The following is a 52867-nucleotide window of genomic DNA, read 5'->3' as shown; positions in this document are numbered from 1 at the left end:
CGTGCAATACACAGAGTGTATGAATGAATTCATTGCCAAAACCCGCAACCGCCTTCCTCATTCCAAAAAATAAAGACCGGCGGCGAAACGTGGGGCCTTATCAGCTGTCAGAATCTCCTTGCACATTTCTTAAGACGCAAAAAGGCCGCCTTTCGGCAGCCTTTTACTCGCCCTTGGGCGGTGACAATTTGTACTCTAAGTATACTGTATAACTTTGCGGCGTTCAAGCGTTTTTTTGCTGCCTCATGCGGTTCCAAATCATCTGAACCAGTTTTGCTACACGATTCTCGTATTCAGCCACTTGAATCCCCATCTGCCGACACAGCACTTTCGGGTTGCTGGGCTGCCACTCGCCGGCGCGATTACGGAAACCGCGGAAGTGAGCAAGCAGGATGGTCACGTCTCGCTCGGGCATGCCAGCCTCTACGCGCCTCCCGACTACGCGGCCATGCGTAATGGCCCTCTCCACTCGCAGCGCCAGCTGTATGTCGGTCTGCAGTCCAGGGCCCTTCAGGTATTTGCACACATCGCACGGGTTGGGCAGTTCGAAGCAATGCTCACAGCGGTTCGAGCGGTAGTTCTTGCCCTCGATGCCGGAGCGCCGATTCGCCTGGCTGTCGCTGCGTTGCCAGCGTCCCCAGTTTTCCATAGCCTCATGCGCCTCCAGTGGCAAGTCCAGCATGCGCATTGCGCGGATAAGACCGATATCGACTACTGAGCTCATTCCATACCCTTTCACATTCCAAACCGACCGATCAACGCGGCCTCGGCGCGGCCGTCGTCTTTCACCCTGGCGAACAGGCTGGCCTGTGTCGGGAACAGCTCCGCGGCGCGCGCCCGGCTGCCGTCCTTGCCATCCTTGCGCCCTGCCCGCTTCTGCCATTGCTGCGGCGTGACAAACGACACCGGCAGGCCCAGGCCCGCGCAGACGCCCTCCACTATGCCGGCGCTCTTGCCGAAGTTGAACATGCTGGACACGCCCTGGCCGGGCATGGCGCCGACTTTCTCGATCACCACATGCGCGCCGGGGTGTTGCCGTAACAGGCTAGCCAGCAGTGCCGGCGACACGCTTCGCTTTGTGGCCTTGCCACTCTTCAGCTCAACGACAGGCATGTCGTAGACGGTCAGCAGTTGCTCGCCATCAAGCACAGCGATGGCGCCGTTGATTCCGGGATCTATTCCTAGCCTCACGCTGCCGCCCTCCACTTTCCGTTTACGATGTGGACTAGCGACCGCTTGCCGCTCGCGTACTGGACGCAATGCGTGTGGCGCCAGCCGGACAGGCCGGTGTTGTAGCCCATGGCCATCTGCGAGGATGTGCCGACCTGGTAGACGCCGTCCGCGATCCCTGGGGTGTGGCTGTGGCCAATCACCAACTTCGCGCCCGCCTTGGTCATCCCGTGCAGGCTGCCGCGCGCGCCGTTGATGCCCTTGTCACCGTGCTGGCCGTACTCCACGCCGTCAACGATGAACGACTCGTCGCGACGCAGGAACCGGATGTTGCTCGCGCCCGGCAGCAATTTGCGCACCCAATACTCCAGCGGGTCCAGCTCGCTGCCGGCGGCCAGCGCGCGGAGCATTTCGAGCTTGGTCTCGTGGTAGACGATGGCGTTCTGCACGTCCTGGCCGTTCTTGTGATCCTCTATCCAGCGGTAGATGTGTTCGTTGTGATTACTGCCGGCCAGCACCACCTCGGCACCGGTGGCTGCGATGCGGCCCAGCAGGTCGGCCGTGGCGCACAGCTCTCCGTAGACGTCATCGTTGCCGGCCCGGCGCAGCTTGAACCGCTCGAAATAGTCGTTGTGGTGGCTGGCACTCTGGAAATCCAGCACGTCATGCAGCACGATGGTTTCCGGCTGCAGGGTGTTGACCATGCTGTCGGCGGCGAACACGGTAGCCTCCAGCACCTCCGGATCGTGGCGGACGCCGTGCAGGTCGCCCAGGGCCAACACGCGGGCGCGGTGGCTGGCCCGCTTGGCATTGCTGGCGCTGTATTTCTTGTCGATGTCGCAGAAAGAGCCGTCCTTGCCGGCGTTCAGGTGGCGGAAATGGGTGGACTGGCCGTCCCACTCCACCACAACAGCGCCCTGAACCTGGTGGAACTCGCCTTTCTTGCCCGCCTTGCTCTTGCTGTAGACCGGCTCAGTGACAGCACCCGTGGTCATCACCAGCTTGGCGGCGCGGCCTATGGCGACAGGCACGCTCTCCAGCGCGATCTTGGGATGCGCGAAAATGCCATGGCTGTCGCCGCTCATTGTGTGCAGGCCGGACAGCGGGCGCACCGCGGTCGGCTGGGTTGGCACGTCGGCCAGCAGCAGGACGCCCGGGCACAACTCCAGTCGGTCGGCGCTCATGTACCGCGCCAGCTCCGGCGCGAACCACTCATGCGGCTTTTCGAGGTTACTGGTCGGGTTGCGGTACGCCACCGGCACGACGATCAGGCGCGCGCCGTTCTCACGGCAGTATTGCTGCAGGCTCTTGAGGAAAGCGGCATGAACTGGCGAGCCCGACACGGCGCATGTGACGACGAACTTGTTGCCGTCGGCCGGCTTAGCCACGGTTGCCGCCTGGGCGGCGCGGGCGCGGAACGTCCGACCGCAGGCCTTGCACATGTAGCGCTGCGCCGCGGCGGAGTGGACGCCGTGCGGGCCGGCGTCGTTGCAATTTGGGCAATTAAGCTGCATTCAGTTCCCTTTCGTTCATCAGCCTTGCTGCTTCTGCTTTCGCCTCGTCTGAGGTCTTGAATTGGCCCAGGTACTGCGGCCAGTACCAAAGCTCGTAGCGCGGAGGAGTGGCTAGTGCGTAGCGGAAAATCCGCCAGTCTCCGTATGCCAGGCATTCACCCTGCTGGGCCCATTTCATCGTGCGTTTTTGCCCGATAATTTGCGGAGAAGGTGGCGCTCAAATGGCGTGACCCTGAGCATGGGCTCCCCATTTAGCGCCCGGTCGTGCATCACGATTTGTCTGCACGCGTTAAAGATCTCTCCGCGCGAACGCCTCACAAAGAAAAAAGCCCTTTGGGCGAACGCCACCAACTTCAGAATATTTTTCATGCAGCGCCCTTTATCGTGATCAGCCCCTTGGCCAGCAGCCGGCGCCAAGTGCGCACCATCCCGCGGCGCATGTAGAAGTCCTTCTCGCCCGGCTGCCAGTTGTGCGGTGCTCGGCCGTCGATGGCGTCATGGCAAGAGCTGCAACCGTATGCGGCGCTCAGGTCATCAGCCTTGCGCGCCATGCCGTGGCTTTCGTCCGGCAAGTGGCACAGGACCGTGGTGTCGGTGCGTCCATTGCAGACTCCGGCTATCTGCAGGGCGCACTCCTCTCCTGAGGCGCTATTGCGTATGGCTTGGCTGGCGATGCGCCCGGCCTCGCGACGGCCAGCACCGGGCGTGGAGCCTGGCCGCGGAACGATCTTGCTGAGCGCCCTCATGCCGCCTTCCTCCCATGCGATGCGCCCAAGCCAAACCTGACGCCCTTCTCAGCACCAAACGCATGGATCAGCTCAAGCAACTCACCCATCTCCCGGATGCTCATGTCGCTGGTTCGCTGCCCCAGGATCACGAAGCCCGTGCCGTCCAAATTCGGCACCACCTTCGTCTTGCGCAGGCCGGCGGAGAACACGTCTTTCCACTCATCAGGTGAAAGTTTGATGCCATGCCAATCTTCCTGCTCGCTGATGTCAGTCAGCGCAGCCCACATCGCTGCGTTTTGGTTCAGGTTGCGCAGGCTGGCGGTCTGGATCGTCACTTTCAGGCCTTTGCCGTCGGCAGCCTCTTCGAACATCCGGCAAGCCAGTTCCCAGGCGCGCGCCATCTTGGGCCGCAGGTCTGTGCCGGCGACGATGGTCAGGGTCTCGCGGCTCATGCGGCGTCCTTCAGCATTTCGCATGCGTCGTTGGCAGACTCGAAACCGGCCGGCAGGAACTCCGCAATATTCGTCGGAACCGGGCGCCCCACATTCCGAAACGCCTCCGCAGCGATGCGCTTCGCGGCGAAAGACATAGTCTTGTGATGCTCAGAGATGTACTCGGCCCAATCCATGCGCAACTGGTTGCCTCGCGGGATGGCCTTGACCTTGCCGCCCATCGCGCTGAGTCTGGCAGCAGCGTCCTCTTTTGACATCCGCGGCGCCGGGAGCGCGGCAGCCGGCTCAATATCGGGGATCGGATCGTGCTTATTTGCGTAGCTGTCCAGCATCGCCTTCCAGCGGCCAGCTTGATAGCGGTACTCGGTTGTCAGCAGGTCATTTCCCATGGCTGCAGCAGCCCAAAACAAAGGCGCACTTGGCCAGTTGCACGACTGATGGCTGCGGCGCTTGGTCATCTCAGTCACGGCGCGGTAAAACAGCACCTCAGCCTCCACGCCGATATCCGGCCGGCACAGCGACAGAAATTGCGGCAGCGACGGTGGGCGCTCGAACTTGCGCACACACGCCTTGATGGCTGCTTGCAGGTCAGCCGGCTTGATGCCCTCCTCCTCGAATGCTTCTGCCCAGGCCTCTTTCCAGTTGGCGATGCTGTCCGGGTTCTTGAAGTTGGCACGCCAGATGTTCGGATATGCGCCATCCATGCGGTTAAACAGATGGTCCATCAAGCCAATACCCAGCTTCGGATGGGGGGAAAACCAGGGGTTTCCGGGCAAAGCGGGGGCGGTCATGGGTTCACCTCAATTTCGTTCGGCTGGTAGGGGTTCAGGCTGTCACGTGGCGCGATGCGATTGCGATTCACGTAGGCGACAGGGTCGAATTGCTGGGGAGCGGCAGTCGGCGCGCTGGCGCGCAGCCACTCGGCCTTAAACCCTTGCCACCCGCGCTCGGCGGAAACTTGAATCGCCTGGGCCAGCGACAGGCCGGCGGCTGTGGCTTCTCGCTCGATGCCGGCAAGGGCGGTAGCAGTCAGTGGGGCGCGCTTGGCTTTGCGGATAGCAAGAAAGTCAGCAGCATGTTGTGCGTCGACACCTCTCGCCTTCAATTCTTTGGCGGTGATGGCCTTGGATTTGGCGTCGCTGGCGTCCGCCGGCGGCGTATTGGTTTTTCTACTATCTGTGTAAGTATCTGGTAATACATCTGGTATAGGTTCGCCCATCTGGGCATTTCGTTTTGCCCTTTTGGGCGATTCCATTTGCCCATTTGGGCAGATGAGATGCCCGTTCAGGAAAATGGATTCGTCCACGAAGGCATACCACAAAGTCCGGTCGTATCCCTGGTCGTTGTAGTTGCCCTTCATGATCACGCCGTGGCGGACTAGGCTGTCTAAAACGCGGCGAATTTGCTTCTCGGACAGGTACGGGAACAGCTCGCCAAAGGCCTTGATGCTGTTGTATGTCCAAGTCCGTCCGTCGTAGAGGTGGCGCGCGTTTGCCTTGTTCTTGGCGATCCAGAACGCCATATTGTTTATGAACACGGCCTCCTCTACGCCATACAGGGCGGCATGAGAAATATCGAACGAGTGAACCACGCTCATTTGACCGCCCCCAGCCTTGCACCTTTTGCCGAGTTGCACGGCCGGCACAAGAACTGCAAGTTGGCCAAATCGTCAGACCCGCCCTTCGAAAGTGGCTTGATGTGGTCAATGGTCAAGTCTTGGGTAGACCGGCAATCTGGATGGGCACAGATGTACGGCAGACCAGAGTCAATCATGGCCAGGACAAGCTCATCCCGCCTAGAATCGAATACAGAGCGCCGACGACGGGTCGCATCCTGTTTTGCAGCCCGCGTAGCCTCCGCCTCCTGCTCCGTTCTTGTAGCTGCATCTGCCAGAGCAAGAAACTCGTGGTAACTAAGGCAGGAATATTTCGACAATGGCCCCACGCCACCGTACGCAGCCATCTCCAAATACTTGTTGCCAGAACAGCTGAACGCCAAGTCTATTGCTTGCAAAAGCTCTTCTGGTGTCATGCCCTTCACGCCGGCAGACAGAATCACTCCGTAATTCGGCGAGTAAGAAACAAATTCGTTGATTTCAACCATAATTCCCATATAATTCCCTTTGTATTCAGAACCCACCCGAGGCCCGGCCAGGCCGTTGACGGTGGGTTTTGTTTTTTGTCCTGCCTGTTGGCAGGCCCACAACAACCAAAAGAACAATCAGATGCCAAACAAGTCGTGCATCAAGATCAACTTCGATCAAGCAGATATTCACCTGCCCTACCGCGCTGAAAAATACGCCGAGGGAGAGACCTTCCCTTACGTTTCGCTGCTCGAACATCCCGACTTGATCGACTCCATTCCTGAGCTGACAAACGAACCCGTCCTCAAGGATTTCATTGGATTCATCAACCGCCCTGACGGTATGTTTGAGACCTTTCGCGTTATCCACTGGGAAAACCAGCATGGCGACCAATCGCTGAAACATGCGCTCATTGGCCTTCACTTTCGCGACCGATCTCTTTTTGGCAATCCTCAAAATCTTTTCCTGCTGGCTCACGCATTTGCAGAGGCGGCAACTCGTGAAGATTTGGACCATATCCCAACCGTTGAGCTTGATATTCAACGCGCCACGATGAAGGCAGATGGCTGCCAGGGATGGGTTGCAGACTTTCTGATAAGCGGCCTATTGCATGAGTGGGACGAGCCTCAAGGACGGACGGCCGACGTGCTTGCGTTGCTTCGGTCCATCCTCTAATTGAATCAGTCATCACCAGTCCTGATCTCATGCGCCCGGCCACCCGCGCCCGGTACCTTGTAAGCGCTCAGCTTGCACTGCCCGTTCTCGCCCGGCTTGTAGACCACCAGCACGGCCGGGAACGGCGCCTTAGCCTTCGCCCCATCGAACCGCAGCCGCTTGTCTAGCGCGCGGATCTCCGCGGCCTTGAGCGCGTGGCGGTGGAACCAGCGGGTGTCCGTCCGCGCCGGCACCAAGCAGACCACTAAGGCGCCGTCGATGCTTGAGCGGTAGGCCTTGGCCATCCACAACTTGATGCTGTGACCGAACGGCGGATTCATCCAGACGACGTCCTGGCTCCAGTCTTGGGCGAGCCCATCCTGCTCCCGCGTGAAAAACCGCTCGCACTTGGCGTTCTCCGCCGTAGCGCAAACATCCAGCGTGAACCCGAACTCCGCGTGTAGCTGGTCGAACAGCGCCTGCGGCGTCGGCCACTCGTCCGTTTTACTGCTGAAGTGCACCGGCTCGCTCATGTCCGCAATCAAGCGGCCTCCGCGATCTTGGCAACCTGGCTCAGATGCTTGTTGCACTCGGCATTGATGAAACGCAGGACGCGGCAATCGCCGGTGATCTTGATCAGCCGGATAAGCTCTTGCGGTGTGAAATGCTGCGGATGAGGGGAGGCTTTGTCTCGATTTACCTTGCGGCGGAACGAGTTGTAGTTGATCCCCATGTCTTCCGACAGCTGGCGCATATTTCGGCCAGTACGGGCCAGGTATTCATCCACGGTGGCGAAAATCGCCACGTCGATCTCTGCGAACATGTGTCTGCCTTACAGAAACTCGAAAAATGATCATTCTCAATGTGTTAGCGCTTTGCCATACTGACCACATCAGAAGAACAGAACCGCTTTGACGCTCCACACAGCTGCCAGGCCAGGGAGAGAAAAGCGAATGATCTTGGACAATCCGCCAGCAGTGGTTAGGCGTAATCACAGGTTAGCTTATCCCATGTATAACCATATCTCAAGCATTTCCTCTCGATTAGTTAGTACATGCCCCATTTACCCCACAGATAACTACAACTACCATTCGGGGATGGGTATAGATGTCTTCGAAATTCGCCGTGTGAATCTGATATCGCTTGTAGATGGCAAGCGTGGAGAGACTGCGCGCGTGGCTCGCCTTATTGAAGTCGAGCCCAACTACCTCAGCCAACTTAAAAAAGGTGGCGAGAGGAAACGCATGGGCGACATCACTGCCCGTAAGATTGAGACTGCTCTAGGACTCGAGTATGGCTGGATGGACAGGAGCCACGATATTGAGTACTCCGTGGCGCCAGAGCAGGCCGTGATTACTGCTCAAAGTGAAGAAGAACTCGTAAAGCTCTTGCGCGAAAAAGGCGAGGCCTACGCGTTTGAACTGCTCCGCAAGGCATTCATGGAGCAGGAAAACAAAAAGGGCGACTGATGTCGCCCCACTCTACCCCTTAGGCCGCAAACCTCGCCTGGGTCACATCTAGACTCTCCACATCCCCAACCCGGACAAACTCCAAAGTGCCGTCTTTGTAACGCCTAAGCGCCACTTCAGCGACGACCGGGCCGCGCTCGTCAAATCCAGTTCTGTGATGATGGCAGCTTGCTGCATGAGCACAAGTGGCGCCAGGGTCATGGGGCATTTCGTTATTGCGGCATTGCATTAATTACTCCGTTTCTTCTTCGAGCGTAAGGGTGTCGTTTGTCACTATGTTGTTGTGTTGTGACGATATTTTCCCATTTGACGGAGTTCAGTGTCACTTCCCTATGGGAAGTAGAACTAGTACTAAGTGTTTTTACGTAATTTTAAATATAAAGTTTAAAATGTATGTTTTATTCGCATGCGCCGATCTTGAACATCAATTGCTCTATAGTATTGGCAGCATAACGGTCCATTAGCTGTTTTAAGTGGTAGTCAACGCCTTTTCTCGTCATGCCTAATGCTAATGCGATCTCGTCTTTTTTTAAGCCATTGTGACAAAATAGCTCTATAAGTGTTTGCTGAATTACTTCCATTTGGGAAGTTTTCCTGTTTGAAGCAAAAACTCTATAGGCAACGTCCACCAGATCCGGCATCAGCACTTCCAGCAAATCGCGAGTTTCCCGGTCGTCCTCTATCTCTTTCCCTATCATCGACAGAATCACGCGGCAGTCCTGCCACTCTCCAATGAAGGAGAGGCCGTGCTGCATCTGGTGTTCGATGATGGCCCGTGCGAAATGCTGTTCGAGTTTTGTCCGCGGTTCCAGCGTCGTCAGCATCGGAGACCAAGGAAACACGGCGCCGGCCGGGCCGGAGGCGACAGGGTCAACTCGATGGAACTGGTTCGCCGAGTACATAGAGATCCAGGCTTGGGGCCAGCCAAGGTTTATGTTCAGCGCTTTATCGAACCCTTGGTTGCCAAAGAAAGCCACCATGATCAGCGGCGCGCCGCCAGTAGCTGTCTGAACAAAGGCAAGAGCTGCTTCAAGATCGTGAGCAGTCCGAACCTTGATTAGCATCCTTCTGAGCACCGCAACGTCGTGCACCACGGCACCTGTCCGCTGCCTGAAGAGCTCCACGGCCTCCGGCAGGTTTGAAAGTGTTATCTGCATTAAGACCTCCTCAATTCCAAGGTAGATCATTCGGTGGGGCAATTAAACCTTGGTGCGTTGCATTCCCTTGATGAGCGAAAGCGAGAGGGCCGGGAGGAGGAATTGGCGGAAAAAAAGCCCGCTTGCGCGGGCTCCTTGGCCGGTTGGGATTTATCCGGGGAGATTTTGCTCCGGCCTGATCTAAGTCTAGAGGCTGGGCGGCTGAGATCAAGAGTTTTTTACTATGAAGTAAACAGCCGCCACCAGGGCAGACCCAAAGCCGCAAACGAACGTCACCAGCTTCCATGTCTGAGCGTTGATCTCCTTGTGCAGCTCGGCACGTATTGAGACCGCTTCTCCGATTAAGTCGGCCTTGGTTGCCATGCTCTGCTCGATAACTGCCAAGCGCGTCTCAACCCCCGTGAGGCGGTCACGGGTGGTTTCTGCGATGGTTTCGAGCTTCGATACACGGGCTTCCATATCTCCATTATGAGGCGGTCCGCCACTTTCTTCAACGTAACTGCCCTGGTGCCACTTGCGGCGCACGCGCTCCGCCCTTATACGTTCACCTCGTCCATTCATTAACCCATTTTCGGGCACAGGTGCGACGTGATGGCAGCTTGCTACGACGTGATGCCAGAGTTGCTGGCAATAAAAAACCCGCCGAAGCGGGTTTCTAACCAACCATATTGGTTTTACTTTTTCGGCTTGTCTAGCTTCATAAAGTCTCGGGAAGATGATTTTATGTCACTTTTGACTTGTTTTATGTCTCTAGCAAGAGGCAATTCTTCTGGTTTATTTCCGCTAATTTCAATCATGGTCTGTCTTACCTTTCTCCCAACAGACTCAGCGGCACTCTCTGCATTGCGCTGGCCTTTAATGTCTTCATTCCGCAACTTCGCTTCAGTTTGAGTGACACGGAATAGGTTTGCTGCCAATTCTTCCTGCCCCATAAAATCCAAGAGCGATCTTTTGGTATCATCAAGACCTTTAAAGTTTTTAAGGTCCTTCAGATTCATATTATATAGACCACGATAGCCTGCATTTTGGAAAAACTGAAATTCCGTTACACCCGCTCTATCGGCAGCATCACTTAAGCTTTTCTCATGCTTTGAAATTTCATCGCGCACAAGAATTCTTTCAACCTCAGCAGCTTGTTCAATATATCGTTTAAATGACTCCGCGATAACTGCAAAGAAAGCCTGCGCTCTTGCAACTTCAATTTTTTTTGCATCCCCATTCATTGCTGTCAAATAGCAAGCAAAGCGAGAAAGCTTATAATCTTTTACCAACTCACCATTTATTTCACGTTCAATTTGTAAAAAATTATCCTGGATATCAATCCCTAGGCTTACGCAAGCAGCAATTGCTTTCTGTATAGGCTTATTAAAGGACTGAAAGGTTTGATAACCCAGCATTTGCATTAAGTCACGAGCGAACCAATACACAAAACCATTTTGATGGGATAATGCGTTAAAATTAGGCTTGCTCACGTCAAAGTGGAATACATCGGTCGCGCTCATGGGGATTGCCAAGTTTTTTTGAGAACTCTCCATTATACCGCCTATTTTTCATGATTAATGCATAATTTTTATACACATATAATGACATTGATCGGCCACAAAAATGCCAATCCTGTCGCTGCATCCGATCCCCGAAACTACCCTACTACTTTCGACCACAATCGATGCCCATGGTCAGATAGAAACATACCTCCAGGTCTTGAGCCCCAGCCGAAGGGCTATGACCTTGGCCGACTCCTTGTTTCCCCATAGCGGTGCGGCACTCAGGTCCAGCGCATCGGCCAGCGTGTAGCCGGCCTCCGGCTTGTCTCGCTGGTACACATACCACTTCACCTTTTCGCCAGTCGTGGCAAGAACATAGCTTTTCATTTCACTCAAACTCTTTGCAGTTGTTGTCCTTCATGCCGCCATGGGCACGGCCACACCACTTCAGTCCGAAGGCAGCTCGTAGACGTTGATCGCCTTCAAAGCTTCCGGATTCACCGACTCGATCTTGCCGGTGTTGTAGTCGACTATCACGGGATGCTTTGCTGGGTCGCAGGCCATCACCTCCCAGCCATTGCGATCGCCGCCCGACACCGCAGTTGATATGAAGTTGATGCCAGCCACGGAACTGATAGGGCCGACTGTCTTCATTGCCTGGCCAATGTCGCCGGCAACAAGCCAGCCCGACACGCCAGCGGGAGGATTCTTAATGCATAGAAAGTGTTGGTAGTAACGCGCCTTACCGTTCAACACCTTCCAGTCTGTTGTGACGAGTTTTTCGTTAATGACATATGCCATACCTGGCACAGACGTTCCTGCCCTACCCGCGGTGTAGTCTACGAACCGCTGCCCTACCGTAATGCAGCCTAGACGATGGTCCATCCAAAGATCATCGACAGTGTTCGACTCGCACTTTAGGGGGCCGTCGTATGCCGGGATCGGAGAAGTTGCGGCTAAGGCACGTGCCGCCATGACAATTACTGCGAAAGCTGCCCCAAACTTCAGCATTGATGGGCTCCAGTTTTTGTTAAATGATTTCCAGCATGTCCCGAATCCTGGTCCCTTCTGGCGTGTCGTCGACCAGATCAATAGCAAGCCTGCCTTGGCTATCACGAAGGTCTTTCCTTACGTGCCTGTCTACCAAGGCTTTGACGGCCTCGTAATTACGCTTTGCTACTGCATGATGCAGAAGCGTCAAGCCGCTCTCATCTGTTGAATTCAAATGGAGATCAGGCTTGCGCAGTTCGGCTAAAAGCCCGTCCATATTATTTGTCATGATGAAGTTCAGCGCGCGGACGTAAGGGGTCTTGGCAAGATCGCCAGCGCCCCCTTCCCCAGCCCTGGCGCCCAAGGCAAGCAAGATCAATCCCCCAAGGAAGGCGAAGCCGGAAGCGCCAAGAATCATGGACTGGTTATGCATCAGGCCGTTGTTGTTTACAGCATTGCCGCTCATGGCAATAACGGTTGTGTCGTAGGTCAGCCCAGCAAAGAGGAGGCCTCCTGCGATGAGCAAAAGAATAGAACCCCAAGTTTTCATATCAATCCAGTGCTGTTGGTACTAAGGATATGGTGATATCTCAGAGGCAGTAACGATACCTTTATGCGTCAAATATCAGCCGCAAGCAGGTGTCCAGTAGGTCAACTCGAAAGCTCTGGAAGCCGCATTTCCATCTAGCCCAGGGCCAGGTTCGATTTGCAAATTCGTCACATCAAGCACTCTGCCCCCGAAGAAGGCGCGCGCGACAAAACGCCTCTCATCGGCCAATACCCCAAAAGAATTTAACCCTGTTACATGGCCGCAAATGTAGCCGCTTGTGAACTCGCCTTCGACTTTCTCTTTTCTGAACGAAACGTCCCGAAATTGTGCTGACTCAGGGCTCTTCAGACTGCGACGGACACCCTCTTTAGCCGTCGCAATTGCCTTGTCCTCTGAGCTCATCATTACCGCAGAGACAAGGACAAACGTCCCAACCATTGCCCCGAGGCCAAGCGCCAAGCCGATCCAGATTGGCGACCTCTTCCTCTTGGCTCCGCAGCCAGGGCAGGCCTTCGCTTTGGAACTGATCTCTTTGTTGCACTCATAACAAGCTATTAATGCCATGCCGGGACCTCAGTCTGTAGCTGTCTGTACGACAGACATTGAAGCAGACTGATCGATCAGCACTCGGAAGCGTGCTTCCTGCTCTGCCGTAACCACGCCAGCAACCTCTTTCAAATTGCCACCACAAAATGCTCCATTTGGCTCAGCACCAATCACCACTGATCCAGGGTTGCTCCTCAACCTGACAACCTCACCGGCCCCCAGCAGGGCGCGCAACTTTCCATTCACATAGATGCGGGTATCACAGGCTGAGCCGACCATCCCGGCATCACGCTTTACCAGTATCTGCGCACTACCTTCTCCGGCATCCATAACTTTGCTCGGCTCTACCGGCTTGGCAGTGGCGAATGAAACAGGCTGCGTCGCGCAGGCGCTAAGTCCAATAAAAAATATGGCGCTAATTAAGATATTACGCATATAGACACCACTTGTGATTGACATTGGCATTTTAGTTCTTAGGAGGCATCAGCACGATATGTCACTGGATAACCAAAAATACAACACAGTGGGTACACGAGTAACTTTTATCTTGATGAATGGTTAGTACCTGTATAACCTTATCTCAACAGCGCAACACACCGCGCACCGATCCTTAACAACCCACAGCGATACGGCACAGCCCAGGGCGCAGAAGTGCGGCACCCCTGTCAGGTCTCTGATCTGAGGAAGTATGCCAAGTCATGCAGCAGCAACTGCATGTCGCGTGAGAGGGCCGCAAGGAGCGGACCAATGACAACGTAAGCGCCAAGCCCACCGTGGCGAGTAACGGGGGAGTGAAGTTTTGCAGCACTGGCGACCACGGCCAGGCGACCGAGCAGGAAGCAAACGGGTGGAGTTGGCGATAGGCGAGTTACCCAGCCAAGGGAAGCGCTGCGGCGCATGGGGCACTGACCGCGTGGCGAGCGGATAGCGCACTCAATCAGCCTTATACACGCAACGGCATACCGCATTGTCGATAGCGGCGCAACGATGGACGAAAGATTCGTGACGGCGTGAGAGAACGCGCAGCAGCAAACAGGCGAGAGCGGCCTTAACGGCTTGAGCGACTAGCCGCCGTAAGCGGCTACCCGGTAAGTGCATTCCAGCGAGTGCATTTACCGGGGCTGGATGGCTTCTCGTGTTCAAGACGGCCCTGATAAATGTCTACCAACACGACTGATTCGCTTCGGCAGTTCCGGAGGGCGGGCTTTGCGACTGAGCCAAATCATAGGGTGCGAGACTACGCGGCCAACAGCGAACGTGACTAGCCACAGGAAAGACTGTGCTGACGGCCCGGAAAGACGGGCGCCTACACGCATGACGATTCTCGAAAGTCGGCTACCCCAGTCCCGCCGACTATATGCCAGGCCGCGCAACCTGGATGAGCTTGGGATTGAGTCGTCAGCCGTGTAGGTCAACGCTTCAACACGAAAGGACATCGCATGAGCGAACAGGTTTTCAAGAAGGGCCAATCGGTCAGCTTCACCACCATCCACGGACGCCCGGGCAAAGGCAAGATCATCGACATCACCAAGGGCGCCAAGGGCGACTTCATCAAGGTGCAGGAAGACGGCAGCGACAAAGAAACGACTTGCCGCCCGAAGCAACTGAAGGCCGCCTAAGCCGCCGCCGGCGCCACGCCGGCTGCATTGCTGAACGCCTTGTACGAGCAAGTGTAGCGCTGGCCGCGCATACCGGGCGCCACCCGGGCAGGAGCCGCAAGACGTTCAGCAATGCTGTGTAGACCCCCGTACTGTGCCGGGGCCGCGAAAGCGGGACATCTTCCGGTTGCGCACCCCAACCGATATGCACAGATGGGTAGGTCACGGACCATCGTAGACCCGTGCAACAGCGCCGGCAGCCCTCACGGGTAGCCTGATGCCGGTAGGACCGCTGATTTCAGCGGTGGGGCCGAGGGCCACGCCTTCCCCGGCTGGATGATGGATCATGCCAGTCGCCCCACCCCTGCGATTCGCAGGTTTCTCCTCGTTTGACCTTACACCCCGCCCCTCGCGGGGTTTCTTTTTTCTGGAGCACACAATGCCCAAGATCGACATCACCATCTATGCGGACCTGGCCAGCATCAGACCGCGCACCATCGCCACTCGCACCAAGATGGAAGTCCACATCGAGGGCGTGGCGCTGGAAGAAATCCTGCAGAGCGTACCCGCCGATGACCTGGTGCGCCTCATCGGAGCAGATGAAATCCTCGCAGCAGTTGGCCGGGTTCGAAATGCCGACCTGCTGCAACCTAAAGAAAGGAAAGCAGCATGAGCTGGATCAAATACAGCGAGCATCGCCCGGCCGCCGCTGGCGAATACCTTTGGCGAATGCCCAGCAAAGCCTGCGACGGCCTGATGGTGATCGCCAAGCGCAAATATCGGGATCGCTGGGCGGGATTCGAGAAAGTACTGTCGCCGGATTTTGATTATTGGGATGGCTACAGGGTAACTGTACCCGCAGGCCTTGAGTGGATGGATGTTCCACCCGAGCTTTCCGCCATCAAAGAAGTCGTGATCCCGGAAGGCGTGTCTCTTGCCGTTTGTCCGTTCTGTGGGGAAACACCTCATTTTCATGCGATGAGATATGACGGTGGCGGCTTTTCGGTAAGCCCATCGCCAGGCGTCCTGAATACGTGGTGGACCGAGTGCTGCGCATGGGCAGGAAAGGTCCGGTATGACGACCCCAGAAAGCTCGCTGCAGCTCGCAGCACTTTGTTAGGAAAGGAATCAGCATGATCGCCAACGCTACCGCGGCGCCGGCCGCCGCACAGATCAACGTCAGCTGCCGCACGCTGCAAGCTGCCAACTCCGGCAGCTACGCCGTGCACGCGCTCGCCGGCTTCCGCGTCCATTTCCAATTTCCGCGCACCCGCCAGCGGATCGACAACCTGGTCGTTCTGGCCCGCAGCAAGGGTGAAGCGCTTGCCCGCGCAGACACCATGCTGCCGGACTGCCTGCCGACGGGAATGTCGCGGGTATGAGGGCGGCAATAGCGGCAATCAAGAACGTCCTTGGCGGCCTCATCGCAACTTCCCTTTTCTTCACCGTTGTAACTGTGGCGCAAGCCGTGGAGCAACTGAAATGAACGCACGTCTGTTCTGCCCTGTTCAAGGCGCTATCGCCCGCCACATTCATAGCGAAACCCTAGCCGAATCGGTCGACTTCCAGTTTGAGCACCTGCGTGAGCAGTACACCGCAGACGGCATCGACTGGTCTGATGTGGCCAATCGCAACGAGGCCACGATGGCGATGGCCGCCCAGGTGCTGGCGCTTGTGTACGCCATGCCGGATTGCCCTGCTCGGCGCAAAACTATCCAGATGTTGGACGCCGCAGCCGACAACTACGCTCACGACCTGATGCAGAGGGCTGCATGATCCGCACCATCCACCTGGACCGCATGCACAGCGCCTTAAAGTCTCGAATGGTCCAGCAAGGCGGCTCACTGAAAGATACGCCTCAACATGCACGGCGCGCGGCCCAAAAGCGGCGCGAGCGCCACGTCGTCGAAGACATCCTGTTTGCAATCAACAAGCCCGCGTAAGCGGGCTTTCTTTTATGAGAAGGCCATGGCCACCCAACTTGAAGTCTTGCAAGGCGACATTGCAGCCATCGCGCCGCAATTTGACGCGGTCTTGGCCGACAAGTCGCTGAATTTCGAAGCCGAAGCCGGCTTCGCCATGCAGATCATCCAGAGCAGTGAATACCTGGCAAAAGTCGCTTACAGCAATCGTCAATCCTTGGTGGATGCCGTCACCAATGTCGCTGCCATCGGCATCAGCCTGAACCCGGCCAAAAAACAAGCCTATCTGGTGCCGCGCAAGAGCAAGGTATGCCTCGACATCAGCTACATGGGCATGATGCACCTGGCCCAGCAAACCGGCGCCGTTCAATGGGGGCAAGCACTGATCGTCCGCGAGAGCGACACGTTCGAGCTGACGGCAATCGACACAGCCCCGGTCCACAAATACAGCCCCTTCGCCACCGAGGAGCAGCGCGGCAAGATCATCGGCGCGTATGTGGTCGTCAAGACGGATGGCGGCGACTACCTCACCCACTGCATGACCATTGCGGACATTCACTCGATCCGCGACCGCTCCGAGGCATGGAAGAAGTATCAGCAGGACAACTCCAAGAAATGCCCCTGGGTAACGGACGAGCCGGAGATGATCAAGAAGACGGTCGTCAAGCAAGCATCCAAATACTGGCCGCATCGCGAGCGTCTGCAGCAGGCCATCTATCACATGGACACTGAGGGCGGCGAAGGCTATGCCCGCGAGCCGGAACGCGACATCACGCCATGCACAGGAGAGCAGCAAGCACACCTTACGGCGCTCTTGGAAGGCTACGGCCGCACTTGGCAACAGCTTTCTGCCGTCTATCCGAAAAACGCCCCTTACAAGGGGCAGCCCATGGAAGCTGTGACCGAGCTGGACATGGACACGTTCATTCGATTCGTTGAAAGGAAACTCAATGATCCCCCGCAGCAACAAGCAGCTTAGATCTGACCTAACCCGCCTAACGCTGCGGCACATGGGTTTCGACGGCGCAGCCGTCGCTCAGGGCTCCGATAGTTGGGAAACAATGCGCCTCGGCGTAATCACGGCCAGCCGGGCCAAAGATCTAATTGCCACCGGCGGCATGGCGCCGTTCCCGGACGACCTCGAAATCGTCAAGACGGGCCGCATCAACCGGGTTGAATTTGACGGCAAGGTATTCGAAGGAACCAAGGCAGAATGCACAAAGTTTGTTCGCTCCCTTCTGCCTCCCGTCCCGTCCGACATGCGCAACACCTACCTGATGGAGCTGATAGCCGAAGTCGCCACGGGCCAGCAGAAGCGCTCCGGAGGAAAAGCCTCTGCATGGGGTCATGACTATGAAGAGTCATGCGTGGGATTGTACGGTTTTGATGCCGGCCTCGAAGTTGAAACCATCCCGTTTGTCTATGGCGACGACACCATGCGCTTCGGCGCAAGCCCTGACGGGCTGCTCGGAGACACAAGCGGGATTGAGGCAAAAAACCCGTTTAACACCGCCGTGTATCTCAAGTTTGTCCTGAATGGCGAGATCAAGCCGGAATACATCGAGCAGGTTCAGTTCTCGATGTTTGTCACTGGCCGCGAGCAGTGGGTTTTCGCTAATCATGACCCAGACGTGCGCAACTACATCATGCACAGCATCAAGATTGATCGCGATGAAGCCAAGATGAAGACCTTCGCTGATGCAGTTGGCCAATTCACTTACGAGATGGACAACCACCTGGCGAAGTTGGGCTACACGTTCGGTGATCAATGGACGAATCTGATCGACACCAGAAAGGCGGCATAGCGTGACAACCGAAACCATCCCAGCTGTCTCGCTGGAAATCGACGCCAAACAAGCGCCTACCATATACACCGGCAAGGGCCTGGATGTGTATTTCGAGCACATCAAGGCCATGGTCAACGAAGTTCCCGACCTATCCACCAAGAAGGGCCGCGACCGTATCGCCTCGCTAGCCTACAAGGTCAGCCAGAGCAAGACGGCTGTCGAGAAGCCGGGCCGCGACTACCTGAAGCTGGTCAAGGAGCTGCCCAAGAAGATCGAGGAGGAGCTGCGCGACTTCGTCACGCAATGCGACGCCCTCCGCGACTCGGTTCGCAAGCCCCTGACCGACTGGGAAGCGGAGCAAGAACGCATCGCCGCTGAACAGAAGGCCGCCGAAGAGGCTGCCGCCCTCGCCCGCCAGATCGAAGCCGATCACGAAATCGGCCTGCTGATGAACCGCGAGCATGACCGTTTGGCCGAGGAGAAGCGCCAAGCCGAGCTGCGCGCCCAGCAAAAGCGCGACGCCGAGATTGCTCGGCAGGCCGAAGAGAAAGCGCGACGCGAAGTTGAGGAGAAGGCCGAAGCCGAACGCCAGGCCGCCATACAGCGCGAAATTGACGCCAAGCTCGCCGCCGAGCGAGCGGAACAAGAGCGCATGGCCGCCGAGCAGCGCGCCAAAGACGCTGAGGCTCGCGCCCTCCGCGAGAAGGCAGAGGCCGAGGAGCGCATCCGCCAAGCAGAGGCGAAGGCCGAGCAGGATCGGCTGGAAGCTGAAGAGCGTGCCAAGCAGGCGGCCATCGAGGCTGAAGCAAAAGCCAAGCGCGCCGCAGAGGAAGCTGCAGCGGCCGAACGGCGCCGGCAAGAGCAGGAAGTCGAGGCCAAAGCCGCAGAAGAACGCCGTCGCGCAGCCGATACTGCCCACCGTGCGATGGTCAACCGTGAGGCGCTGGACGACCTGATGGCCACCGGCCTGAACGAAGAACAAGCCAAGGCCGTGGTCTGCGCCATCGTCAAAAAACAAGTGCGCCACGTCGCCATCCAGTATTGAGGACACCATGAACAGCATCACCTTTGACGGCCGCCTGGCCGCCGACGCCGAACTGCGCTACACGCAATCTGGCGATCCCATCCTCACCTTCCGCGTGGCCAGCGACATTGGCTTTGGCGAGCGCAAGAGCACCAACTGGTTCAGCTGCCAGGTGTGGGGCAAACGCGGTGAATCGCTGAAGAACTACCTGGCCAAGGGCCAGCAAGTGACCGTTTACGGCCAACTGGTCCTGCGCGAATGGGAAGACAAGGATGGTAACAAGCGCCTGTCCCCGGATGTGCGCGTCAACGAGCTGAGCCTTCAAAGTGGCAGGCAGGAAGCCGGCGAGTCGCAGCCATCCCGACAAGATCCGCCTGCCGCGCCGCGGCGTCAGGAGCAACGCCCTGCACCGAAGCATATGGATGATCTGGACGACGATATACCGTTCGCCCCTCTCGGCCTGCAGCGCCGCTTCAGCACCTATTCGATGTAATGCCAGTAACAGCCCACCGCCGGCGCATGTGGATACGCGCCGCCATGATCAAGCAAGCCCGCGCTCAGCGGGCTTCATCAATTTTGGAGCCAACATGCAAAACCCCCGCGACATCCGCCGCAGCACCGGCCTCAACCAGCAGCAGTTCTGGGGCGCCATCGGCGTCACCCAATCAGGCGGTAGCCGGTACGAAAACGAGCGCAACATCCCCAAGCCGGTCCAGACCCTGATGAATGTGGTCCACGTCCACGGCATCGACCTGTCCAAGATCACTGCCGAGAACGCCCAGGTCATCCGCGCGCTGCTGGCTGGTGAACTTGATGGCAGCCGCATGATGACCAGCATCCAGAAGATGCGTGAACTCTCGGCAGTCGTGGCCAAGTGCGCAAACGAAACCGAGAGCACAGCGGCACAGATTCAGGGGGATGTGAAAGCGAAGGATGCAGCATGACCTGCACCCAAGAGCGTTTTCTCAAAGACGTCGCCGATCACAAGATGGAAATCATCCGCGATGACGGTCTGTACCGGCATATACGCTTCAAGCGGCCCGGCGATTCGGCGTACTACTTTGACCTGCACACCTGGCCGGGGCAGTTATGCATCACCGGGGACATGGAAACATACGTTTTCAGCCGGCTGCCCGACATGTTCGACTTCTTCCGCGTGGATCAGCGCTACGCCAAGCCAGGCGAAATCAGGATCAACCTCGGATATTGGGCCGAAAAGCTCCGCGCCACGCCACGCGGCGGACACGCCGAGTTCGACCAAGACAGATTCCGCGCCGTCGTCAATGAATACCGCCGCAACATGATCCGCCGCGCGCACGATCTGGGAATCCCGCGCGAGCACCGACGCGAGCTATGGGAGGCCGTCGATACCCGGGTGCTGTTTGAAATCGACAATGGTGAAGACCGCGCCCAGCTCGCCGCCTACGACTTCATCTACACCATTGGAGAGCACGATTTTCAGTTCGAAGACCTGTTCGAGTACAACTTCAAGCGCCCAACATTCCACTTTACATGGGCCTGCTACGCCATCGCCTGGGGCATCCAGCAATACGACAGCTCTAAAAAGCAGACCAAGGAGGCCGCATGACCTGGTTCAACAACGCAACCCTGTTCCGGCTCACCGATGCGCCGGACGCCATCCGCCTGAGTGAGGCACTGTCCAAGCGCCCCTTTCAGCCTTGCGCCGGCCTCGACTGGTTCAGCGAGGGCTGGGTAGCGCCGGCCACCCACCTCGAAGAGCCTGTATTCTCGACCCGCGGCCACATGCTGGTGAAGCTGCTGCGCGAGGACAAGGTGCTGCCAGCGGCGGTGATCCGCAAAACCGTCGACGCCAAGGTAGCTGAGATTGAAGCCAAGGAGCTGCGCAAAGTCGGCCGCAAGGAAAAGCTGGCACTGAAGGAGCAGATCACCGATGACCTGCTGCCGCGAGCCTTCACGAAGCCGACCCGCGTGCCGGCTCTCATCGCCGGCGGCTGGCTGATCGCCGACACCGGTAGCGCTCCGCGTGCCGAGGGGCTGGTCTCCAAGCTGCGCGAGGCACTGCCGCCCTTCCCGGCCGCCCTGCCGCGCACCAAGATCGCGCCGCACACCGCGATGACGGACTGGCTGGCCGCCGGGGAAGCCCCAGGCGCGTTTGAATTGGGCGCCGATGCGGTGCTGAAAGATTGCGGAGAGAACGGCGCAACGGTGAAGGTCAGCCGCATCGACCTGACCAGCGACGAGATTCGTCAGCATATCGCAACCGGCAAGCAGGTGACGACGCTGGGCCTAATCTGGAACGAGAAGATTTGCTTCAAGCTGACCGACACTATGCAGCTCAAGAGCATCCAGTTCCTGGACCTGTTGCAGGACGAGGCCAGCCAGGCCGGCGACGACCGCGAAAGCCTGTTTGCGGCTACCTTCCTGCTGATGAGCGAGGAGCTGGGCGAACTGGTCGAGGCGCTGGTGGAAGCGCTGGGAGGCCTGGAAGATAGCCAACAGCTCAAGGAGGCAGCGTGATGCTGCACTTGGCCCAAGAGGCCGAAGCCGAATAACCCGCCCCGCCCATACAGCCCGCCCACCTGGCGGGCTTCGTTTTGGCGCAAGCGCGCCAGGAGAGAAACATGAACACCCACATCACCACCATGCGCTACGCGATGGAAATTGCAAACCTCGCCCGGCAATTGGACGAGAAAACCCGCCAAATCGAAAAGCTGCAGGGCGATATCGCGGCCAAGGACGAACAACTCGCCACGCTGGCCGCCTGCGCAAAAGAGATGTACGACCGCAACGCCGCCAGTGACGCCGTGGGCATTCCAAGGCTCGCGGCGTGATGTACCCCGACATAAAGAGCGAGCCGCGCGTCGTGCCCGGCCTCGCGCACCTCTTCTATAAGCCTGAACCGAAGAAGCGGCGGCCGGCCGGCGCGCGGTACTCGCTTGATCGTGTTGAGCATCGCGTAGAAGACATGCCGCGCGGCGAGTTCACGAGCGCGGACGTCGCCAAATTGCTCTGCCTCAGCATCGAATCAGCGCGGCTGATCTGTACTGATGCTGTCAACGCTGGGCTGCTGCGGATCGTGCGCCGGGAGCGGCAGCTCAAGGTTTACAGGAAGGTGACTCCATGAATGAAGACGACCTTGCAGCATGGCGCCGGCTGAACCCCGGCGCTCCGATCAACAGAATCTAGGACTGGCGATCCAAAATTCTATCAATGACTTCTCTAACCCCATCCCTAAATTCGAGTTTGCCAAGCTCGTTCTCTATTAACCAGTTGGACGCTTGCTCTTTGATGAGAGGAAGCAAACCTGGACATTCAGCAATAAATGACTCCAGTTTCAGGGCGGCCAGCAGTTCGACGTAATGCATTGATTTACTCCTTCAGGATTGGCATGTGCCGTCAATAATTTTTACATCACGACAGGAGGCATATGAACCCGCAGCAAACGCAAGATCCGCCCGACGAGCCGCTGCGCATCGTCATCACCGCTGACAAAGTCGAGATTTTCCACTTTGACCGGCCGGCGGAGCCAGGCCACGGCCACGACTGCCGCACGGCAACGCATGAGGCCATCGCGTGGGCTATCCGCCGACTGGGCGAGGAGCTGGAGCACTCGACCGCGTTCTACCGGACCGGCGATTGGGAGAAGGCCAACATCGAGATGAACGAAGACAACGAAGGCCCGGAGGAATGGCAATGTCCCACCTGATTGAAGCACCCGACACCGGCGCTGCCCTGGCCGGTCTGAACGAAGCCCACGCGTGTGGGCTTTTTAACGCCCGCGAGGAGCAGACCATGAACAACAGCATCAACGGCATCCAGATCTACGCAATGAACGACTGCGATTGTGTGGTGGCGCGCAGCAAGGAAGAGGCCATCACGTTCTACAAAAGCATCTCGGCGGACCCGAAGGACTGGCAGGACGCGGAAGAGATAGATAGCAGCAAATTAGATCGCCTTCGCTTTTGCATCGAAGACAGCCGAAGCGGCCCGACCATCAGTTTCCGCGAGCGCTTGCAGCAGATCGCGGACAGCGGCGAGGAAGTTCCAGACCTGTTTGCATCGACGGAGTTTTGAGGAGATCACGTGAATGAGCTGGCACTTTTCGCGGGCGCTGGTGGAGGAATACTCGGCGGCCACCTCCTCGGATGGCGCACCGTCTGTGCCGTCGAATGGGAACCCTACGCCGCAGCTGTACTTGCAGCCCGACAGAATGACGGCATTCTCCCGCCTTTCCCGATTTGGGATGACGTGCGCACCTTTGACGGCAGGCCATGGAGAGGCCTTGTTGACGTGGTTTCTGGCGGCTTCCCGTGCCAGGACATCAGCGCCGCCGGCGCGGGCGCAGGCATCGACGGCGCGCGCTCCGGGCTCTGGCGAGAAATGGCACGAATTATCGGTGAAGTACGACCCCCAGACGTCCTCATGGAGAACTCACCGCTGCTTGTTCGACGAGGCCTTGCAGTGGTCCTCGGTGACCTTGCCGCGTTGGGGTATGACGCGCAGTGGGCTTGTATTTCAGCATCCGACCTTGGCGCGCCCCATGAGCGCGACCGCATCTGGCTTGTGGCCCACGCCAAATGTCCCGAACGGCGGCCGGAGTTGCAAGCATGTAACCGACTGGCGAGGGAGGACGGCTTATCACAATGGGAAGAAAGTTCAGGTCGGTCTAGAGCATGCCGCAAAGTTTTGGCCAACGCCAACGTCAAGCCAGGGACGGGAGGGCGAAACGCTGATCGAAGCGATCTCCGCGAGGAAGTGGCCGACTCCGACAGCGAGCGCGAGCAAGGGATCATCTCCAGCGGCCCTGACGCGCAAGTCTGGCGAGAGTCGCGAGAACGACCGATTGGACCACGCGGTTATGGCTTCGGAGGGTGGCCAACTGAACCCGGATTGGGTCGAGTGGTTGATGAATTGGCCCTTGGGATGGACATCTTTGGAACCAATGAAAAATGAAAACTGGAAACACTGGGCGGAAAGCGGCGCAGCGTATTTTCAAAGCAACGGCCTGCGAGAGATGTGGTTCGACAGAGACCCTGCAACGCCACCACAAGGACAGAAATCCAGCAAACAACTCTCCGGAAAATGTCGAAATCCTTTGCCTCAAATGCCACAAAGCGGACCACATGCTGGACGGCACTTGGGGTCGGGGGACTGTAGAGCCAGCGACCTGCAAAGTATGCAGTCAAGAATTCCTGCCCAAGCGGACGCGCCGTTCATCAATTTGCGGGGCTGCATGCCTAGCGGAATGGGGGAGAGTCAACGCCGCGAAGCGTTGGAATACATCCCGCGAGTCGCAACCGGAGTGACTGCAAGAGTGGACCGACTTAAAGCCATTGGCAATGGACAGGTTCCGAGAGTGGCAGCAACAGCATTCACCCTGCTCCGCGACTTTTGATGCTGCCGCATGACCGGCTGCTGGATACACACCGGCAAATCAGGCCCCGAACGGGCCTTTTTTATTGGGAGTGAGCATGAAAGAACGCCCGATGTTGTACACCGGCGCCATGGTTCGCGCAGTCCTGGCAGATGCAAAGACCATGACGCGGCGGATCATCAAGCCGCAACCCGACGTAACCGAAGAGCGACTGCGCGAGATGGACGCATGGATCGACGGCTTTACGCTGAGCCAGCAAGTTGACGCAGCGTGGCAACACGGATTCATCGACGGCCAATGCCCCTACGGCCAGCCCGGCGACCGGCTGATTGTTTCCAAGGGAATCCCGCACGTTGGCAGAAATTACTGCGCCGGTAGTGATGGGGTTATCTACTCGCGCGCCAGGGGGGACTGGCGACCGTTAAAAGCCCATGGCAATGCTAATGGCTACCCGTCAGTCACCATTATGGACGGCAGCCGAAAAACAACTAGAACGGTGCACTCATTAGTCTGTGAAGCATTCTACGGGGCAGCCCCATTTGACAGCGCACAAGTTCGCCATCTTGATGGCAATCCTGAAAATAGTCTTCCTGAAAATCTAGCGTGGGGTACACAGGCTGAAAATTGGCGCGACAGAAAGTTCCATGGAAATGGTATTGAGGGAGAAAAGCATCATTCCGCCAAGCTTTCCGATGTTGAGCGCGAGCACGTCAGATGGGGGATTGAGCGCGGGCTTTTCAGCCAGCGCCATGCGGCAAGAATGCTTGGCATGACCCAATCTGCCATATGCCAACTTGTATCAGGCGCAGAGCTTGAAATCATTGAGCCGGACACCCCGACAGATCGAATTCCCACCATCCTGCTGGAGATAACCGACATCAGGGTCGAGCGGCTGCAGGACATCAGCGAAGCGGATGCCAAGGCCGAGGGCATCACCCCTCAACAGGTACGCCAGATGTGGTTATTTGGCGCAAGCGCGGAAGAACGAGCCGCGATTTACAAGCGCGCCGCAGTCGAACCTTTTCGCGAATTATGGGAGCAAATCAATGGCGCTGGCAGCTGGAACGCCAACCCATGGGTCTGGGTGATCGAGTTCAAGAAAGTGGAGGCGTGATATGCAACAGAACTCCAAGCCCAACACGCCGCCGACGTCCGTCGCAATTGCATACGGGACCATGCTGCACGCCTGCAAGGCGATGGTTTCGGCTCAGCACGCTGGGCCGATCACCCCCGAGATGTACGCTGCATGGGACCAAGCCCAGCACATCGTCAAAAACGCCGAAGCCAAGCCGGTGATCAATACCATCGTGATGATGCAGCAAGCCCTTGAAGTCGCGGAGGAGGAGCTGTGCACACTTGGCGCTCTGCTCACAGAGGAAGGGTTTGAAACCTGGGCAATCAAGCTGGCGCTGGACGTGGTCCGCATTGCGCTATACGGCGGTGATGGCGACGGCCAAGGCCCGGAGCATTTCACAATTGCTCTTGCAGCGCTCAAGGCGCAAAACGACAAGGAAGAGAGGGAGGCAGAATGCAACAGAACCTGATCGACGCCGCGCGCGCTGTTGTCGCAGCAGACCACTGCAGAGCACGGCGTAACGGCAGCAACGGTATTAAAGACCATCGCAAAGACACCGGGGGAACTTGTGCTACCTACCCACTTTAAATAAAACACCACCTTCAATTTTGACCTCGGAAGACTTTTCGTACTCCCCGTCAATAATTGTTTCCCCACTCCGTACGATGGCAATACGTTCAGCATTTATCACTGAATCTATGTTTCCCCCGACCCAAATCACTTCCCTAGGTCTGATTATTAGATCGGTCGGCCCGTCTGCACTTTGATAAATCCCAGGAGCAACAAAATCCACCTCAACTGTTTGATTGTGAAATGTCTTCACAACAGATCCCTCAGTTACAGCAATCTCAACTCCTTTTATCTTTTGCATTACAACCTCCCGCTGAAAGAATAGGCGACATGACAAAAGTATATGGAAGCATTAATTCGTCCAATACGCAATGCTTGGTGCCAGCCGGCGAGCCGGTAGCGCATCAGCTTGCACAAAGCTACCGCCAACGCCGTCACCGGCTGAACATGACCGAGATGTACGCCTACGCCGACGCAATGGCGGATGCGCTCGAAAAGCCGCCGGCGCCGGGTATACCTGATGGATGGCAACGCGAACTGTTGGATTGGGTAAGCGCATGCCAATCTGCCTATCACATCGACAGCACGCCAGGCCATCGATTCGGCGGGCTGGGCAGCAATCTGGAAGAAAACCGCGGCGAGCTGGTCGCGTATGTGGCCGACCTGCTCGCCGCCGCGCCTGCGCCGGCCCAGGTCGAACAGCAGGCGCCGGGCAAGTGGCAGCCGATTGGAACCGCGCCCACTGATAGCCGCGAAATAATCGCCTACGGCAAGTTCTACTACCACCGCGGATCAAGCAGTTGGAAGCCTGAGTATGACCAAGATCACCCTACCGCGCTTGGCTGGGATGTGGATACGATTTACTACAGCCACGGAAGCTGGCAGACCGGGAATATATGCGGCATCCAACCAACCCATTGGCAACCGCTCCCGGCCGCTCCGACTCAAGACACCTCCGCGCGCCTTGCGGCAGAGGTGGAGGAAGGCGGTGCCGCATGAGCATCGTCAGAGAGAACCTGATGAAAGAGCGGGGATGCCGCATGATCGCACACATGAACCCGCGCCAGTTCAAGAAGCTGTGCGCGAAAGCCCACGCGCTGGTGATCAAGATCAACCCTCTATATGCCCGCTGCTCGTGGACCCCGTCCGAAAACGACATGACCGACTACACCTGGCACGCGGGCGGGGTATTGAAGGGGACGAAGGGCTTCGGCGGGTTTGATGCCAGCATGGACGGCTCAGATTGGTGGGACAAGTCGGCGTGGGCCACTCTGCGGGATGTCGCTGACTGGCATTACGTCGAATGGGTGGACCCAGACCCCAATGACGAGATGGCCAGCGCCCAGCCGGTGACGAACGCAGATCTACAGCCCAGGTCCTGGCGCGACTACCTGGTGCTTGGCGAGCTGATTCTGCTTGAGAAAGGGGGGTAGTGATGGCGTGCGAGCACTGCACCGGGCTGGAGGGAATCCCGCTGTATCCGAATTACGGCCACGCGCCGCACGTCCACACCAAGCCGGTGGGCGGGACCGTCTTCGTCGGCGAGCCGCCGGCCAACTTCATCCCGGACCCGGACGCGCCGGGCCTGGGCACCTACTACTGCCCGAGCTGCAAAGAAGGCATGGAAGGAGAGACATGAAAACCGCAGTTGAACATGGCGTGGAGCAATGTCAGGGTTAACAGGCTCACCAAAATTCCAATCGTCATTTTTTATGCCTTTTAACAGTTGCCAATCCCCTGCACGTGAACAATTTTTATATCGTCACCATTGTTTTCATCAAAGCAGAGAAAACATGAAAACCGAGTGCAGTGAGTGCAAAGCGCCAATGCCAACGATGTCAAAGTCAGATCTGATGCATCTTCGTCTGAATGGTGTTAGCCAAGGTTACTGCTGCAAAGTGTGTGGGCATTGGAACAACCTAAAGCGCCGGCGCGGGTTCGCCGCGTGGCGTGAGAAGCAGATGGAGGCGAAGTGATGGCCACTACCAAACCCAAGAAACCAAAATGCCGCACCTGCGGCGGCTACTGCGGCAAGAAAAAAGGCCAAAGCTGCCAGTTTGCGGCCAACGAAGCAAAGCGGCGATCTGATGCGCTGTGGGGCGCGCTGACAGCAGGCATGAGAAAGGATGCCCAATGATCACCAAGGAACAACTCACTGAACTCCACGCAGCGGCCGAGGCTGCGCACCGGCCCGGCGTCTTCTGGTATCAGCAGGACATGCTGGAGCGATTCACAAGGCATTTCACCGGCGCAGAGCTCGACGCAACCTACATCGCCGCAGCCAACCCGGCCACCGTCCTGGCTCTGATGGCCGACAACGAAGCCAAGGCCGCGCGCATCGCAAAGCTGGAGCAGGAGCAGGAGCACGACCACTGGAAGGCCAAGCACGACAATCAAGTGCAGCGCGCCCGCATCCTGCTGGAGCGACCTGACATGCCACTGGAGCGCGTAAAGGCATATGAGCGCTATGCAGCGCTGGAGCAGGACGCGGCGCGGTATCGGGAACTGCGTGATGGGCTGGTATCTGGCGAGCTGGAAAACAACCCCATGGGCGAGGCGATGTATGAGCTTGGGAAACGCGTATGCGGGGAACGCGGCCCTGATGCCATTCCAACAGCAGCAGAATTCGACGCGGCCATCGACGCCGCGATGACCACCCAGGCCGCCACCGAGCGGCCTTAGTTTTTGGAGAACCCCATGCAAATAATCGGACTCGCCGGCCCGAAGAAATCCGGCAAAGACACCATCGCTGACCACCTCGTTGCAAAGCATGGCTTCGTTAAAGTCGGTTTCGCCGACAAGATCAGGGAGGAACTGCGCGCAGCCTACCCTGCCCTGGCGATTGACACATTCGAAGATCAAACATTTAAAGACGTCAATGACAATTTCCTCGCCCTTGGGTACTGCGAGAATCAGGGTTTCATTGATTGGCTGAGGCATCGACCAATAGCGGAGAAATTCGCCGAGCTGCGTGAGTCACGTTCTCCGCGGTGGCTCCAGCAACAATGGGGCGACTACCGGCGCGCGACGGCTGGGTGGGATTATTTTATCTGCGCGGTGCGCGAGAAGATCGAAGCCTCTGCGGCTCCGGTTGTCGTGTCCGGGCTGCGCTACGCCGCCAGCGCACCGATCCCGACAGCAGAGGCCGACCTGATCCGACAACTGGGCGGCTGGGTCTGGCACATCGACCGGCCAGGATATGAGGCGTCAGCAGAGCATTCGACCGAAATCGCACTGCCCCGTCACCCGCGCGACCTCACTATCGACAACGACTGCGATGTCGAGACGCTGCTCGAAGTCGTCGAACTGACGATAGGGGCGCTCGCATGACGCAGACAACCCAACGCACCAATAGGTCGCCCACGATGGCGGCCTTGTTGTTTCCGCAGGTCGTGCCGAAGCGCATGCGCACCCTGCCCTCTACACACCATCCGGAGCGGCACAACAATGGCCAGTCGTTCAGCCCGGCGCACTGGCCGCGGATGCACTCATCACATGAAATGACTTAGGAAGCGACATGGATAAATTCGAGGCCGCCAAAAAACTGCTTTGCAGCCCGCGACGTGTTGCGGAATTGTGCCGCGATAGAGTCATCCGGGCCAAGAAACCAGGGAAATCATGGGTGATCAGCCAACAAGCGATTGATGATTATTTGAACAGCACCGAAAATCAGAGGTGCGGAAGTGCGGTGCAGGAGAATAAGCAATGGCAGTCTACCGCAGAGGCAATATCTATTGGGCCGACGTCACAACAGCAAGTGGCCGACGAATTAAGCGGTCGCTTGGAACAACTGACAGGCTCGCAGCACAAGAAGCGCACGACAAACTTAAGCACGATCTCTGGAAGATCGAGAAACTTGGCGAAAAGCCGCTAAGGACATGGGAGGAGGCCGCGTTGCGTTGGCTGGATGAAAAGGTGACAAAGCGTACTCTTCAGGGTGATGCTGAGATGATTAAGCGGTACACAACCATCTTCAGAAGCCGCTATATCCATGAGCTTACCGCCGATGACATTCATAGAGCTGCAAAGCGACTGTCCGGTGGCGATGTGGCCTATAACCGTTATCTGGCGCTGATGCGTGCAATTCTGAAGCGCGCCGAGCGTCACTGGCAGTGGATAGACCGCGCCCCTGCCCTCATTCTGAAGCCCGAAGCAAAGCGCCGCATTCGCTGGCTTACACCTCAGGAAGCGGAGAGGCTGCTGGGGGAGCTGCCCCCCCACCTTTCCGCCATGGCCGGGTTTAGCTTGCAAACTGGATTGCGGAAGTCGAACGTGACTGGCCTCAAGTGGTCGCAGATCGACATGGCACGACGGTTAGTTTATGTGGACGGAGATGATTTTAAGAATGGCAACGATCACTCGGTTCCGCTAAATGACTCCGCCGTCGCCATCGTGCGTTCGCAAATGGGCAAGAATCAGGAATATGTTTTCGCTTACAAGGGAAGCCCTATTGTTCAAGTCAATACTAAAGCATGGCGTGCGGCGCTCGTTCGTGCGGGCATCGAAAACTTTCGATGGCATGACTTAAGACATACGTGGGCGTCTTGGCTCGCACAGGCTGGAACGCCTATGCATGTTTTGCAGGAGCTGGGCGGCTGGGAGTCGCCGGAGATGGTGCAGCGCTATGCCCACTTATCCAAGGAACACTTGGCGGAGTACGTGGGGAGGCTTCACGGTACAAATTCACCTACATCGGAAGCAGAAAGGAAAACGGGCTAGAAGCCAGTGGCATCTAACCCGTTGTTTTCCTTACTAAATTCTGGTGCCGGCGGCAGGAATCGAACTCGCGACCCCCTGATTACAAGTCAGGTGCTCTACCAACTGAGCTACACCGGCGAAGAGAGGCGTATTATGTCGCGCCTCAATGGCTTTGGCAAGCCGTTAACGCGTCTTTTTCTGCACTTTTTTATGCGGCTTTTTGGCGCTCTTGCCAACCACTTTGTTTTTGCTGGTTTTTTTGGCCGAAGCTTTATGCGCAGGGCGCTTTGCGGCTTTGGCTGAGTGGCGCGGCTTTTTGATCGTCGATTTTTTAACAGTCGATTTTGCCGCTGGCTTGGCTGCCACCTTGCCGTGGCGCGCTTGTTTGGCGCTGATAGTCTTGGCTTGGCGCTTGCCGTGCTTGCCGGCTTTCGCCTTCGGCTTGCCTTTGGCCTGACGCGCCGGCTTGGCTTGTTGGCTGGAACGCACCGGTTCGGCAGTCTGAACGGTTTTAGCGGGAGCCGCCTTGCGCGCGGGCTTGCTCGCCGGGGCCATCTGCACATCGCCCGGCAGCGGCATGTCTTCTGGTTCGGCCAGGCTGGCCGGGCTGATCAGCGCCAGGCTTAAGGCCAGCGCAATGGTGTGCGTTGCGAATTTCATGATAAGGGATCTAATGCTCTCTGGAATGAAACGGGCCGCGCGTTGCGCCGCCAAAACCCGCATACTAGCACGGTGTTTCCCGCGTTTAGGCGGAAATTGATCGCAACGGACTGCTCTCACCCACGAGGCGGACTGATTTTTCTTGCCGCAGCGCGCCATCGGCGCGCCCCGTATGCTATACCCACAGTGCAATGCCAGTGTAATTGGCCCTGCCGTCGCTTTCTCCGCTCGCTTTCCCTTTCCTGACACGCAATGGAAACAGCATGCCTCAACCCAAAATTTTATTGGTGGACGATAGCGCCACCAATAGCCTGATGGTCCGTACCTTTGTTGAAGACCTGGGGTATCAATGCGACCTTGCCTGCAATGGCCGGGAGGCCGTCTCCATATGCAAGGAAGTTGGTTACGACCTGATTTTGATGGACATCATCATGCCGGTGATGAACGGACTGGAAGCCACGAAGGAGCTGCGGACACTCTTCGGCGAACACTGGGTTCCCATCATTTTCCTGACGGGCCTGAGTCAGCAAAAAGATCTGATAGAGGGGCTCAAAGCCGGCGGCGACGACTACCTGACCAAACCGGTCAGTCCGGACTTATTAACGGCCAAGATCCAGGTATTCTTGCGCATCGCCCAAATGCAGCGACAGATCAACCAGGACGCCGTGCGCCTGGAACGCTACTTCCTCGACAATGAACGAGAACAAAGCTACGCGCTGGAACTGATTGAGCGCCTGAACCGGCAGCAATTGGAACTACCCTCGCATGTCTGGCGCCATTTGCGCCCCGCTTCGCAGTTCAACGGCGATCTGGTCTGCTATGCGCGTTCCGGTGGACGAGAATACTTGATGCTGGCCGACTGCACCGGCCACGGCTTGACCGCCGCGATCAGCGCCATTCCCGCAGTGGAGTGCTTTTACGATCTTGCTCAGGAACAGGCCGCGCTGGGCGACATTGCGGCGGCAATCAACGACAAGTTGCACCGCCTGCTGCCCTTTGGCCGCTTCGTGGCCGGCATTATCATTGCGATCGACGCGGCCTCCCAATGCCTGCAAGTCTGGAACGGCGGCATTCCTTGTGCATTGATGTTTGATCCGCAGGGCCGCAAGATCAAACAGTTCCGCTCCGAGCACCCTCCTTTGGGGATTTTGGCGGCGCGGCAGTTTGATCGATCGTTGGAAACCAGCGTGCTGCGCCCGGAGCATGCGCTGATCGTTTGCTCGGACGGAATTACCGAGGCCCAGGCTGAGAATGGCCGAATGTTTGGCCTGGACGGGGTCATCAAAGCGGCTGAGGCCGGCTGGCCGGGCCGGGTTGGCAATACCATACTGCAAGCGCTGCAGCGGCATCGTCAAAACGAAGCCATGCTGGACGATGCATCGTTGTTGGTGGTTCGTTCCCCCGCGCATGCAAGCAAGCCTGAGGGGGAGGCCGGACACGAGACAAAGGACCGCTCTCGCTGGCACGATGCCTGAAAACCAGCTCAAATCTGCCGCGTTTCGGCGATGCGGCATTAAAAACATACTCAAAATGCGCCTGTAGCACTCGCGCATTCCTCTTTATGCACTTTTTGCCTTTCCCTCGCTCGCGCGGCTTTGAACAGGCTAAGAGCCCCTCCCCGTCTTGATTCGATGGCGTTATGGCAACATAATCCGCTTTTTCATAAACGGCTTCTCATTTATATGACCAAGGAATTTGAGCGCCAACCGCTGCCCTTGCCGGGCGGCCATGAAAAAGTGCTGCTGCACTCCTGCTGCGCGCCCTGCTCCGGCGAGGTCATGGAGGCCATGCAGGCTTCCGGCATAGACTTCACTATTTTTTTCTACAACCCAAACATCCACCCGCTGAAAGAGTACGAGCTGCGCAAGAACGAGAACATCCGCTTTGCCGAACAGTTCGGCATTCCTTTCGTGGATGCGGATTATGACCGCGACAACTGGTTCGAGCGCGCCAAGGGCATGGAAAACGAGCCGGAGCGCGGCATCCGCTGCACCATGTGCTTCGACATGCGCTTTGAACGCACCGCTCTGTACGCGCATGAGCACGGTTTTCCGGTGATCACCAGTTCTTTGGGAATTTCGCGCTGGAAGAATATGCAGCAGATCAACGACTGCGGCGTGAGGGCCGCCGCGCGCTACCCCGGCCTGATCTATTGGGAATACAACTGGCGCAAGGGCGGCGGCTCCGCGCGCATGATAGAAATCAGCAAGCGCGAACAGTTCTACCAACAGGAATATTGCGGCTGCGCCTATTCCCTGCGCGACAGCAACCGCCAGCGTCGCGAAGCCGGCCGCGCGCCCATCCGTCTAGGCGTCAAATACTATGGCGATGAAGACGACCAGGCTTGAAGCGCCGCTGCCTCATTCCTCAATTTCACGCGCATAGCGCACCAGCGCCTGCAAGAGCTGGGCGAAGCGGCGCGCGGCCAGGTTGCCGTCCGAAGGCGTGAGCCAGGTGCTGCTGATTTCCAGTTGGATGGCCGGCACGCCCAGCCGGGAAGCGAACTTGGCGATGGTCTGGTGCTTGGACGCGGCAAAGTAATTATCCGAAACATTCAGCACGCCCTGTTGCCGCAGGCTTAGCTCCAGTCGTTGTTGCAATTCCGGCTTGCCTAGCAGCGAGGCCCCGTTCAAGGTGCCGAAGTCCACGTCGTAAGGCCGGTATGGATGGCTGCCGTGCAGGTCCAGCACCAGCAGCGGGCGTCGATCCGCAATCAACGCCGCCAGCTTGCGCTTGAAGGCGTTGTCGTCGTCGTAATTGGGATCGGCCGGCGCGGCGCGGGTGGTATAGATCGCGGTGGCGCCGGCCAGTTGATGCAGCATCGCCGCCAAGGCCGCGGTGCCTCCTCCATCGGAGAAACGGTATTGTCCTTCGCGGAACGGGCTGGTGGCGTGCGGCGCGGTCACGATGATGGGACGAGCGCCTTCCCGCACCGCAAACCAAGGCTCGCCGTTTTGCGGCGGTCTGTCCTTGGCGGCGTCCGCCTTCTGTTGCAACTGGATGGCCTCTACAATGTGAGCGGGTTCGATGATGGCCCGCGCAGGCGGCGATTTGCCGATGGCGGGCGCCATCGACAGCGCCAGGACCAGAACCCCTACTGCCAGCTTGACTCTCACCGCTCCCCTCCCCGTGAATACGAGCCGCATGCTCGATCTTTGCTGGACCGGGCCGGCGCCGCTTGGTTCTGCGCACCGGCCCGGAATAGCGGCGCTAGAATACAGGCTTCCGCGCAGTGAGCAGCAACAGGGCCGGGCGGCGCGCGTGCGGGCGCAAACCGTCTTGACGCGCCATCGCCCCCTCGTCCGGCGCGGGCTCGCCCAGATGAAGCAATTGGAAACCGGCGCCTGACAAGCCGGCCACATAGCTTTCCACTGTGCGGTGATGCTTGATCACGCCGTCGACAAACCAGCGGGTTTCGCGCGCGCCCTGCTGAAAATACGCGTCCAGCGTCCAATGCGCCTGCCGTCCGGCCTCGTCCAGCGCCCAACCTTGCGGGCTCGCAGTGCAAACCGGATGCTCCACCGTCAGCGCGAACACGCCGCCGGGCCGTAAAGCGGCGAACACGCGCGCCGCCACGGCGGCGTAATCCGCCACGTAATGCAAGACCAGCGACGACACCGCCAGATCATAAGCGCCCGCAGGCGGCTGAAAGTCCTCGATGCCGGCGCACAGGTATTGAATGCCGGAATCCCGTGTGCGCGCTCGCGCCTGCTCCAGCATGCGTTCGGACAAATCCACCGCGGTGACGCTGGCCGCGCCTTGGGCGCGCGCCCAACGGGCGAAATCGCCAAAGCCGCAGCCCAGGTCCAGCACGTCGGCGCCGGACAGCGGCGGCAGCGCATCGCGCAAGGCGGGCTGTTCCAAGGCGCCGTTCAGGCCGCTATCGTTGTCGCGCAAAGCTTGGTATTGGGAGAAAAAGACCGGATGGTCATAAATGTTTTGCTGCATTTGGAGGCTCCGTAAAGACTTAAGGGAAGCGCTCCAGGGCGACGCGCGGCTATGCCGACGCGCAAAAGCGAGCCCAGCCGTTCCCGGCTTGGCGCGCGTCTTCTCTCATCCGGACTTTCACCGTCGGCTTCGGCTTCGCACCGAATCTGCTGACCCGCGCATCGTGGAAACGATGGCGCGGCGCTCGCGGGCTCGCCGCCGGCATGCGCCGCGGCTTACCGCCGGAGGGGAGTTTCACCCCGCCCTGAAGACGGGCACAGGATAAAGGCGGCGCCAGGGTTGGACAAGCCCGGCCGCATCGCGCATAGTCTGCGCATTCTGATTGCGATGGAGCAAGGCATGACCCTGAAACCGCCAGTCTGGCTGGCTTTTGTCCTGAGCGCCGGCACCGCCTTCGCCGCGCCCGCGCCGGCAGCCCAAACCGAGATCAATCACCTGCTGGACTATCTGGCCAAATCCGGATGCGAGTTCAATCGAAATGGCAGTTGGTACGGCTCCAAGGAGGCCCGCGACCATCTGAACGACAAATACCAGTATCTGCTGAAAAAAGACTGGGTGAGCAACACGGAAAGCTTCATCGAACGTGCCGCCACGCAGAGCAGCATCAGCGGCAAGGCCTACCAAGTGCGTTGCGGCGCGGCGCAGCCGGTGGCCAGCGCCGCCTGGCTCAAAGCGGAGCTGAGCCGCTATCGTCAGCGGAAATAGCGGGCAGGCCGGGAATCCCGGCCTGCCGCAGCGCCACGCAGCTGTTATAATCGCCGCTTTCCTGTAATCCAGTGTTCTTTTCCCGATGACTGCTGCCCAGCTGCTGGCCCAACTCAAGGCCGACCTGCCCTCCTGCCTGATCCGCGATCGCCACGTTTTGCGCCGCAAACTGAGCGACGCCGCCGAGCGACTGAAGAAAAACCAGCCTGCGGACAAGCAACTGGCCGATATTCAGGCTCAGATCGAACGCTCCGCCGCCAAGGTGGCCGCGCGCCGCGCCCACCTGCCCAAGCCCGACTTCGACGACGCCTTGCCGGTCAACCAGAAACTGGCCGACATCAAAACCGCGATCGAGCGCCACCAGGTGGTGATCATCTGCGGCGAAACCGGCTCCGGGAAAACCACCCAACTGCCCAAAATCTGCCTGGAGCTGGGCCGCGGCGTGCACGGACTGATCGGCCACACCCAGCCGCGTCGTCTGGCCGCGCGCTCAGTCGCCAGCCGCATCGCTCAAGAGCTGAAATCCACGCTGGGCGAACACGTCGGCTTCAAGGTGCGCTTCACCGACAAGCTCTCGGAAAAGTCCGTGATCAAGCTGATGACCGACGGCATCATGCTGGCGGAAACCCAGACCGACCGCTACCTGGAAGCCTACGACACCATCATCATCGACGAGGCGCACGAACGCAGCCTCAACATCGATTTCCTGCTGGGCTATCTGAAACAGCTGCTGCCGCGCCGGCCGGACCTGAAGGTGATCGTCACCTCGGCCACCATCGACGCCGACCGCTTCTCCCGCCATTTCGACGGTGCGCCCGTGATTGAAGTCTCCGGCCGCACCTATCCGGTGGAAGTGCGTTACCGCCCGCTGGCGCAGCGCGACGAAGACGAGCGCGAAGTGGAAATGGAAGGCGCCATCGTCGACGCCGTCGACGAACTGTCGCGCCAGGGCCCGGGCGATATGCTGGTCTTCCTGCCTGGCGAGCGCGAGATCCGCGAAACCGCGGAAAAGCTGCGCAAGGCCGGCATTCGCGGCTACGAGATCCTGCCCTTGTTCGCGCGGCTGTCCAACGAGGACCAGCAGAAGATATTCAAGCCGTCCGGCGGACGCCGCATCGTGCTGGCCACCAATGTGGCCGAGACCTCGCTAACGGTGCCCGGCATCAAATACGTGATCGACACCGGACAGGCGCGCATCAACCGCTACAGCCCGCGCGCCAAGGTGGAACAGCTGCAAGTGGAGAAAATTTCCCAGGCGGCGGCGCGTCAGCGCGCTGGCCGTTGCGGCCGTGTCGAGGCCGGCATCTGCGTACGCCTGTACAGCGAAGACGACTTCAATCAACGCCCGGCGTTCACCGATCCTGAAATCGTCCGCTCCAACCTGGCCGCGGTCATTCTGCGCATGGCCGCGCTGCGGCTGGGCAAGGTGGACGCCTTCCCCTTCCTGGAAGCGCCCAGCAGCCGTCTGATCGCCGACGGCTACCAAGTGCTGACCGAGCTGGGCGCGGTGGACGACAAGGGGGAATTGACCAGTGTGGGCAAAGAGCTGGCGCGGATTCCAGTGGACCCCAAGGTGGGCCGCCTGCTGCTGGCCGGCCGCGACTTCGGCTGCGTGCGCGAAGTACTGATCATTGCCGCAGCCTTGAGCGTGCAGGACCCGCGCGAGCGTCCGTTCGAAGCGCGCGAAGCGGCCGAACGCGCCCAAGCGCGTTTCAACGACGAGAAGTCGGACTTCCTGTCCTTCCTGCACCTTTGGGATTTCTTCTCCGACGCGCTCAAGCACAAGAAATCCAACCGTCTGCTGATCAACACCTGCCACGAGCACTTCCTGTCCCACCTTCGCCTGCGCGAGTGGCGGGAACTGCACGCGCAGCTGGCCGACATCGCCAGTGAGCTGGGCCTGATCAAACGCGAGCAGGCCCACGCCGACGCCGAACAGCCGGATGCGCAAATGACGCAGAAGAAGCGCCAGCAGCTGGACGCCGTCGCTTATGAAAACCTGCACAAGGCGCTGGTAACAGGCTTGATCGGCAATCTGGGCATGAAAAACCAGGAAAGCGACGACTACCAAGGCACTCGCGGCGTTAACTTCCACGTGTTTCCCGGTTCCGGCCTGAAAAAAGCCAAGCCTAAATGGCTGGTGGCGGCGGAACTGGTGGAAACCACCCGTCTTTACGCCCGCTGTGTGGCCAAAATCGAGCCTGAGTGGGTGGAAAAGCTGGCGCCGCACCTGGTCAAATACCACTATTTCGACCCGCACTGGGAAAAGAGCCGCGGCGAAGTAGTGGCCAGCGAGCGCGTCACTCTCTACGGCCTGACCCTGGTGCCTCGCCGGCCGGTGAGCTATGGTCGCATCGCGCCGGTAGAAGCGCGCGAGCTGTTCATCCGCGGCGCGCTGGTGAACATGGAATACGTCAGCAACGCGCCCTTCTTCCAACGCAATCAGCAACTGATCCGCGAAGTGGAGCAGCTGGAACACAAGGCCCGCCGCCAGGACGTGCTGGTGGACGAGGAAGCACTGTTCGCTTTTTACAGCGAGCGGATCCCGGCGGAGGTGGTGGACGCGGCCAGCTTCGAAGCCTGGCGCAAGGAAGCGGAAAAGACCGACGCCAAGCTCTTGCATCTGACGCGCGAAGAACTGATGCGCCACGCCGCGCAGCATGTCACCGAAAACCAGTTTCCGGAATGGCTGGAGCTGGAAGACGGCCGCCTCAAGCTGCGTTACCGCTTCGAACCCAATCACCCGCTGGACGGCGTCACCCTGGACGTGCCTCTGGCCATCCTCAACCGCTTGCAACCGGCGGCTTTCGAATGGCTGGTGCCCGGCATGGTGCGCGAAAAGCTGCAACAGCTGATCAAGGGCCTGCCCAAGCAAATCCGCCGTTGCTGCGTGCCGGTGCCGGACTTCGTCACCCGTTTCCTTAGCGGCAACCCGGACCCACAACAGCCTATCGCGCCGCAGCTGGCGCGCTTCATCCTGCGCGAGACCGGCGGCGTCAAGGTGGACATCGACGATTTCCGCGCCCAGGAGCTGCCGGCTCATCTGCTGTTCAACTTCCGCGTCATCGACGACGGCAAGCAGGAAATTGGACTGGGACGCGATCTGCTGGCGCTGCAAAAGCAGTTCGGCCAGGCCGCCCAACTGACTTTCCGCGATACGAGCGCGGAATTCGAGCGCGACGAGGTCAGCAGCTGGGACTTCGGCGAACTGCCGGAAAGCATACAGTTTGCCCGCGGCCGCCAGCAGTTGACCGGCTATCCGGCCTTGACGCTGGAACAAGATAAGGTGGCGATTCGCCTGTTCGACACCCAGCTGGTAGCTGAGCGCCATCACCGCCAGGGCGTGATCCGCCTGCTGCAGCTGCAGTTGAAGGAACAAATGAAGCAGCTGTCCAAGGGCCTGCCCGGCATGACCCAACTGGGCCTGCAGCTGCGCGCAGTGGCCAATGTCGACGAATTATTGGCCGACGCCATCGCCTGCATCTGCGACCGCGCTTTCATTGGCGACGACGCGCTGCCGCGCAACGAGAAAGCCTTCAACGACCAGAAAACCCGCGCCCGCACTCGCTTGCCGGCTGTCATTCAGGCGGTGACCCAGTACCTGGGTCAAGTGGCCGCGGAATACGGCCCGCTCAGCGTCAAGATGCAGAAACACAAGCTGGGTTACGAGTTGCAGCAGCAATTGGCCAAGCTGGTTTACAAGGGTTTCATGGCCGCCACGCCGTGGAGCCAGCTGCCCCATTTGCCGCGCTATATGCGCGCGATGGGCCTGCGCATGGACAAGCAGCCGGCCAACCCGCAGCGCGACGGCCAGCGCGGTGCGGAAATACGCGATCTATGGCAGAAATGGGAAACCCGGGTGGCAGAGGACAACGAGGCGGAAGGCGCGTCTCAGGCCCTGCTCGATTTCCGCTGGCAGATCGAAGAACTGCGCGTCAGCCTGTTCGCCCAGGAGTTGAAAACGCCGTACCCGGTATCCGCCAAACGGCTGTTGAAGCTGTGGAGCGAGCTGCCGCGCTAAGAACTTGTTCAAGGTCTGCTGCGCTTCAGCGATACGGCGTTGAAAGCGACTTCGAAATGCACATGTACCGTATGTGCATTCCGCTTTCTCAGCCGTTTTCGCCTTGTCTCGTCCTGGCTTGCGAGACTTTGAACAGACTCTGAGCCCCAGACCCCGAACTCGCACGACAAAACGGCGGCGTCGATAAGGACGCCGCCGTTTTTCCATGCGCGCTTCAATGCACAGGATGGGACAAGCCCGGCTTATCGCCCCAGGCCAGCAAAAACAGGCCCATCGCCAGGCCAATCAGGCAGAAAATCATCAGATAGCCGGCCAGCGCCAGCGAACTCGCCTCCATCCACACCGACAGCAGCACCGGCGTGAAGCCGCCCACCACCGCGTAGGCCACATTGTAGGAAAAAGACAGGCCGCTAAAGCGGATGGGCGCGGGGAAGGCGCGCACCATCAGATAAGGCACCGCGCCGACGATGCCGGCGGCAAAGCCTGTCAGCGTGTACAGCGGGCGCAGCCAGCTCGCGTCCTGCCCCATGGTCTGATAGAAACACCAGCTGCTAACGCCCAACAGCAGGCTGCCCACGGTAAACACCGGCCCGCCGCCAAAACGGTCCGCCGCCAGGCCGGCCACAATGCATCCCACGCTCAGCGCGACAATGGCCAGGCTGTTGGCGAACAGCGCCTCCACCGGCGGCACGCCAAACTGTTTTTGCAGAAAAGTGGGCGTCATCAGGATCACCACCACGATGGTGACCGACAGCATCGCGGTGGCCGCCATGGACAGAGCCATGCCAAGGCGATGGCCCCGCAGCGCCGCCTTCAGGGGCAGCTCGGCGGACAGCGCCTTGCGCGCCTGCATTTCGCTGAAAACCGGAGTCTCGTGCAGCCAGCGGCGCAGATACATCGCCACCAGGCCGAACACCCCGCCTATCAGGAAGGGAATCCGCCAGGCGCCGTCCTCCAGCTGCTGCGGCGTGAAAGCCAGGTTCATCGCCATCGCGATCAGCGAGCCAAACAGAATACCTATGGTCAGCCCCGAGGTGATGATGCCGCAAGCCAGACCCGTGCGGCGCGACGGCGCGTGCTCCGCGACGAAAACCCAGGCGCCCGGCACCTCCCCGCCAATGGCCGCGCCCTGCAACACGCGCAGCAGTAGCAGCAAGATCGGCGCCCACACCCCTATGCTCTGGTAGGTGGGCAGCAGGCCCATCGCCAGCGTAGGCAGCGCCATCAACACGATGCTGAGCGTGAACATGCGTTTGCGGCCAAACAGGTCGCCGAAGTGCGCCATGACGATGCCGCCCAGCGGCCGCGCCAGATAGCCGGCGGCGAAGATGCCGAACACCTGCAATTGACGCAGCCAGCCCGGAATGTCCTGCGGGAAGAACAGCTTCCCCAATACCAGGGCGAAAAACACGTAAATGATGAAATCGTAAAACTCAAGCGCCCCGCCCAGCGAGGCCAGGCCCAGCGTCTTGCAGTCGTTGCGGTTCAGTTTTCGCGTGTGCGCCGCTTCGGCGCTCGCGGTTTGAGTCATATCGGGTCCTTTCCGCGACCAAGATCGCAATCGCCCTCCCCGCCGCGCGGCGCGAAGGGCTGCGCGTTTATTTTTTGAAGGGGTTGATCGTCGGCGCGTCCTCGTGCTGGACAATGCCGAAGCTGCTGCGGATCAGCGAATTGAGCATGGGCTGGCGATGGCGTATCCACAGCGAAGTCGGCACCGGCCGGCAACCCATTCTCGCCTTGGGCTCCAACGCGGTGCGGCCGAAAATCACCCGCCGTCCGCCGGCGGCCAGCGCCGACTCAATCGCCGAATGCAGCAGGCGCAGATAGAGCGGCAGCTCCTTGGCCGCGGCGCGATCAAAGCCGATCTGCGCGGCGGTGATCTCCTCGCCGTTTTTCAGGATCAGCAAAAAGCCCAGCAGCGCGCGGTCGCGCCACAGGCCGCGCAGCTCCGCCCGCTCCGGCCCCAGCGCGGCCATCCGCCGCCAGTATTCCGCGCTCACCGTGACCGGCCGCAATGTGGCATTGTCTTGCACCGCCAGGTAGAGCTGCTGCATCCGCTCCGCCTGCGCGTCCACCTGCTGCGGCGTCATCACGCCGATTTCGCAACCGGCGGCTTCTATCGGCTTGAAAATCTGCTGGCGGATGCCGCTGCGGTATTTGGAGGTCATGCCGGCCAAGTAGTCGTCGTAAACGCGCCAGCCCTCGGCCAGCGGCAGCACCATATTGGGCTCTGTTTCCAAGGTACTGTAGCTGAGCTTGCCCAGCGCCCGACTGTCTTCCCGCGCTGTTTCGTCCATGTCCTTGACCAGCACGAAGTCGATCTGGCCGTTGAGCTTCTCCGCGCGGCGGATGCGGTAGAGGATCTCCGCTACCGCCTGCCAGCGGGTCTGCGGGTCCAGGTCCTCGGCGAAAGCCGCGCCGTCCAAGCCGTAGCTGAGCATATTGCCGCAGACCAGCAGCCGTTGCCGCAGCTTGGGCTTGAGATTTTGCGCCAGCGCGGCGCGCAGCGAACCTTCCGGCCGCGGTCCGGGGTGAGCGTGCATGGTTTCCAGGCTCACTTCCAATAGCTGCATCGCCACCGCCGCCACCGGTTCGCCGTCGCGATAGGCCAGCGCGTAGCGCACGTCGAAGTTGGCGAGCTCGGACTGCTCGAGCGCGCGCCAGTAATCGCGGGACATCAGCAGCCCGTGCCGGGCCGCCAGTTGATCCCAGTGTTGTCCGTTCAGGAAATCTATACGTTCGGAGAAGGCGAAATTCAGCGCGCTGGCTTGCCGCAAACGGCGGCGCAGCGTCCAGCCGTCGCCCAGTTGGCGGGCCAGTTGTTTGATTTTCTTGCTCATGGCTTGGGGCGTAGAAGACTGGTTCTATGATTGACAATCATTCCAGTGTGCCGCAATGCCAAAAGGGCAACAAGCATTCCTCAACGCGCGCCATCGGCCAGCAAGCGTCGGTAGCGCTCTGGGGAATAGCCCAGTTGCTTGTTGAACATCGCGATGAAGGCCGACGCGGTGCCATAGCCCAGATCGGCGGCGATGTCCTGCACCGGACGCCCTTCGCGCAGCCAGGCCAGGGCCCTGAGCAAGCGCACCCGGTTGCGCCACTGGACAAAGCTCATGCCCAGTTCGCGTTGAAAATGGCGCGCCAGCGTGCGCTCGGTGCCGTGCACGCGCTGTGCCCACTGCGCCAAGGTGGCCGCATCGGCCGGATTGTCCCGGATGGCGGCCAGGATGGGCGCCAATTGACGATGGCGGCTATCCGGCAGATAGCTATCCTGGTGGCCGGCCTGGGACAGCCGCGCCAGCAGCAGCTCGGCCTGGCGCCGATCCCACGGGTCCCGGATCGACGTGACGCCGCGCTGGCAGAAGTCATCCAGCAGCGCTCGCAGCAAGGGCGTTTGCGGAATCAGGCAGGGATGGGCGGGCAAGCCGGCGGCCTGCTCGGCGCCGACGTAGACCGAGGTGTAGCGCATGGCCTGACGCACCGAAGCGGAATGGCGAATCCCGGCCGGCACCCAGATCAGAAACTCCGCCGGCGCCGCCAACGCGCGCTCGGCCTGACCAGGCTCGATCAAGCTCAGCTCTATCACGCCCAGACTAATGCAGTTCAATTGCCCCCAGGGATGGCTGTGCGGCGAAAACTCCGTTTGCGGCGTCAGCTGGTCGTAGCGCAGGTGGATGGGCGCCGGTTCCGGCAAGCCTTGGTCCAGTTCTGAGTAGTCCAATTTGTCGGTTTCCCGCTATCGTCTTGTCTGTTTTGCATTATATGCATTGAATCAGACAGCGGTACACTGCCTACCGTCAATGCTTTTCTGTACTCTCTACCGCGCGTCGGAACGAGAGCCGCATCCGGAGCCCTACCCATGAACTCATTGTTTCCCATGCTGGCAGTGATGATCTGGTCCGCCAACACCGTGGTGTCCAAAGCCGCGGCCCAGGCGCTGGATCCCGCCGCCATTTCCTTCTACCGCTGGCTGTTGGCCGCCTTGATTCTCACCCCGCTGAGCCTGCGGCCGATGCTGCGCCAATGGCACGCCATTCGCCCCTGGCTGGGTCGCTTCGCCATATTGGCCGCGCTCGGCATGGTGATGTACCAATGTCTGGCTTATTACGCCGCGCACAGCACCAGCGCCACCAATATGGGCGTGATCTGCGCCTTGATCCCGCTGCTGGGTCTGGCGCTGAACGCGACCGTCTTCCGTCAGCCCACCGGCGCGCACGCGTTGTTCGGCGTGGCGGTGTCCTTGCTGGGCGTGCTGTATCTGCTGGGCCAGGGGCGGCCGCTGGACCTGATTAGCGGCGGCGTGAACCGCGGCGACGCGCTGATGCTGGCCGGCTCCGTCTCCTACGCGCTGTACGGCATTCTGCTGCGCCGCTGGGCGCCGCCCTTCGGCAGCTGGACCAATCTATACATCCAGGTATTGCTGGCCGTGCTGATGCTGGTGCCGGTGGCGATGAGCGCGGACAGCCTGGCGGTGCCGCTGCAAGGCGCCGGCCTGGTCGCCTTCGCCGGGATCGCCTCCTCGGTGCTGGCTCCGTATCTGTGGATGCGCGGCATCCAGAGCCTGGGCAGCGAGCGCACCGCCATCTTCATGAATCTGCTGCCCTTGTTCACCGCCTTGATCGCCAGCGCGCTGCTGGGCGAAACCATCCATGATTACCACTGGCTGGGTGGCGGGCTGATCCTGCTGGGCGTCAGCCTGAGCCAGGGCGGCTGGGCCAAATTGCGCAGTCTCGCCCGTTCCGCGGCCTGAGAGCGCGTTCACGATCTCGCGAGTTAAGGCGAAAACGAGCGAAAAATCGGAATGGTCGAGGGGTACATGAGCATTTTGGGCTCGTACTCACCGTGCAACGCTTCACGACGCGCCGCAGATCGTAAACAGGTTCTGAGCGCCCATTCCGCCGCCGCGTCCGGGCTCCACGGCCGGCGCGGCGGGATTGCCGCGGCCCCGCTTATCGCCTAAGCTCTGTAACAAAACCGCAGCCGGCGCGGCCGGCCATGACAACCTCTCTACCGTGGAACCCAAAACCATGTGCCAGTTAATGGGCATGAATTGCAATACTCCAACCGACATCCTGTTCTCCTTTGAGGGCTTTCACCGTCGCGGCGGCCAGACCGACCACCACGCCGACGGCTGGGGCATCGCCTTTTTCGAGAACAAGGGCTGCCGTATCTTCCTGGACGACAAACCGTCCGTGGAATCGCCGGTGGCCCACTTGGTGCGCAACTATCCGATCAAATCGGAAAACGTGATCGCCCATATCCGCAAAGCCACCCAAGGCGAGGTCAACCTGGCCAACACCCACCCCTTCATGCGAGAAATGTGGGGTCGCTACTGGATCTTCGCCCACAACGGCAACCTGGAAAACTTCCAGCCCGAGGCCGGCAGCCATTACAACCCGGTGGGCAGCACCGACTCCGAACGGGCGTTCTGCCACCTGATGGAGCGGCTGCGCGCCAAATGGTGCCAGCAACCGCAGCTGGACGAATTATTCGCCGAAGTGGCGCGGCTGGCGGCGGAGATCTCCAACCACGGCGTGTTCAACTTCATGCTGAGCAACGGCGAGGTGTTGTTCGCCCACTGCTCCACCCATCTGCACTACATCATCCGCCAGGCGCCGTTCAACACCGCGCATTTGGTGGACGACGACGTTAGCGTGGATTTCGCCTCGGTCACCACCCCGCACGACCGCGTGGCGGTGATCGCCACCCAACCGCTGACCGACAACGAAAACTGGACGCAACTCGCCCCCGGCGAGCTGCTGCTGTTCCGCGACGGCTCCCCGCTGTCGCAACACCTGCCCGGCTGAACGCCCGCCGACAAGCCATTGCCGCCGGTGTTATGCTGGCGGCAATGTCTTGTTCTACGAGGCCGCCATGCAGCGATTCGACTTCAGCTACGCCCCATTCGACGCCCTGAGTCCGGACGAACGCCTGCGCCTGGAGGCTTGCGCCGACATCCTGTTCTACGCCAGCGAACAAACCGTGCTAACGCCGGATGCGCCGGTGACGGCTCTGTACGTGGTGATCAAGGGCGTGGTGAGGGAAATGGCCGGCGACGAAATCGTCGCGCTGTACCGCGCCCAGGACGGTTTCGATGCGCGCGCCACCGCCGCTGGCCAGACCTCCCACAGTTTCATCGCGCAGGAAGAGGCGCTGCTCTACAGCCTGCCGCGCGCGGAAGTGCTGGCGCTGACCGAGAGCAACCCGCGCTTCGGCGCCTACTTTTACGCCAGTGTGTCGGAAAAGCTGGGCCGGCTGGCGCAGCGGGCGGGACAGCGCGAACTGCAAACCTTGCTGACGGCCACCGTTCGCGACGTCGGCGGCCGCCAGCCGGTGTTCGTGGATGGCGGCGCCAGCCTGCGCGATGCGGCGGCGGCGATGAAAGCGCACAAGTCCAAGTCCGTGCTGCTGCGCGGCGACGGGCGGCTGGGCATCCTCACCACCACGGACTTTCGCGACATCGTGCTGAACGGCGTGCCCTCGGACGCGCCGGCGGCGGAATACTGCCAGTACGAGCTGCTGACCATAGACATCGACGACTTCCTGTTCAACGCCCTGCTGCTGATGACGCGCCGCAATCTGCGCCGCCTGGTGGTAACCGAACACGGCGAGCCGGTGAGCATGCTGGCCCAGGTGGACGTGCTCTCCTACTTTTCCAACCACTCCCACCTGATCGCGCAGCGGCTGGAACGCGCGGCCACGCTGGACGAACTGGCGGAAGTGGCGGAGCAGATTCCACGGCTGGTGCGCATCCTGTCCGGCCACGGCGTCAAGGCGCTGCAACTGGGCAGGCTGGTGCAAAGCCTCAACGCCCGGCTGTTCGCCCGCGCCTGGCGGCTGATTGCGCCGCCGGAGCTGGTAGCCAACAGCTGCTTGCTGGTGCTGGGTTCGGAAGGGCGCGGCGAGCAGATCCTCAAAACAGACCAGGATAACGCGCTGCTGTTGCGCGACGGCGCGCCATGGCCGCAACTGGAAGCCAGCTGTCAGGCCTTTTCCGCCGCGCTGGCCCGTTTCGGCTACCCGCCCTGTCCCGGAAACATCATGCTCAGCCACCCTGATTGGCGTTTCAGCGGCGCCGAGCTGCGCGATCGCCTCCACCGCTGGGTGCACCGCCCGGACGGAGACGCCTTGATGCGGCTGGCCATCTTCGTGGACGCGGAAGCCGTCTGCGGCGATCCGGCCCTGCTGGAGAACGCCCAAAACTATCTGCGCGCCACCCTGCGCGACGACGCCGGCTTCTTCTCCCGTTTCGCCCGCGCCATTGAACAGTTCGACACTCCGCTGGGCCTGTTTTCCCATCTGCAAACTCGCGACCGTGACGGCCGCGCCGCGCTGGACCTGAAAAAAGGCGGCATTTTTCCTCTGGTGCACGGTATCCGCGCGCTGGCGCTGGAATATGGCGTGAGCGAAAACAACTCGCAGCAAAGGCTGCAGGAACTGGTGGCGCAGGGCCGGCTGGAGCGGGGTTTGGCCGAGGACGTGGGCGAGGCGCTGTCCTATCTGATGCAACTGCGGCTGGATCAGGGGCTGGAGCGGCTTGCCGCCGGCAAACCGGCCGACAATCTACTGGAGCCGGAAAAGCTGTCCTCGCTGGAACGGGACCTGCTCAAGGACACGCTGGGCGTGGTCAAGCGGTTCAAGGCGCAGTTACGCCACCATTACCGGCTGGGCAGCTTCTGATGCTCACCGCCCTGCTGCGCCAATGGCAGCGACGCCGGCTGCGCGACCCGGCTTACGCCGAGATGTATCGGGAGCATCCGGACGAACTGGTCAGCCTGGACTGTGAAACCACCAGCCTGAATCCGGCGGACGCCGAACTGCTATCCATCGGCGCGGTCAAGTTGCGCGGCAACCGCATCCTCGCCAGCGAGGCGCTCTACCTGCTGGTGCGCCCGGAACAAGCGCCCCAGGCGGACAATGTGCGCATCCACGGTCTGCGGCCTATCGATGTCAGCCAGGGCCTGCCGGCCCAGGACGCCGTGCGGCGGCTGCTGGATTTCATCGGCGGCCGGCCGCTGCTGGGCTATTACCTGGAATACGACCTGGCGGTGCTCAACCGCTACGTCCGCCCCTGGCTGGGCGTGCCTCTGCCGCAGCGGCGCATCGAGATTTCCGGACGCTATTACGACTACAAGCTGAGACAGAACCCGGACGCTCACATCGACCTTAGGCTGGCCAGCATCTGCCAAGATCTGGACATGCCCGCGCCGCCGCGCCACGACGCGCTCAACGACGCCATCAACGCGGCCATGCTCTACCTGGCGCTGAAACAACGCGGCTATGGCTGAGGAGGCGTTTCAACACCGCCTCCCTGCCGCGAACCTGGCGGACCTTCCCGCCTACACGCCCGCCTCCACCTGCATCACCTTCACGCCCGCCTGCTGCAGGCCGGCCAGGTAGTCCGAAGGAATGCCGGTATCGGTAATCAAAGTATCGATCCGGCGAGTGTCGAGAATCTTGTGCAAGCTGGTGCGGCGAAACTTGCTGGAATCGGTCACCACCACAACGCGGTCGGCCACCTCGCACATGCAGCGGTTAAGCCTGGCCTCCGCCTCATAATGCGTACTGACTCCATGCTCCAAATCCAGCCCGTCCACGCCGAGAAACAAGAGATCGAAATGATAGTCCCGCAGGGACTGCTCGGCCTGGGTGCCGTAGAAAGACAGCGACGTGCGGCGCAGCTGGCCTCCCGTCGTGAATAGCTCCACGCCTGGCGCATCCGCCAAGACATTCGCGATATTCAGCCCATTGGTCATGACGATCAAATCCTGATGCGAGCGCAGGCAACTGGCGATTTGCTGGGTCGTGCTGCCGGAATCCAGAATGACGCGCGTGCCCGGCGCAACCAGGCTGGCGGCCAGTTGTCCGATTCGCTGCTTGACGCCGGCATTGAGCAGGCTCTTGTCTGAAATGGCGCGCTCCTTGGGCGCGGGCATCGAATCAAACACCAGCGCACCGCCATAAGAGCGGGTGGCTACGCCTTGCTTTTCCAAAAACGCCAAGTCATTGCGAATGGTGACCGACGACACCTGAAACTGCGCGGCCAGTTCGGAAACCTGCACGCTGCCGTGCTTGTTCAATTGTTGAACGATGCGCTCGCGGCGCTCGCTGGTGCTGACACTGTTTTTGCTTTCTATCATCTTGCGCTCCCGCAGTACGCAGTTTCGGTTTCTTTTCTTTTGACGCGACTCAAAATCAGCGCCTTCCGGCTGCCCTGCAGCCATTATTCCACAGCCTGCCGCGCCCGCCCACTTCGGCAAAAAAGCAACAAACCAAAATCTTTCTTTTTCTTTCTTGTTTTGGCTATTGAAATCACCAATGCATTTCGTTTAGCTTAAAAAGCATGAAAAACATCACAAGAAGAAACAAAACGAAATCAAAAATCGTTCCCATTAACTAGCGAGACAACAAATGAACCCCCTGCTACAGCTAGTGCGGCGCCACAGGCAAGGCGAGCACGTAGGCATCTTTTCCGTGTGTTCCGCCCACCCCCTTGTGCTGGAAGCCGCACTGATACAGGCACGCGAAAATCAGACTCCCCTGCTGGTAGAGGCGACGTCCAATCAGGTGGATCAGTTTGGCGGCTACACCGGCATGAGACCCAGCGGTTTTAGCGAACACCTGATCCAACTAGCGCAACACTGCGGCTTCCCCGTCAACAAGCTGATTTTGGGAGGCGACCACCTCGGCCCCAATCGCTGGCAAAGCCTGCCCGCCGCTGAGGCGATGGAACATGCCCGCGATTTGATCGCCGCCTATGTGGCCGCCGGCTTCCAAAAACTGCATCTCGATTGCAGCATGGCCTGCGCCGATGATGAACTCCCGCTGGACGACACGCTCGTCGCCGCGCGCGCGGCGGACCTCGCCTGTGTGGCGGAGGAAGTTGGCCGGCATTTGTATGGCCGCAGCGAGATTCTATACGTGGTAGGTACCGAGGTGCCCACACCCGGCGGCGCGCAGGAACATCTGGATGAGCTTGCAGTCACGCGGCCGGAAGCTGCCGAGCGCACGCTTCTTGCGCACCGCGAGGCCTTTGCCGCCGCGGGCCTGAGCGATGCCTGGCCGCGCGTGATCGCGCTGGTGGTGCAGCCCGGCGTAGAGTTCAACCACATCAGCGTGGCCAATTACCAGCCCGCCGCCGCCGCCGCGCTCAGCCGCATGATAGAGGAACATCCGGGCCTGGTTTACGAAGCCCACTCCACCGATTACCAAACTCCCGCGGCCTACCGTCAGCTGGTCCGCGATCATTTCGCCATCCTCAAGGTCGGCCCGGCTCTTACTTTCGCGTTGCGCGAGGCTTTGTACGCGCTTGCCGGCATCGAAAACGAATTGCTGCCGGAAAAAGAGCGCTCCCATTTACGCAAGGTTCTGGAGCAATCGATGCTGGAGCGCCCCGCCTTCTGGCAAAGTCATTATCACGGCAGCCAGACAGAATGCCGGCTGGCCCGCAGTTTCAGCTATTCGGACCGCATTCGTTATTACTGGCCCATCCCGGCGGTCGAGGCCAGTTGCCAGACACTGCTCAACAACCTGTCCGCCGTAACCCTGCCCGAAACCTTGCTCAGCCAGTATCTGCCCGCCCAGTATCAGCGCGTGCGCGCCGGCACGCTGGAGGCCAAGCCCAAGGCGCTGGTCATTGATTGCATCCAAGAGGTGCTGCGCCCCTACGCGGCCGCCTGTCGGGCGGAGACGGAGAAACAGCCATGATTCTGGGACATAGCCGTGAAGGCCTGGTGAAGGCGGGAGGGCTGGCCACCGCCCAGGAGATCGACCAGCAGCCGCTCGCCTGGGCCGATACACTGGACATCGTCGAGGCCGAACGACCATCCATCAGCGTCTTTCTTGCGCCGCTGCTCGCCCACCCCAATTTACGCATCATTTTGACTGGGGCAGGCAGCTCCGCCTTCGTCGGCGAAACGCTCGCGCCCTATCTCAGCCGCCATCTTGGCAGGCAGGTGGAGTCCATCGCCACCACCGATATCGTCACCTCCCCCGCCAGCTACTTCAACGCCAAGCGCCCCACTCTGCTGGTCTCTTTCGCCCGCTCCGGAAACAGTCCGGAAAGCCTGGCGGCCATAAAGCTGGCAGACAGCTTGCAACCCTCCTGTCGCCACTTGGTGCTGACCTGCAGCGAGCATGGCGAACTCTATCGCGGCAGCCTGGAGAACCCCCGCGCGCTAAGCGTGCTGATGCCACCGGACAGCAATGATCGCGGCTTCGCCATGACCAGCAGCCTTAGCTGCATGTTGCTTGCTTGCCTGGCCATTCTGCTGCCGCGACGCTTCAACCCCGCGGAATGCCTGGACATGCTCCAGCGCGGGCGGCATCTGATAGACGCATTGCCGCGGCAATTGGCTGGCTGGGCGGCTGCTCCGCCAAAACGCGTGGTGTATCTCGGCAGCAACGAACTCAAGGGCATCGCGCGCGAAGGGGCGCTCAAGATGTTGGAGTTAAGCGCGGGCCGCATCGTGGCCTTGTTCGATTCCGCCATAGGCTTTCGCCATGGGCCCAAATCCGTCATTGACGAGCGGACGGTGGTGATACAGCTGATTTCCAACCAGCCGCATGTGCGCCGTTACGAATTGGACCTGCTGAAGGAGCTGCGCCGAGACGCGCGAGCGGAACAAGTCGTGGCGCTGGCCGACCGCCGCGATCCCGTCATCGATGCCGGCGAACGGCTGTATCTACCGCCAGGAAGAGAAGGCGACGATATGAGTCTGGCTTTTTGCTATCTGCCGTATTTGCAGTACATGGCTTTTGAAGCCTCCTTGCTGCTGGGCATCTCTCCGGACTCGCCTTCTCCCGACGGACATGTCAACCGCGTGGTGCAAGGCGTCACTATTTATCCCTATTCCGAGGCTTAGGAGGCGAAATGCCGAATATCGTATTGAGTCGCATCGATGAACGCCTGGTGCATGGACAGGTGGGCGTGCAGTGGGTGGGTTTCGCCGGCGCCAACCTGGTCATGGTGGCCAATGACGAAGTGGCCGCGGACACCCTCCAGCAAAACCTGATGGAGATGGTGTTGGCCGAGGGCATCGCCATCCGGTTTTGGTCGCTGCAAAAAGTGATCGACCAGATTCACCTGGCCGCGGATCGGCAAAAAATCCTCATCGTCTGCAAGACTCCCGGGCACTTTCTGCAATTGATCGAAGGCGGCGTGCCGATCAAACGCATCAATGTCGGCAATATGCATTACGCCAACGGCAAGCGTCAGCTCTACAAAACCGTATCGGTAGACGAACAGGACGTGCGCGACTTCCGGGCGCTGCGCGAAAAAGGCGTGGAATGTTTTATCCAAGGCGTGCCCACCGAGCCGGAACAGGACGTCTATCCCTTGTTGCAAGACCAAGAAGAAAGAGAGTCATGATGGAGATCAGTCTGTTACAAGGCCTGGCCTTGGGCCTGCTCGCCTTTGCCGCCGGGCTGGACCTGTTCAACGGCCTGACCCATTTTCACCGGCCCGTGGTGCTGGGCCCCTTGGTTGGCCTGATTCTGGGCGACGCGCACACCGGCATTCTGGTGGGCGGCACGCTGGAACTGGTGTGGATGGGGCTTGCCCCGCTGGCCGGCGCGCAGCCACCCAACGTCATCATCGGCACCATTGTCGGCGCCACTTTCGCCATCACCACCGGAGTCAAACCCGAGGTGGCGGTTGGCGTGGCGGTGCCGTTCGCCGTGGCGGTGCAGATGGGCATCACCTTTC

General features: G+C 59.6%; 69 protein-coding genes, 1 tRNA gene, 1 pseudogene and 1 riboswitch (2 of these 72 only partly in view). Of the genes and pseudogenes, 44 read left to right on the top strand and 27 right to left on the bottom strand.

The features are described from left to right. Positions 1-73, top strand: partial view of a hypothetical protein gene (locus tag ACUXV1_RS15545; protein WP_446015896.1) — the 3' portion only. Its footprint begins 500 nt before the window's first position; 73 of the gene's 573 nt are visible here — the last part of the coding sequence; the start codon falls outside the window, past its left edge; it ends in the stop codon at positions 71-73. A gap of 150 nt (positions 74-223) precedes the next feature. On the opposite strand, the gene ACUXV1_RS15540 is transcribed toward ACUXV1_RS15545, so the two are convergent. The 8 genes from ACUXV1_RS15540 to ACUXV1_RS15505 form a co-directional block, all read right to left on the bottom strand. Further along, on the bottom strand, positions 224-724 hold the full coding sequence (locus ACUXV1_RS15540) for a hypothetical protein (RefSeq protein WP_446015898.1): 501 nt from the start codon (positions 722-724) through the stop codon (positions 224-226). Between the two features lie 11 nt (positions 725-735). After that, positions 736-1191: a hypothetical protein gene (locus ACUXV1_RS15535; RefSeq protein ID WP_446015899.1), complete on the bottom strand. Its 456-nt coding sequence runs from the start codon at positions 1189-1191 to the stop codon at positions 736-738. Beyond that, positions 1188-2684, bottom strand: a complete 1497-nt coding sequence (locus ACUXV1_RS15530; RefSeq protein WP_446015901.1) for a transposase-like zinc-binding domain-containing protein — start codon at positions 2682-2684, stop codon at positions 1188-1190. The genes ACUXV1_RS15535 and ACUXV1_RS15530 overlap by 4 nt, the downstream gene beginning before the upstream one ends. Positions 2685-3049: 365 nt before the next feature. Beyond that, positions 3050-3430, bottom strand: coding sequence for a nuclease domain-containing protein (locus tag ACUXV1_RS15525; protein WP_446015902.1), 381 nt, complete (start codon positions 3428-3430; stop codon positions 3050-3052). Then, a complete protein-coding gene (locus tag ACUXV1_RS15520) occupies positions 3427-3864 on the bottom strand; it encodes a recombination protein NinB (protein WP_446015903.1) in 438 nt (145 codons plus the stop codon). Before ACUXV1_RS15520 ends, ACUXV1_RS15525 begins: the two co-directional genes overlap by 4 nt. Next, positions 3861-4655 (bottom strand): replication protein P, encoded by a 795-nt coding sequence (locus ACUXV1_RS15515; protein WP_446015905.1) that lies wholly within the window; start codon positions 4653-4655, stop codon positions 3861-3863. Before ACUXV1_RS15515 ends, ACUXV1_RS15520 begins: the two co-directional genes overlap by 4 nt. Beyond that, on the bottom strand, positions 4652-5461 hold the full coding sequence (locus tag ACUXV1_RS15510) for a hypothetical protein (RefSeq protein ID WP_446015907.1): 810 nt from the start codon (positions 5459-5461) through the stop codon (positions 4652-4654). The genes ACUXV1_RS15515 and ACUXV1_RS15510 overlap by 4 nt, the downstream gene beginning before the upstream one ends. Continuing rightward, complete coding sequence (locus tag ACUXV1_RS15505) at positions 5458-6084, bottom strand: HNH endonuclease (RefSeq protein WP_446015909.1); 627 nt, start codon at positions 6082-6084, stop codon at positions 5458-5460. The genes ACUXV1_RS15510 and ACUXV1_RS15505 overlap by 4 nt, the downstream gene beginning before the upstream one ends. Positions 6085-6088: 4 nt before the next feature. Between ACUXV1_RS15505 and ACUXV1_RS15500 the strand changes: the two genes are divergently transcribed. Then, positions 6089-6622: a hypothetical protein gene (locus ACUXV1_RS15500; protein WP_446015910.1), complete on the top strand. Its 534-nt coding sequence runs from the start codon at positions 6089-6091 to the stop codon at positions 6620-6622. Positions 6623-6627: 5 nt separating this feature from the next. On the opposite strand, the gene ACUXV1_RS15495 is transcribed toward ACUXV1_RS15500, so the two are convergent. Both ACUXV1_RS15495 and ACUXV1_RS15490 read right to left on the bottom strand, forming a co-directional pair. Further along, positions 6628-7146 (bottom strand): DNA N-6-adenine-methyltransferase, encoded by a 519-nt coding sequence (locus ACUXV1_RS15495; protein WP_446015912.1) that lies wholly within the window; start codon positions 7144-7146, stop codon positions 6628-6630. Continuing rightward, complete coding sequence (locus ACUXV1_RS15490) at positions 7143-7424, bottom strand: phage regulatory CII family protein (protein WP_446015914.1); 282 nt, start codon at positions 7422-7424, stop codon at positions 7143-7145. Before ACUXV1_RS15490 ends, ACUXV1_RS15495 begins: the two co-directional genes overlap by 4 nt. Before the next feature lie 274 nt (positions 7425-7698). On the opposite strand from ACUXV1_RS15490, the gene ACUXV1_RS15485 reads away from it, so the two are divergent. Beyond that, positions 7699-8070 carry a hypothetical protein gene (locus ACUXV1_RS15485; protein ID WP_446015916.1) on the top strand — a complete coding sequence of 124 codons (372 nt, stop codon included), beginning with the start codon at positions 7699-7701 and terminating at the stop codon, positions 8068-8070. Between the two features lie 398 nt (positions 8071-8468). Here ACUXV1_RS15485 and ACUXV1_RS15480 read toward each other — a convergent pair whose 3' ends face one another. From ACUXV1_RS15480 to ACUXV1_RS15450, 7 genes are all read right to left on the bottom strand, one after another. Beyond that, complete coding sequence (locus ACUXV1_RS15480) at positions 8469-9227, bottom strand: autoinducer binding domain-containing protein (RefSeq protein ID WP_446015918.1); 759 nt, start codon at positions 9225-9227, stop codon at positions 8469-8471. A 207-nt stretch (positions 9228-9434) separates the two neighbouring features. After that, positions 9435-9752: a hypothetical protein gene (locus tag ACUXV1_RS15475; protein WP_446016832.1), complete on the bottom strand. Its 318-nt coding sequence runs from the start codon at positions 9750-9752 to the stop codon at positions 9435-9437. A 149-nt stretch (positions 9753-9901) separates the two neighbouring features. Then, complete coding sequence (locus ACUXV1_RS15470; protein WP_446015921.1) at positions 9902-10729, bottom strand: BRO family protein; 828 nt, start codon at positions 10727-10729, stop codon at positions 9902-9904. 174 nt (positions 10730-10903) lie between these two features. After that, positions 10904-11098 carry a hypothetical protein gene (locus ACUXV1_RS15465; RefSeq protein ID WP_446015923.1) on the bottom strand — a complete coding sequence of 65 codons (195 nt, stop codon included), beginning with the start codon at positions 11096-11098 and terminating at the stop codon, positions 10904-10906. Positions 11099-11158: 60 nt separating this feature from the next. Beyond that, on the bottom strand, positions 11159-11512 hold the full coding sequence (locus ACUXV1_RS15460) for a hypothetical protein (protein WP_446015925.1): 354 nt from the start codon (positions 11510-11512) through the stop codon (positions 11159-11161). A gap of 229 nt (positions 11513-11741) precedes the next feature. Then, entirely contained in the window at positions 11742-12251 is a 510-nt protein-coding gene (locus ACUXV1_RS15455) for an ankyrin repeat domain-containing protein (protein ID WP_446015927.1), read from the bottom strand. A gap of 573 nt (positions 12252-12824) precedes the next feature. After that, positions 12825-13262 carry a hypothetical protein gene (locus ACUXV1_RS15450; RefSeq protein WP_446015929.1) on the bottom strand — a complete coding sequence of 146 codons (438 nt, stop codon included), beginning with the start codon at positions 13260-13262 and terminating at the stop codon, positions 12825-12827. Positions 13263-14236: 974 nt separating this feature from the next. Between ACUXV1_RS15450 and ACUXV1_RS15445 the strand changes: the two genes are divergently transcribed. The 15 genes from ACUXV1_RS15445 to ACUXV1_RS15375 all read left to right on the top strand — a co-directional run bounded on the left by ACUXV1_RS15445 (position 14237) and on the right by ACUXV1_RS15375 (position 22234). Further along, complete coding sequence (locus tag ACUXV1_RS15445) at positions 14237-14416, top strand: hypothetical protein (RefSeq protein WP_446015931.1); 180 nt, start codon at positions 14237-14239, stop codon at positions 14414-14416. Positions 14417-14834: 418 nt separating this feature from the next. Beyond that, positions 14835-15068 (top strand): hypothetical protein, encoded by a 234-nt coding sequence (locus ACUXV1_RS15440; RefSeq protein ID WP_446015932.1) that lies wholly within the window; start codon positions 14835-14837, stop codon positions 15066-15068. Beyond that, the gene (locus ACUXV1_RS15435) at positions 15065-15532 is read left to right on the top strand and encodes a hypothetical protein (RefSeq protein WP_446015933.1); all 468 of its coding nucleotides are present in this window, start codon (positions 15065-15067) and stop codon (positions 15530-15532) included. Before ACUXV1_RS15440 ends, ACUXV1_RS15435 begins: the two co-directional genes overlap by 4 nt. After that, positions 15529-15777 (top strand): hypothetical protein, encoded by a 249-nt coding sequence (locus ACUXV1_RS15430; RefSeq protein WP_446015934.1) that lies wholly within the window; start codon positions 15529-15531, stop codon positions 15775-15777. Before ACUXV1_RS15435 ends, ACUXV1_RS15430 begins: the two co-directional genes overlap by 4 nt. A gap of 100 nt (positions 15778-15877) precedes the next feature. Beyond that, positions 15878-16171, top strand: coding sequence for a hypothetical protein (locus ACUXV1_RS15425; protein ID WP_446015935.1), 294 nt, complete (start codon positions 15878-15880; stop codon positions 16169-16171). Beyond that, positions 16168-16338: a hypothetical protein gene (locus ACUXV1_RS15420; protein ID WP_446015936.1), complete on the top strand. Its 171-nt coding sequence runs from the start codon at positions 16168-16170 to the stop codon at positions 16336-16338. The genes ACUXV1_RS15425 and ACUXV1_RS15420 overlap by 4 nt, the downstream gene beginning before the upstream one ends. 25 nt (positions 16339-16363) lie before the next feature. Continuing rightward, complete coding sequence (locus ACUXV1_RS15415; RefSeq protein WP_446015937.1) at positions 16364-17296, top strand: recombinase RecT; 933 nt, start codon at positions 16364-16366, stop codon at positions 17294-17296. Continuing rightward, a complete protein-coding gene (locus ACUXV1_RS15410) occupies positions 17268-18122 on the top strand; it encodes a YqaJ viral recombinase family protein (protein ID WP_446015938.1) in 855 nt (284 codons plus the stop codon). The genes ACUXV1_RS15415 and ACUXV1_RS15410 overlap by 29 nt, the downstream gene beginning before the upstream one ends. 85 nt (positions 18123-18207) lie before the next feature. Beyond that, positions 18208-19149 (top strand): hypothetical protein, encoded by a 942-nt coding sequence (locus ACUXV1_RS15405; RefSeq protein ID WP_446015939.1) that lies wholly within the window; start codon positions 18208-18210, stop codon positions 19147-19149. 7 nt (positions 19150-19156) lie between these two features. Then, the gene (locus ACUXV1_RS15400; protein ID WP_446015940.1) at positions 19157-19621 is read left to right on the top strand and encodes a single-stranded DNA-binding protein; all 465 of its coding nucleotides are present in this window, start codon (positions 19157-19159) and stop codon (positions 19619-19621) included. 94 nt (positions 19622-19715) lie between these two features. Continuing rightward, positions 19716-20072 (top strand): helix-turn-helix domain-containing protein, encoded by a 357-nt coding sequence (locus tag ACUXV1_RS15395; RefSeq protein WP_446015941.1) that lies wholly within the window; start codon positions 19716-19718, stop codon positions 20070-20072. Continuing rightward, entirely contained in the window at positions 20069-20716 is a 648-nt protein-coding gene (locus tag ACUXV1_RS15390) for a hypothetical protein (RefSeq protein ID WP_446015942.1), read from the top strand. The genes ACUXV1_RS15395 and ACUXV1_RS15390 overlap by 4 nt, the downstream gene beginning before the upstream one ends. Further along, a complete protein-coding gene (locus ACUXV1_RS15385; RefSeq protein WP_446015943.1) occupies positions 20713-21627 on the top strand; it encodes a recombination-associated protein RdgC in 915 nt (304 codons plus the stop codon). The genes ACUXV1_RS15390 and ACUXV1_RS15385 overlap by 4 nt, the downstream gene beginning before the upstream one ends. Positions 21628-21731: 104 nt before the next feature. Continuing rightward, complete coding sequence (locus ACUXV1_RS15380) at positions 21732-21941, top strand: hypothetical protein (protein ID WP_446015944.1); 210 nt, start codon at positions 21732-21734, stop codon at positions 21939-21941. Beyond that, positions 21938-22234 (top strand): hypothetical protein, encoded by a 297-nt coding sequence (locus tag ACUXV1_RS15375; protein WP_446015945.1) that lies wholly within the window; start codon positions 21938-21940, stop codon positions 22232-22234. Before ACUXV1_RS15380 ends, ACUXV1_RS15375 begins: the two co-directional genes overlap by 4 nt. A gap of 58 nt (positions 22235-22292) precedes the next feature. Here the strand turns inward: ACUXV1_RS15375 and ACUXV1_RS15370 are convergent, their stop codons facing one another. Then, entirely contained in the window at positions 22293-22475 is a 183-nt protein-coding gene (locus ACUXV1_RS15370; RefSeq protein WP_446015946.1) for a hypothetical protein, read from the bottom strand. Positions 22476-22537: 62 nt separating this feature from the next. Between ACUXV1_RS15370 and ACUXV1_RS15365 the strand changes: the two genes are divergently transcribed. From ACUXV1_RS15365 to ACUXV1_RS15340, 6 genes are all read left to right on the top strand, one after another. Continuing rightward, complete coding sequence (locus ACUXV1_RS15365) at positions 22538-22816, top strand: hypothetical protein (protein WP_446015947.1); 279 nt, start codon at positions 22538-22540, stop codon at positions 22814-22816. Continuing rightward, positions 22804-23184 (top strand): hypothetical protein, encoded by a 381-nt coding sequence (locus ACUXV1_RS15360; RefSeq protein WP_446015948.1) that lies wholly within the window; start codon positions 22804-22806, stop codon positions 23182-23184. Before ACUXV1_RS15365 ends, ACUXV1_RS15360 begins: the two co-directional genes overlap by 13 nt. A gap of 9 nt (positions 23185-23193) precedes the next feature. Continuing rightward, positions 23194-24063, top strand: coding sequence for a DNA cytosine methyltransferase (locus tag ACUXV1_RS15355; RefSeq protein ID WP_446015949.1), 870 nt, complete (start codon positions 23194-23196; stop codon positions 24061-24063). Continuing rightward, positions 24060-24416, top strand: coding sequence for an HNH endonuclease signature motif containing protein (locus ACUXV1_RS15350; RefSeq protein ID WP_446015950.1), 357 nt, complete (start codon positions 24060-24062; stop codon positions 24414-24416). Before ACUXV1_RS15355 ends, ACUXV1_RS15350 begins: the two co-directional genes overlap by 4 nt. A 165-nt stretch (positions 24417-24581) precedes the next feature. Then, a complete protein-coding gene (locus ACUXV1_RS15345) occupies positions 24582-25598 on the top strand; it encodes an HNH endonuclease (RefSeq protein ID WP_446015951.1) in 1017 nt (338 codons plus the stop codon). 1 nt (position 25599) lies between these two features. Then, complete coding sequence (locus tag ACUXV1_RS15340; protein WP_446015952.1) at positions 25600-26028, top strand: hypothetical protein; 429 nt, start codon at positions 25600-25602, stop codon at positions 26026-26028. Positions 26029-26130: 102 nt separating this feature from the next. Here ACUXV1_RS15340 and ACUXV1_RS15335 read toward each other — a convergent pair whose 3' ends face one another. Continuing rightward, positions 26131-26430: a hypothetical protein gene (locus ACUXV1_RS15335; protein ID WP_446015953.1), complete on the bottom strand. Its 300-nt coding sequence runs from the start codon at positions 26428-26430 to the stop codon at positions 26131-26133. Between the two features lie 29 nt (positions 26431-26459). Between ACUXV1_RS15335 and ACUXV1_RS15330 the strand changes: the two genes are divergently transcribed. From ACUXV1_RS15330 to ACUXV1_RS15295, 8 genes and pseudogenes are all read left to right on the top strand, one after another. Next, positions 26460-27128 carry a hypothetical protein gene (locus ACUXV1_RS15330; RefSeq protein ID WP_446015954.1) on the top strand — a complete coding sequence of 223 codons (669 nt, stop codon included), beginning with the start codon at positions 26460-26462 and terminating at the stop codon, positions 27126-27128. Beyond that, the gene (locus ACUXV1_RS15325; RefSeq protein ID WP_446015955.1) at positions 27125-27562 is read left to right on the top strand and encodes a hypothetical protein; all 438 of its coding nucleotides are present in this window, start codon (positions 27125-27127) and stop codon (positions 27560-27562) included. The genes ACUXV1_RS15330 and ACUXV1_RS15325 overlap by 4 nt, the downstream gene beginning before the upstream one ends. Before the next feature lie 2 nt (positions 27563-27564). After that, entirely contained in the window at positions 27565-27768 is a 204-nt protein-coding gene (locus tag ACUXV1_RS15320) for a hypothetical protein (RefSeq protein WP_446015956.1), read from the top strand. Positions 27769-28104: 336 nt separating this feature from the next. Beyond that, positions 28105-28266, top strand: a complete 162-nt coding sequence (locus ACUXV1_RS15315; protein ID WP_446015958.1) for a hypothetical protein — start codon at positions 28105-28107, stop codon at positions 28264-28266. After that, a complete protein-coding gene (locus ACUXV1_RS15310) occupies positions 28263-28811 on the top strand; it encodes a hypothetical protein (RefSeq protein WP_446015959.1) in 549 nt (182 codons plus the stop codon). Before ACUXV1_RS15315 ends, ACUXV1_RS15310 begins: the two co-directional genes overlap by 4 nt. 15 nt (positions 28812-28826) lie before the next feature. After that, entirely contained in the window at positions 28827-29459 is a 633-nt protein-coding gene (locus ACUXV1_RS15305; protein WP_446015960.1) for a hypothetical protein, read from the top strand. 187 nt (positions 29460-29646) lie between these two features. Further along, positions 29647-29778 (top strand): annotated as a pseudogene (locus ACUXV1_RS15300) (hypothetical protein); the annotation flags it as partial. Positions 29779-29834: 56 nt separating this feature from the next. Further along, positions 29835-30848: a tyrosine-type recombinase/integrase gene (locus ACUXV1_RS15295; RefSeq protein WP_446015961.1), complete on the top strand. Its 1014-nt coding sequence runs from the start codon at positions 29835-29837 to the stop codon at positions 30846-30848. Between the two features lie 41 nt (positions 30849-30889). Here ACUXV1_RS15295 and ACUXV1_RS15290 read toward each other — a convergent pair. Further along, positions 30890-30965: transfer RNA gene (locus tag ACUXV1_RS15290), tRNA-Thr, on the bottom strand. 45 nt (positions 30966-31010) lie between these two features. Continuing rightward, positions 31011-31550 (bottom strand): hypothetical protein, encoded by a 540-nt coding sequence (locus ACUXV1_RS15285; protein WP_446015962.1) that lies wholly within the window; start codon positions 31548-31550, stop codon positions 31011-31013. A 200-nt stretch (positions 31551-31750) separates the two neighbouring features. On the opposite strand from ACUXV1_RS15285, the gene ACUXV1_RS15280 reads away from it, so the two are divergent. After that, positions 31751-32962 (top strand): SpoIIE family protein phosphatase, encoded by a 1212-nt coding sequence (locus ACUXV1_RS15280; RefSeq protein ID WP_114152482.1) that lies wholly within the window; start codon positions 31751-31753, stop codon positions 32960-32962. 207 nt (positions 32963-33169) lie between these two features. Continuing rightward, positions 33170-33835, top strand: coding sequence for an epoxyqueuosine reductase QueH (locus tag ACUXV1_RS15275; RefSeq protein WP_043634861.1), 666 nt, complete (start codon positions 33170-33172; stop codon positions 33833-33835). Positions 33836-33847: 12 nt separating this feature from the next. Here ACUXV1_RS15275 and ACUXV1_RS15270 read toward each other — a convergent pair whose 3' ends face one another. Both ACUXV1_RS15270 and ACUXV1_RS15265 read right to left on the bottom strand, forming a co-directional pair. Then, the gene (locus tag ACUXV1_RS15270; RefSeq protein ID WP_446015963.1) at positions 33848-34633 is read right to left on the bottom strand and encodes a hypothetical protein; all 786 of its coding nucleotides are present in this window, start codon (positions 34631-34633) and stop codon (positions 33848-33850) included. 64 nt (positions 34634-34697) lie between these two features. Next, on the bottom strand, positions 34698-35435 hold the full coding sequence (locus tag ACUXV1_RS15265) for a class I SAM-dependent methyltransferase (RefSeq protein WP_446015964.1): 738 nt from the start codon (positions 35433-35435) through the stop codon (positions 34698-34700). A 93-nt stretch (positions 35436-35528) separates the two neighbouring features. Then, a riboswitch (FMN riboswitch) is annotated at positions 35529-35691 on the bottom strand. Between the two features lie 83 nt (positions 35692-35774). Between ACUXV1_RS15265 and ACUXV1_RS15260 the strand changes: the two genes are divergently transcribed. Both ACUXV1_RS15260 and hrpA read left to right on the top strand, forming a co-directional pair. Continuing rightward, positions 35775-36140 carry a DUF5329 domain-containing protein gene (locus ACUXV1_RS15260; RefSeq protein ID WP_085951891.1) on the top strand — a complete coding sequence of 122 codons (366 nt, stop codon included), beginning with the start codon at positions 35775-35777 and terminating at the stop codon, positions 36138-36140. Positions 36141-36225: 85 nt separating this feature from the next. Next, a complete protein-coding gene (hrpA, locus tag ACUXV1_RS15255) occupies positions 36226-40161 on the top strand; it encodes an ATP-dependent RNA helicase HrpA (RefSeq protein WP_114152485.1) in 3936 nt (1311 codons plus the stop codon). Between the two features lie 214 nt (positions 40162-40375). On the opposite strand, the gene ACUXV1_RS15250 is transcribed toward hrpA, so the two are convergent. The 3 genes from ACUXV1_RS15250 to ACUXV1_RS15240 form a co-directional block, all read right to left on the bottom strand. Next, the gene (locus tag ACUXV1_RS15250; RefSeq protein ID WP_337882247.1) at positions 40376-41692 is read right to left on the bottom strand and encodes an MFS transporter; all 1317 of its coding nucleotides are present in this window, start codon (positions 41690-41692) and stop codon (positions 40376-40378) included. 67 nt (positions 41693-41759) lie between these two features. Beyond that, on the bottom strand, positions 41760-43001 hold the full coding sequence (locus ACUXV1_RS15245) for a GNAT family N-acetyltransferase (RefSeq protein WP_446015966.1): 1242 nt from the start codon (positions 42999-43001) through the stop codon (positions 41760-41762). 80 nt (positions 43002-43081) lie between these two features. Continuing rightward, complete coding sequence (locus ACUXV1_RS15240; protein ID WP_114152488.1) at positions 43082-43882, bottom strand: AraC family transcriptional regulator; 801 nt, start codon at positions 43880-43882, stop codon at positions 43082-43084. 138 nt (positions 43883-44020) lie between these two features. Between ACUXV1_RS15240 and ACUXV1_RS15235 the strand changes: the two genes are divergently transcribed. The 4 genes from ACUXV1_RS15235 (at position 44021) to ACUXV1_RS15220 (ending at position 48449) form a co-directional block, all read left to right on the top strand. Continuing rightward, positions 44021-44911, top strand: coding sequence for a DMT family transporter (locus ACUXV1_RS15235; protein ID WP_446015968.1), 891 nt, complete (start codon positions 44021-44023; stop codon positions 44909-44911). 277 nt (positions 44912-45188) lie between these two features. Beyond that, on the top strand, positions 45189-45968 hold the full coding sequence (locus ACUXV1_RS15230; protein WP_043634609.1) for a class II glutamine amidotransferase: 780 nt from the start codon (positions 45189-45191) through the stop codon (positions 45966-45968). A 67-nt stretch (positions 45969-46035) separates the two neighbouring features. Then, the gene (locus ACUXV1_RS15225) at positions 46036-47841 is read left to right on the top strand and encodes a putative nucleotidyltransferase substrate binding domain-containing protein (RefSeq protein WP_446015970.1); all 1806 of its coding nucleotides are present in this window, start codon (positions 46036-46038) and stop codon (positions 47839-47841) included. Continuing rightward, a complete protein-coding gene (locus tag ACUXV1_RS15220) occupies positions 47841-48449 on the top strand; it encodes a 3'-5' exonuclease (RefSeq protein WP_179140771.1) in 609 nt (202 codons plus the stop codon). The genes ACUXV1_RS15225 and ACUXV1_RS15220 overlap by 1 nt, the downstream gene beginning before the upstream one ends. 51 nt (positions 48450-48500) lie before the next feature. On the opposite strand, the gene ACUXV1_RS15215 is transcribed toward ACUXV1_RS15220, so the two are convergent. Continuing rightward, positions 48501-49301 (bottom strand): DeoR family transcriptional regulator, encoded by an 801-nt coding sequence (locus ACUXV1_RS15215; protein ID WP_081555858.1) that lies wholly within the window; start codon positions 49299-49301, stop codon positions 48501-48503. Between the two features lie 271 nt (positions 49302-49572). On the opposite strand from ACUXV1_RS15215, the gene ACUXV1_RS15210 reads away from it, so the two are divergent. The 4 genes in view from ACUXV1_RS15210 to agaW are tightly spaced (at most 8 nt apart) and all read left to right on the top strand, a layout consistent with a single transcriptional unit that may run on beyond the window. Then, the gene (locus ACUXV1_RS15210; RefSeq protein WP_114152489.1) at positions 49573-50868 is read left to right on the top strand and encodes a D-tagatose-bisphosphate aldolase, class II, non-catalytic subunit; all 1296 of its coding nucleotides are present in this window, start codon (positions 49573-49575) and stop codon (positions 50866-50868) included. Continuing rightward, entirely contained in the window at positions 50865-52025 is a 1161-nt protein-coding gene (locus ACUXV1_RS15205) for an SIS domain-containing protein (protein ID WP_446015971.1), read from the top strand. Before ACUXV1_RS15210 ends, ACUXV1_RS15205 begins: the two co-directional genes overlap by 4 nt. A gap of 8 nt (positions 52026-52033) precedes the next feature. Beyond that, the gene (gene agaV, locus ACUXV1_RS15200) at positions 52034-52531 is read left to right on the top strand and encodes a PTS N-acetylgalactosamine transporter subunit IIB (RefSeq protein WP_446015972.1); all 498 of its coding nucleotides are present in this window, start codon (positions 52034-52036) and stop codon (positions 52529-52531) included. Then, positions 52528-52867 carry the start of a PTS N-acetylgalactosamine transporter subunit IIC gene (gene agaW, locus ACUXV1_RS15195; protein WP_240314916.1) on the top strand. 443 nt of this gene lie beyond the right edge of the window, so the window shows 340 of its 783 coding nt (coding positions 1-340); its start codon is at positions 52528-52530; its stop codon lies off the right edge, out of view. The genes agaV and agaW overlap by 4 nt, the downstream gene beginning before the upstream one ends.

The sequence above is a fragment of the Chromobacterium sp. W521 genome (assembly GCF_052805975.1).
This window is presented reverse-complemented; position numbering and strand designations above follow the sequence as displayed.

Coding starts and splice junctions, on each gene's coding strand:
- ACUXV1_RS15310 (WP_446015959.1), top strand. CDS start 28,263: ATGATCACCAAGGAACAACTCACTGAACTCCACGCAGCGGCCGAGGCT.
- ACUXV1_RS15500 (WP_446015910.1), top strand. CDS start 6,089: ATGCCAAACAAGTCGTGCATCAAGATCAACTTCGATCAAGCAGATATT.
- ACUXV1_RS15365 (WP_446015947.1), top strand. CDS start 22,538: ATGAACCCGCAGCAAACGCAAGATCCGCCCGACGAGCCGCTGCGCATC.
- ACUXV1_RS15205 (WP_446015971.1), top strand. CDS start 50,865: ATGATTCTGGGACATAGCCGTGAAGGCCTGGTGAAGGCGGGAGGGCTG.
- ACUXV1_RS15245 (WP_446015966.1), bottom strand. CDS start 43,001: ATGAGCAAGAAAATCAAACAACTGGCCCGCCAACTGGGCGACGGCTGG.
- ACUXV1_RS15445 (WP_446015931.1), top strand. CDS start 14,237: ATGAGCGAACAGGTTTTCAAGAAGGGCCAATCGGTCAGCTTCACCACC.
- ACUXV1_RS15335 (WP_446015953.1), bottom strand. CDS start 26,430: ATGCAAAAGATAAAAGGAGTTGAGATTGCTGTAACTGAGGGATCTGTT.
- ACUXV1_RS15285 (WP_446015962.1), bottom strand. CDS start 31,550: ATGCGGGTTTTGGCGGCGCAACGCGCGGCCCGTTTCATTCCAGAGAGC.
- ACUXV1_RS15250 (WP_337882247.1), bottom strand. CDS start 41,692: ATGACTCAAACCGCGAGCGCCGAAGCGGCGCACACGCGAAAACTGAAC.
- ACUXV1_RS15345 (WP_446015951.1), top strand. CDS start 24,582: ATGAAAGAACGCCCGATGTTGTACACCGGCGCCATGGTTCGCGCAGTC.
- ACUXV1_RS15390 (WP_446015942.1), top strand. CDS start 20,069: ATGACCTGCACCCAAGAGCGTTTTCTCAAAGACGTCGCCGATCACAAG.
- ACUXV1_RS15485 (WP_446015916.1), top strand. CDS start 7,699: ATGGGTATAGATGTCTTCGAAATTCGCCGTGTGAATCTGATATCGCTT.
- ACUXV1_RS15525 (WP_446015902.1), bottom strand. CDS start 3,430: ATGAGGGCGCTCAGCAAGATCGTTCCGCGGCCAGGCTCCACGCCCGGT.
- ACUXV1_RS15515 (WP_446015905.1), bottom strand. CDS start 4,655: ATGACCGCCCCCGCTTTGCCCGGAAACCCCTGGTTTTCCCCCCATCCG.
- ACUXV1_RS15235 (WP_446015968.1), top strand. CDS start 44,021: ATGAACTCATTGTTTCCCATGCTGGCAGTGATGATCTGGTCCGCCAAC.
- ACUXV1_RS15415 (WP_446015937.1), top strand. CDS start 16,364: ATGGCCACCCAACTTGAAGTCTTGCAAGGCGACATTGCAGCCATCGCG.
- ACUXV1_RS15340 (WP_446015952.1), top strand. CDS start 25,600: ATGCAACAGAACTCCAAGCCCAACACGCCGCCGACGTCCGTCGCAATT.
- ACUXV1_RS15315 (WP_446015958.1), top strand. CDS start 28,105: ATGGCCACTACCAAACCCAAGAAACCAAAATGCCGCACCTGCGGCGGC.
- ACUXV1_RS15350 (WP_446015950.1), top strand. CDS start 24,060: ATGAAAACTGGAAACACTGGGCGGAAAGCGGCGCAGCGTATTTTCAAA.
- ACUXV1_RS15380 (WP_446015944.1), top strand. CDS start 21,732: ATGAACACCCACATCACCACCATGCGCTACGCGATGGAAATTGCAAAC.
- ACUXV1_RS15385 (WP_446015943.1), top strand. CDS start 20,713: ATGACCTGGTTCAACAACGCAACCCTGTTCCGGCTCACCGATGCGCCG.
- ACUXV1_RS15265 (WP_446015964.1), bottom strand. CDS start 35,435: ATGCAGCAAAACATTTATGACCATCCGGTCTTTTTCTCCCAATACCAA.
- ACUXV1_RS15455 (WP_446015927.1), bottom strand. CDS start 12,251: ATGAAAACTTGGGGTTCTATTCTTTTGCTCATCGCAGGAGGCCTCCTC.
- ACUXV1_RS15270 (WP_446015963.1), bottom strand. CDS start 34,633: ATGCGGCTCGTATTCACGGGGAGGGGAGCGGTGAGAGTCAAGCTGGCA.
- ACUXV1_RS15260 (WP_085951891.1), top strand. CDS start 35,775: ATGACCCTGAAACCGCCAGTCTGGCTGGCTTTTGTCCTGAGCGCCGGC.
- ACUXV1_RS15280 (WP_114152482.1), top strand. CDS start 31,751: ATGCCTCAACCCAAAATTTTATTGGTGGACGATAGCGCCACCAATAGC.
- hrpA (WP_114152485.1), top strand. CDS start 36,226: ATGACTGCTGCCCAGCTGCTGGCCCAACTCAAGGCCGACCTGCCCTCC.
- ACUXV1_RS15530 (WP_446015901.1), bottom strand. CDS start 2,684: ATGCAGCTTAATTGCCCAAATTGCAACGACGCCGGCCCGCACGGCGTC.
- ACUXV1_RS15450 (WP_446015929.1), bottom strand. CDS start 13,262: ATGCCAATGTCAATCACAAGTGGTGTCTATATGCGTAATATCTTAATT.
- ACUXV1_RS15370 (WP_446015946.1), bottom strand. CDS start 22,475: ATGCATTACGTCGAACTGCTGGCCGCCCTGAAACTGGAGTCATTTATT.
- ACUXV1_RS15470 (WP_446015921.1), bottom strand. CDS start 10,729: ATGAGCGCGACCGATGTATTCCACTTTGACGTGAGCAAGCCTAATTTT.
- ACUXV1_RS15430 (WP_446015934.1), top strand. CDS start 15,529: ATGATCGCCAACGCTACCGCGGCGCCGGCCGCCGCACAGATCAACGTC.
- ACUXV1_RS15410 (WP_446015938.1), top strand. CDS start 17,268: ATGATCCCCCGCAGCAACAAGCAGCTTAGATCTGACCTAACCCGCCTA.
- ACUXV1_RS15275 (WP_043634861.1), top strand. CDS start 33,170: ATGACCAAGGAATTTGAGCGCCAACCGCTGCCCTTGCCGGGCGGCCAT.
- ACUXV1_RS15305 (WP_446015960.1), top strand. CDS start 28,827: ATGCAAATAATCGGACTCGCCGGCCCGAAGAAATCCGGCAAAGACACC.
- ACUXV1_RS15395 (WP_446015941.1), top strand. CDS start 19,716: ATGCAAAACCCCCGCGACATCCGCCGCAGCACCGGCCTCAACCAGCAG.
- ACUXV1_RS15460 (WP_446015925.1), bottom strand. CDS start 11,512: ATGGCATATGTCATTAACGAAAAACTCGTCACAACAGACTGGAAGGTG.
- ACUXV1_RS15540 (WP_446015898.1), bottom strand. CDS start 724: ATGAGCTCAGTAGTCGATATCGGTCTTATCCGCGCAATGCGCATGCTG.
- ACUXV1_RS15325 (WP_446015955.1), top strand. CDS start 27,125: ATGAGCATCGTCAGAGAGAACCTGATGAAAGAGCGGGGATGCCGCATG.
- ACUXV1_RS15435 (WP_446015933.1), top strand. CDS start 15,065: ATGAGCTGGATCAAATACAGCGAGCATCGCCCGGCCGCCGCTGGCGAA.
- ACUXV1_RS15510 (WP_446015907.1), bottom strand. CDS start 5,461: ATGAGCGTGGTTCACTCGTTCGATATTTCTCATGCCGCCCTGTATGGC.
- ACUXV1_RS15420 (WP_446015936.1), top strand. CDS start 16,168: ATGATCCGCACCATCCACCTGGACCGCATGCACAGCGCCTTAAAGTCT.
- ACUXV1_RS15230 (WP_043634609.1), top strand. CDS start 45,189: ATGTGCCAGTTAATGGGCATGAATTGCAATACTCCAACCGACATCCTG.
- ACUXV1_RS15330 (WP_446015954.1), top strand. CDS start 26,460: ATGACAAAAGTATATGGAAGCATTAATTCGTCCAATACGCAATGCTTG.
- ACUXV1_RS15465 (WP_446015923.1), bottom strand. CDS start 11,098: ATGAAAAGCTATGTTCTTGCCACGACTGGCGAAAAGGTGAAGTGGTAT.
- ACUXV1_RS15295 (WP_446015961.1), top strand. CDS start 29,835: ATGGCAGTCTACCGCAGAGGCAATATCTATTGGGCCGACGTCACAACA.
- ACUXV1_RS15425 (WP_446015935.1), top strand. CDS start 15,878: ATGAACGCACGTCTGTTCTGCCCTGTTCAAGGCGCTATCGCCCGCCAC.
- ACUXV1_RS15520 (WP_446015903.1), bottom strand. CDS start 3,864: ATGAGCCGCGAGACCCTGACCATCGTCGCCGGCACAGACCTGCGGCCC.
- ACUXV1_RS15320 (WP_446015956.1), top strand. CDS start 27,565: ATGGCGTGCGAGCACTGCACCGGGCTGGAGGGAATCCCGCTGTATCCG.
- agaV (WP_446015972.1), top strand. CDS start 52,034: ATGCCGAATATCGTATTGAGTCGCATCGATGAACGCCTGGTGCATGGA.
- ACUXV1_RS15490 (WP_446015914.1), bottom strand. CDS start 7,424: ATGTTCGCAGAGATCGACGTGGCGATTTTCGCCACCGTGGATGAATAC.
- ACUXV1_RS15210 (WP_114152489.1), top strand. CDS start 49,573: ATGAACCCCCTGCTACAGCTAGTGCGGCGCCACAGGCAAGGCGAGCAC.
- ACUXV1_RS15480 (WP_446015918.1), bottom strand. CDS start 9,227: ATGCAGATAACACTTTCAAACCTGCCGGAGGCCGTGGAGCTCTTCAGG.
- ACUXV1_RS15400 (WP_446015940.1), top strand. CDS start 19,157: ATGAACAGCATCACCTTTGACGGCCGCCTGGCCGCCGACGCCGAACTG.
- ACUXV1_RS15440 (WP_446015932.1), top strand. CDS start 14,835: ATGCCCAAGATCGACATCACCATCTATGCGGACCTGGCCAGCATCAGA.
- ACUXV1_RS15220 (WP_179140771.1), top strand. CDS start 47,841: ATGCTCACCGCCCTGCTGCGCCAATGGCAGCGACGCCGGCTGCGCGAC.
- ACUXV1_RS15225 (WP_446015970.1), top strand. CDS start 46,036: ATGCAGCGATTCGACTTCAGCTACGCCCCATTCGACGCCCTGAGTCCG.
- ACUXV1_RS15360 (WP_446015948.1), top strand. CDS start 22,804: ATGTCCCACCTGATTGAAGCACCCGACACCGGCGCTGCCCTGGCCGGT.
- ACUXV1_RS15215 (WP_081555858.1), bottom strand. CDS start 49,301: ATGATAGAAAGCAAAAACAGTGTCAGCACCAGCGAGCGCCGCGAGCGC.